The sequence below is a fragment of the Veillonella parvula genome (genome assembly GCF_032575955.1).
GTDB classification, from domain to species: domain Bacteria; phylum Bacillota; class Negativicutes; order Veillonellales; family Veillonellaceae; genus Veillonella; species Veillonella parvula_J.
This window is the reverse complement of the sequence record NZ_JAWFXN010000006.1, coordinates 57,672-102,003: the sequence shown is the minus strand read 5'-3', so window position 1 is coordinate 102,003 and position 44,332 is coordinate 57,672. Positions and strand designations below refer to the sequence as shown.

Below are 44,332 nucleotides of genomic sequence, written 5' to 3'. Positions count from 1 at the left end.
CCATGATGCGCTTGCCCTTTTGGTCCAATTGGAATTGTGTGAAAGCATTCACTACGTCGCGAACTTCTTCGCTAGGCACGGAAAGGGCCACTTCTGTTTCAAGCACATTCAATGGTTCAGCCGGTTGTTCTGGCATCATCAATCGATCTTGAGCCGCATCCGCTTGACCTACCGCGCATACACAAGCAAGTGCCAATACAGGCATAAATGTTTTGAATTTCATACTTCCTCCTTATGATGAGCCGCCCCGGAAAGGGCGGCTTTCACAATCCTTACATGAGTGGTTAAGAACTCGAATATTCAGATTCGATTATTTTGTAAGACCTGCTTGTTGCATCAACAATGCGATTTGAGCTTTCATTTCTTCATTATCGCGTTGTACTTGATCGTATTTAGCAGTTAACTCTAGGTCATGTTGTTTCATACGTTCATTTTCAGCTTTTAAAGCAGTCACTTCATCCTGCAATACATATGCAGAGCTGATAGGGCCGGCTTTGTAACGTGCAGGAACCGCTTTCTTAGCGTCGGATGTACCAAATTTGTAGGATACGCCCGCATTAATCATGTTGTCATGACCGCCAAGAGATACGCCCATATGGAACATTGTAGATTCATTAGTATAGTGCGCCACGCCTACAGCTGCAGCTGTGCTGCCTTTATAGTGACCTACAGCAGCCAATACTTGAGTTGGTTCCAATGGATCATATTGTAAAGGTTTGAGGCCGGAAATAGCTGCACTAGTCGCACCTACATCAGCGATTTTACCATCCACACTACGCATAGCACTGCTCAATTGATTTACATTAACCGCATCAGTGCCATCTACACCAGGGCCAACATTAGTAATTCTATTACCACCGTTGTTAAGGCCGTCTTTAGTAAGGCTTACAGCATTACCTTGAGCAGGTGTAATTGTCACGCCGCCACCGTTCATAACAGTTGTATTACCAGCAGCATCTGTAGTAATTACGGACTCAAGACCTTTCAAGTCTTTCGCCAACTTGATATTGTAACCATCACCAGCAGCGTTTTTCACAACACCGATATTGTTGTCTGCCAAACGGTTCACATCCGCACCGCCTTTAAGGTTCATAGTATCTCCCAATCCACGAACCACTTTACCGCTATCACCAGGTTGGTCACCTTGGAATACACGACCTGTTCTTGCTTTGTTATTGAAGTCGTCATTAACAGCTTTCAATTGATCTTCTGTTGCGGCACGACCAGGAACTGCTACAGGATTTTCAGGATCCCAAGTTTTGTTATCCAAACCTGTTACGAAGTTACCTTCTTTACCGTTGGAAGTTTGTTTCCCTACGACTACATCGCCAGCTTTCACAGTATTTGCCGTTACGGAACCGTCATTGCCGTCAATCTTAACTTGATTTCCGCCATTGCCAGCTGTAATTGTACCTGCAGAACCGTCGATGTTAACTTGTTTTGCTGGGTCTTGACCAAGAGTGATCTTATCGTTCAAGGCCATTTTGATAGCGCCGTTGTCCACGGAAGTTTTGATATTGCCATCACCTTTTACGTCGATTGTTTCGCCAAGAGGTTTCTTCACGGATTGACCATCTTCCGCTTTAAGACCAAAGCCTGTAGTTTTGATGTCTTCAATAGCTGTATGCAATTGACCACCGTTTACAGCGTCCTTGCTACCTTTAGCAACATTACCGTCAGCTACGTTCGTAACCTTCTTGCCTGCCGCATCAATGCCGTCTTTTGTTACCTTAGGACCGTTTTCGATAATCAAACCATCTTTATTAACAGTAACAGCTTTGTTGCCACCATCATTGATTTGCAAGCCGTCTTTCGTCAACTTAGTCGCTTCATTAGCGCCGTCTTTAATCGTAACGCCATTTGTATCCATCTTAGTGTCGCCTGTTGTTACAGTCTTAGCTGTTACAGTATCTACAGTGATGTCTTTTTTCAATTCTACCTTAACAGCACCGCCGTCTACGGATGTTTTGATATTCGTGTCATCACCTTTAACTTTAACAGTTTCACCAAGAGGTTTCTTCACGGATTGACCGTCTTCCGCTTCAAGACCGAAACCATTGGTTTTAAGGCTTTCAACAGCACTATGCAATTGACCGCCGTTAACAGCGTCTTTGCTATCTTTGGCAACCGTACCGTCTTGAACATTAGTAACCTTCTTGCCTGCTGCATCGATGCCGTCCTTCGTCATAGATGGACCATCGGTAATCTTCACGCCGTCTTTTGTAACAGCTGTCAACGGATTACCGGCTGCATCTTTAATAGTCATGCCTTCACCGTTCACAACGGTTTTACCGTTTGCACCGTTAGCTCCGTTGTTGAAAGTAATGGAGTTCAAGTCTTTAAGGTCTTTTGCCAAACGAACATTGAGAATATTATCTTTGCTGATAACACCAATATTGTTTTCAGTCAAATCATCTTCGTTTGTTAGGCCGCCCTTAATGTCCAATTGTTCATTAAGTTTTTTCTTGATAACATTACCGGAATCACCACCGTATGCCATACCATCATCTTTGGTTGCCACTTGATGTGTCTTACCCTTTTCATCAGTGTATTTAATACGAGTGATTTCGTTACCGTTGAGGTCCGGATCACCTTTTTCAACAGAAATGTCAGCGCTACGGCCATCTTTACCGTTAAGACCGATGTGACCTACGCCGTCTTTACCTGAGATGGATACAGCTTCTTTGCCATCCTTACCAGTCACAGCTACCTTGCCATCTGTACCGTTCGCAGTGTCAGGACCTGTAATGGACACACCGTCCTTACCGTCTTTGCCAACTTTCACGGATTCAGCTTTAAGGTTTTTATTCATCTTCACGTCGATAGTCGTGTTACCTTTATTGTCTTGGTTGATGAAAGTTTTAATATTTTCACCGCTGTAGTCAGCATCATCAGCTTTACCTTCACCTTGAACAGTGATAGTAGAACCAAGTTTATTAGTTTGTTCACCGCCTACATTAGCATTGAATTTCAAACCTTTATTAGTCAATGCGTCCGCACTATCTTTGATTTTGTCATTCAAGTAGTCCACATTAACCGCTTCGCTACCATCGTTGCCTGTAGCATATGCCACATTCGTTACGTGAGTACCGCCTTGTTTGTTGTTATATGCAGGACCTTCGTAAGTTACCTTGGATTTATCAGGATTACCAGTAGGGTCCAAATCATACTTAACAGCACGGTCATTCAATTTATCAAGTTTGGATTTAGAAGCAACGTCTTTAATTGTAACAGTTTCTGTTTGATCCGGATGGTTCTTATCCTGTACAGTCAACGCTACATCGCCGTTCGCATCCACAGTATAGTCTCCATTGGAGCCTGCCGCCTGATTTTTGATCAAACGATAATCAGTGGAGTTAGCACTTTGAGCATCCAATGCTTTTTTCAATTGATCTTCTGTTGCCGCACGACCGGATACAATCTTACTTGCATCCCAATCTTTATTATCAAGGCCTGTTACATAGTTGCCTGTTTCGCTGTCGCCAGCTGCGTTGTTAACAGTTTGACCACCCATAATAGCGTCGCCTGCTTTCACAGTCTTAGCAGCCGTTACGGAATCAAGATTTTTAAGGTCTTTCGCCAATTGAAGTTCCAATTTGTTAGTGCCATCAGCTTTTACGTTAATATTGCCGGCTGCGCTCTTGAACGCTGCAGATTCAGCTTCAGTTACGCCTTCACCTTGTACTTTCACCAAGGAATTCAATTTTTGTTTATTCACAGTACCAGTATTGTTGCCGGTGAATTGTAAACCGTCCTCCATAGTCGCAACTTGATGCTCGCCGTTGCCGTCTTTGTAAACGATACGAGTAAGACCGTTTGTACCGTCTACACCTTTTTCACCTTTAACGCCTGTAGCAGGATCGTCGTAACCAGGTTTCACGGACAAGTCGATACCATTAGTACCATTCACGCCGTTCGTTCCAGCAGGGCCAGTCAAGCCGATGTGACCTACGCCGTCCTTACCGGAAATAGAAACTGCTTCTTTACCGTTTTTGTCAGTAACAGCTACCTTGCCATCTGTACCGTTCGCTGTGTCAGGACCTGTAATAGATACGCCGTCCTTACCATTTTTGACAACCTTCACAGATTCAGCCTTAAGGTTTTTATTCATCTTCACGTCGATAGTCGTATTGCCTGTCGCCGCATCTTGTTTGATGAAAGTTTTAAGGTTCTCACCGCTATAATCAGCGTCAGCAGCAGTACCTTCACCTTGAATTGTAACAGTAGATCCTAATTTGTTAGTTTTTACGCCGCCTACATTAGCATCGAATTTAAGACCTGTATTGATAAGTTCATTTTTAGCATCGTGTAATTGACCGCCATTTACAGCATCTTTGGAACCGGCCGCTACGTTACCGTCTTTCAGGTTGGTAATCTTAGTGCCGTCCGGACCTTCCAATGTTACTGTGTCATGGCCTGTGTTACCGTCATATTTTACGGAACGATCTTTTACCTTATCAAGTTCAGTTTTTGATGCAATATCCTTAATCGTTACAGTTTTAACATCACCGGATTTTTCGTCTTTTACCTTCAAGTCAACTTGATTGTTATCAACTTTGTAAGAGCCGTCTGCGGCGTTGTTCGGATTAGCAATTAAGCGATAATCTGTAGCATTTGCATTAGACGCTTTCAAAGCATCGCTAACCTTCTTAAGTTGGTCTTCTGTCGCTGCGCGTCCCTCTACATACGTAGGATCTGAAATGTCCCAAGTTCTATTATCTAAACCTGTTACAAAGTTACCAGTTTGATTGCCACCTTTTTTATCCGCTACCGTATGATTACCTACAGTGGCAGTGCCTGCTTTCACAGTGTCAGATGCCGTTACAGATTGCAAACCGGTCAAGTTTTTCGCCAATTGCAATTGTAATTTTGCATTGCCGTCTGCACCGACAGCCGCAGAAGTAACACCGATATTATTACCTGTAGCAAGATCAGAAGCACTTGTTACGCCACCTGTGATGTCCACTTGTTTGTTAAGTTTAACATTAGATGTAGCACCCATGTCGCCTTTGAATTTAAGGCCGTCGTTCAAAGTTGCCACTTCTTCGCTCGTGCCATCAGGTTTTTGGTACGTAATACGAGTTGTAGTCGCGCCAGGAGCGCCATCTACACCGGATTGACCGTCACGAGTAACGGAAATGTTAGTTGTTACACCATCTTTACCGTTGATGCCGATTTTACCGTCTTTGCCGTTTGCACCAGTAGCAGTAATTGTTTCTACATTAAGGTTTTTACCAAGTTTTACATCAATTGTGCTATCGCCGTTACCGTTTTGAGAGATTTCCGTAATGATGTTGGAATTATCCCCTTTAACTGCTACTTTGGAGCCCAATTTATTTGTTTTTTCACCGCCTGTATTAGCGTCGAATTTAAGACCCTTATCAATAAGATCTTGTTTAGTTGTATCAATCTTATTGTTTAAATCATTTTTAGTATTTGTGATTTGGTCACCAAGATCCTGCTTAACTTGATGTAATTGACCGCCGTTTACAGCATCTTTAGAACCAGCCGCTACGTTACCATCTTTCAAGTTGGTAATCTTTGTACCGTTAGCACCTTCTAATGTTACTGTGTCATGACCTGTATTACCATCATATTTCACAGAACGATCTTTTACTTTATCAAGTTCAGTTTTAGACGCAATATCCTTAATTGTCACAGTATTAACTGTACCGGATTTATCGTCCTTCACTTGTAGATCAACTTTATTGTTATCAACTTTATAAGAACCATCTGCCGCGTTATTCGGATTAGCGATTAAACGGTAGTCCGTAGCACTTGAGTTAGCCGCTTTCACAGCATCGCTGACAATTTTAAGTTGATCTTCTGTTGCCGCACGTCCGGATACAAAGGCGGGATCAGTTAATGTCCAATTTTTATTGTCCAAACCGGATACAAAGTTACCGTTCTGAGCAGCACTTTTGTTATCTGTTACAGATTGGTTGCCCATAGTAGCAGTACCAGCTTTTACAGTTTTTGTAGCAGTTACCGTATTAACGCTGATGTCTTGACCCAATGCAACCTTAATTGTTGTATCGTCGCCAGTTTGTGTAATTGTAGTATCGATGTTAGTACCATCACCAGCTACTGTTACCTTGGAGCCTAGTTTATTTGTTTTTTCGCCGCCATTATCAGCATCGAATTTCAAGCCTTTATTAATAAGCTCTGTTTTTGTATTATCAAGTTCTGTTTTAGATGCGATATCCTTGATAGTTACAGTTTTCTTATTCGCAGGATTTTTAGCATCTTGTACAGTCAAGTCAACTTTATTGCCAGATACAGTGTAAGCTTTATCAGCAGCACTACTGTTTTCAACTAATTGATAGTCAGGAGCGTCTACGTCAACTTTATATGTTTTATATGTACCATCAGTACCTTCTGTAATCGTTGTGTTTTTACCAGCAACAACTTTTACTGCTTTTTGTGCTTCATCACGAATAACGGATTTACCGCCGTCTGTAATGTTGGACAAGTCAGTTTTTGCCACTTTAGTTGGATCTACATCTACAGTGTAATTACGTACACCGCTTGCGTCAGGTTGTCCACCTGAAAGCGTCATTAAACCGCTAGTGCCCAAGGATACCTTTGTATCCATGCCATTTACAGTATATGTTTTTTGACCTGTAGTAGAATCCACTGCAGGAGCCCCAACCGTCACATTATTACCTGCCTGTACAATAGTACCTAATGCAGTAATATTCTTTTTACCAGCATTGGTAATATTGGATAAATCTTGGTTAGCTGCATTGTCGATTTTATTCTTAGTAGCATCAGTCAACGCTACATCGATTGTTTGGTTGTTAACAGATGTCGTAACATAAGAACCATCGCCTTTTACAGTCAATGTTTGGTTATCTAATAAAACGTCATTTTTGCCAGTGTTACCAGCTACTTTCAAATTAATATTGCGCAATTGTGCCACGTTAACAGCATCAGTATCCGCAGTACCTGCAGCCACGTTTGTGATTTGACGAGTTTTTGTACCGCCGTCACCTACGGACACCGCACCCATAGTGGATGTCAACGCAGCGCCTGTCAATCCGCTATAGCCATTTGTACGGCTGTCTGCAGTTTTAACATTATAACCCGCTTTACCTGATACAACAGAAGCAACAGAATTCGCACCCAATGCAACGCCATCATCTACGCTGGATTTAGCTTTATAACCGATTGCAGTGCTGTTTGCATTAGCTGCAGTCGCATCAGCACCGACAGCTGTCGCGAAGTTACCTGCTGCAGAAGTACGTACACCGGCTGCTGTCGCATTATTGCCTGTAGCACCTGTGTTATCGTAGTTCGCATCGGCAGATGTGCCTTTAGCGCTGAAGAAATTCGTTTGCGCCGCTTCAACAGCCTCTTTTACCGTATGGTATGTGCTGTTCTTGATATTAAAATCAGGCGCTTTATATGTAGAACCATTCGCTTCATAGCCCGTATAGGTAGGACCAGCGATGGATTTTGCCAAGTTACTGTTTACAAATTTTAATTGTTTTACATTTGTTGCGTCAGTATCATTTTCACCGCCTGCTACATTGATGATACGGCGTTCAGAACCTACGTTACCTACCGCAACTACACCGTTTGCAACATTGTTATTTTGTTCGTTAGTGAAAGCAGAGTAACCATTAACCAAGGCACCTCTTACTTCCGTACCAGCACCCAATGCCAAAGAGTTATTGGACTCAGCCTTAGCATTTGTACCGATAGCCATGGAGTTAGTGCCTGTAACAGTAGCACCAAGACCGATAGCTGTCGTATTAGTATTGTTTGCTTTTGCTTCTTTACCAATTGCAATCGCACCATCTTTGGAAGCATTAGATGCACCGCCAAGCGCAAGCGCATCTGCACCTAGAGATTTCGCATTACCCCCTAATGCGATAGAATTGGATTTAGTTGCTTCAGCAGTACTACCCATAGCGATAGCATCAGCACCTGTTGTTTTAGCCTGATTACCCATAGCAAAACTGTTTGCACCACTTGCAGTTGCACTTTTACCCATCGCTACCGCATTTTGTGCGGATGATTGCGCTGTATTACCGATGGCAAACGCATTCTCTGCACTAGCATTAGCACTATAACCCATAGCTACCGCATTGGCGCCACCAGTGCTGGATGAAGAACCGAATGCCATGGAGTCAGATGCAGCAGTAGATGTTCTCGCCTTTGTACCGAATGCAAGGGAACGAACACCTTCTGTTACAGTATTACCATTAGCATTATATTGTGCACTAGGAGTACCATGTTGTTGACCAGGCAATTTTATAGTTTCTGCTGCACCGATTGCAATGGATTGATCTGCTTTTGCTGTAGCAGAATAACCCATGGCAAAACTACCGTTGCCCTTTGCCCAAGATGCAGTACCTAATGCTGCAGAGAACTCACCTTCTGCAGCGGATTGACGCATCATAGCCAAGGAGTTAAATCCGCTCGCCTTTGTAGCTGTACCAAGAGCCATAGCAGATGGAGATAAGGCTTGTGCATAATGTCCTAAAGCAAAGGAAATACCACCTGTAGCTTGAGCATAGTTACCAATCGCTAAACCAGAGTAATAGTTTGTACTACCTTCTCGTATATTTGTATTGCTACCGATAGAAATACCGGAGAACATATTTGTTGTATAATTGCTGCTATCATTACTATTATCAAATGGTTTTAAATTCCCTGGATTTTGATAGTTGTATAAATAACTACCATCACTAGACTGTGGTTTGCCAGTAACATACCCAGCACCATTTACACCATCAATAATCATAGCAGTATGATCGCCGGCCGCATAAACAGTAGAAATATTACCACCCATCAATAATGCAGCCACCGCCATAATCGCACTCATGCGTGCCCAGGTTGTACCGCTTTGTATGGATTTCACCTTGCCGCCACCTGTTTTTACGATTTCAGATACTACTACATAGCATTTTTTTGTCTTACTCCAAATGACATTATAAATTCGATTCATAATTATCCTTCCTTACCAAAAACTTAGTAAAACACAGCACTTGTGTTTCCTCATATTGCAAACAAAATAAAAAGAAGAAACATAACGATTAGTTATCATCTACACTTCTTGCACAGAATAATAGTATTCCAAATTACGATTCGAATACTATAAATATTTATGATGTATCATCATATACTCACCCACGGCTATACAATATCAAAAAATTTCTATCTTGTAAACAACTTTTTCATCTTCTCTTCATTTTTATCGTTTATTTATTTTATATTTAATACTTTTTAATTTTAAGAAATAGAATCTTCATCTTTCCTATCAATTATTACGATAAATCCACATATCGGGATATAACGATTATTGTAATTACGTAATCAATTTCATATTTTTAAACTTTTCAGTTTAATACTTTCATAGATAAGATAATTTTATATACAGAAGGATTATCATCTACAGGTACACGAAAAAGCCGAGGCCCTAGAGCCTCGGCTCTTACAATATAAATATAGATTATATATAAATATTTATATAGATATTCTATTTTTTATTGATCCTTATACGTTCAATAGTTGGTTGTTCTTCATGATTCTTGGCAATGGTATCCACACGGAATAATACCATTTCAGGTCCAAATTCAGATATGAGTCGATCATCAACGACAACACTGTTAATCAACATACACCGTATGTTGACGACGCACATTTTCCAACATATTAGCACGAACCGATGTTTTTGTATCCGATCGATGGTTACCACCAAACCAAGCCGTATCGACACCGGCTAGACGGAACATGACTTTACCGTACGGACTACCATGCTCATGCTCCGGCTTGTTGTAGCCCATGTCCACGGAAATCCTCGGCGTGAGCTGCAACTCCGTACCGATGCGCAAGCCATGCTTATCCTCACTACGGCGCAACTGCCAACGATAGGCTTCCATATACACGCGCGCCCAACGGGCATTCTTGAAGCTTGTCCCGTATTCCGCAGTATATCCGTTAGACACACTCTCCAAGCGCATCACACCGTCAAGGGAACGCTCGCCGGACACACCGCGATACCAGTTCATGCGAAACGCACCGATACCCGATACATACTCTAGCCCGACGCTCATACGACCATGATTGCCTCTGAACCGATGGTCATAAAACAGATTGCCACCGTAATAATGGTCATCGTTCTCAGCAATTCGGCGATAGCCGATACCCACATTCGCCGTCGTTCCTGTATCCGCTGCATTCGCCAACCGCTCCTGTGTAAACCACACATGACGAGATGTCTCATCATAATGACCTAACGGCTGCAATGTTTCCACACCGTACAAAGGCTTCCAGTTTTTCTGAAAGCGCAATGACAAGACGGTTCGCTGCATCCACGGTTTCGCCTTCGATCCGTGCATTGCGGAATGAACACCAGTCATGACCACCGCCTGCAACGCAGAGTTGACCGCATCCGTATCGGAATAACGAGTCGTCTTTTTATCTGTGGAGTCCGGCATCTCCAATCCGCCCTGACCGATGACATGATCTGGAGTATGAGATGAATTAACATGGAATGTATCTAAGTCGTCAGATAATACGGGCTTACTTTCACTATGAACTTGTTTTACCGTAGTCCCCTGCATAGGTTGCGCTGTTCTGTCCACCTGTTTTCCCGACACAGGCATGACAAACATACATAAGGCACTCATCAACACGATTATATATTTCATTACACACTCTTACGTACAAACACACTTCTCATTACGTAATTATGTACGTACTTAATTACGTACATAATACTTAATTACACACGATTAAATATGCCGATGATTCATGATTTTATCATGAACAACACATGAAATTATTTCTATTTTATATAGATATATAGAGGATTGTCAATGCAAATACAATACAATATGCTACATTCATACAAAATATCCATACAATATAATCGTTACAATCCATAATATTATTTTATATACATAAATAAATTTCATTTTATTTATATATAAGCTCTTCTTAAATATTTATAATAAGTGTATAATCAAAATATATAAACAACGTTTAATGAATTCTTAAAAGGAGAATTACAATGAAGAACAAATTATTACCAATGGGTATTATAGCTTTAATCATCGCCGTAATCATCTTGCTGATTATTCCAGATCCATCAGCGAACAACGTAGAAATCGCAAGACATGCAACCAATGCACAACAAGCGGCACAGGCCATTTCCAAGAATAACCAGACATCCATTCTTATCCACACCATCGGTATGTTCTGTCTCGGCCTCGGCATTGCATCGACCGTAGGCGGTATTATCGTGAAATTTATCAAGAAAGATAACTAAAACCTCTTACAGAGCCTAAAAGGGGCTGTAATTGAAATGCAGTTATATCGCATTCAATTACAGCCTTTTCTGTCTATTCTTCCAATGACTATTTTCACACAAACACACTAAAACCAAAACACAAAAAAGCTGTACACACAATCGATTTTTGAACTACCTTTGATGTCACATTGGTTTTGACATCAAAGCCGTTCAATCTAATCTATGTATGTACAGCTTTTATGATTATTTATATGTAGTTATTATAATAATGTATTTCATCTCAATTTGACGATATATATTTTTATCCCTATAATATAGGTAGATAGCCAAGCGAGTGGTTCCGTTAGGCTCATCTCAGAACTATAAATAATTGATGAAATGGCCTTTCAGTTATCCAGTTACGGGTAACGAAGGGCTATTTGTCTTTTCCAAGACAAATAAGAGCCACAAGTGCTCCAAAGGCAATAACTACAGTTATTACCTCTAGAATTAGCATGATTAACTCATAATCACTCATAGACACCCCTCCCTTCATTAACAAAGAGAGGCCCAACCTCGTTGACTATCCTAATCCTATTATAAGTCGAACTAATGCTCGATACAATAAGAAACGTTTTAAAGAAATATATGAATGAATCAATAGACGACTTTACCTGTCATGCAATTATCGATGTACTAAAATCGCTCCTATCTATTAATAATTCGCTTAAAATTTATGTGTAAATCCTGCATTTACAGACCAACCGGCCTTATAATCACCAGATAGACCTGTACTAATATCAGCAAAGATGCTGTTATTTGCATTAAAACCATAGCGACCACCAAAGGCTAAATCTGTCCAAGTGCCTTTAATGTCCTCGGAAGTGTATTTAGTAGTAGCACCACTTGTATACGTAGTTTTTACTGTACCGGAGAATACATGGTTAACACCAAGACGAGTATATAGATTACCTGCGCCGAAATGTTTACCGATTTCAAGGCCAAGACCGCCTACTGTACTGCTCACACCAGACTGATCTACATGCATACTGCCAGCATTGAAGCTATCACCACCAAAGTGAGTATAGCTCAATTGTGCTTGTGGCTCGATATATGTACCATTTGAAAGTTTCACGGTTTTACCATAGCGTGCACCAATTGTATACGCATTAGTTTTAGTCTCACCAGAAAGTTTTTCACCAATCTCATTACGAACAGTGAAATCGTTAGATGCACGACCTACTTGGGACTCAATATGGATATATTGGTTGTTACCAAGATCTTTCAAACCATACGTACCGACAGCGAAAGCTTTTTCCTTACCAGAGCCGTTGAAAATGTAATCATCGTTACCACGAAGATAGGAAACTTGACCACCTATAGTCCATCCGCTGCCAGTTTTAGCATCGTAACCACCTTGAATACGTGTATAAGTTGTATCTGTGTCGACACCGTTTCCACTAAAGCTGTATTTACCGCCACCAACACGAGCCCAAATACCTGTCGGTTCCCCTTGTTGTAATACGCGTGAACGATACATATTATCTGTCAACGTTCTCCAACCATTAATATTACTCATAATGGCGGAACGAACGCCGCGCATATGTGGTGTATCAAAGGCACCCATATTCACATGCATCTGAGGATTCTGCGCAAGAGCTGGTGTTTGATTTTCTTCAGATTTCGGAGTCGGTTGCGGTGTTGGTTTCACCTCTGGCTTAGGTGTTGGTGTTGGCGCTGGTTTTACCTCTGGCTTTGGAGTCGGTTGCGGTGTTGGTTTCACTTCCGGCTTAGGTGTTGGAACCGGAGCCGGTTTTACCTCAGGCTTTGGAGTCGGTTGCGGTGCTGGTTTCACTTCCGGCTTAGGTGTTGGAACCGGAGCCGGTTTTACCTCAGGCTTCGGAGTCGGTTGCGGTGCTGGTTTCACTTCCGGTTTAGGCGTTGGCGCCGGAGCCGGTTTTACCTCAGGCTTCGGAGTCGGTTGCGGTGCTGGTTTCACTTCCGGCTTAGGCATTGGAACTGGAGCCGGTTTTACCTCACCATACTCATATTTACCCTGACCATTTTTATCAGCCTGCCACGTAACAGCACCTTCCTTAGCATGACCTTCGGTTAATACTTTAAAGCGTGCAGATTCAGCACCTGTAGAGGCAATAGCAACTGTACCTTGAAGGTTTCTTTCACCATTTACATAATTGTGATAGTACACCTTATGTGCCAAGTTATCTAAAACTTTATTTACATTATCTTCACTAGACAAGTCTAATCCCTTACGACTCGTATACATATGAGCACCGGAATTAGGTGCCGCACTTGTAATATGGATATCACCACCCCAGAAGGATTCTGGAGTCAACCCATTTACAAGATTTTTACGCTCTTTGTAATCTGGATCTTCTTTGTCATCATACTCACCATTTGGATCATAAATAAAGTTTACATGACCTTCTAACTTATCAATGTGAATTTCATTATGCTCACTTTGAGTTACTATGGATTCAAAATTACGATTTTTTGAACCTACCAAACGATGTACACGGCTTGGAGTTGTCATTGTGCTATATCTAGTGCCATTTAAACCACCTTGATACATATGGTCCCAATAACCACGATCACCAAGAAATACATTGATATGGTTTGGCTGTTTTGCATTCTTATCTGCTAAGTTGAGAGCAAAGCCAGTCCATAGTACTTCATCACTATCTACACCGATATTAATTTCAGATGGATGTGTATCGCTACCATCGATACGCACATCGCCTTCAATGGACATATCATGGCCAGTAAAATTACCCTTATTACCATCTACGCCGAGATTTACAGTACCGCCTTTAGCAATAACAAGTGGATTACTGCCACGACCAACTTGAAGATCGCCATTTTTAATATTCACAGTACTTCCATTTTGACTAGTAATGATAGTCTTTCGTCCATCCATTAGTCTACCAGATACATAATCTGCATTAATAGTACTCTTATTATCTGCATCAATACCATACAGTGTCCCTTGTACCTTTCCCAAGTTTAAGGTCTCACCCTTAACGGCACTAATAACAGTATCTTCTGCCATTACATTAGGCATTACAGAGCTAGCAATCGTCAGGGCAATCGCTAATGATAAGTTTGCTTTACACACACGTTTCATAAGAACCCTCTCTCATTCATACTATAAATTACCATTAAATCTTTTTAATTATAATTTATAGGGGCTATTATTGTAAACATAAGAAAACTGTTTCATCATCAAAAAAATAATAAATAACAAAAGAAAAAGGCGGAACCTAAGTGCTGCCCATAATTATAAAAAATCTATTGAAAGCTATATTATCGTTCATTCGAATTTGACGATATATATTTTTATCCCTATAATATAAGTAGATAGCCAAGCGAGTAGAACCGTCGGGCTCATCTCAAAAGAATAAAGAATATGATGAAATGGCCTTTCAGTTATCCAGTCACTGGTAACGAAGGGCTATTTGCTTTTTCCAAAGCAAAAGAAAAGGCAGAGATTATATAACATGTCCTCCATTACTAGATGTTCAGTAATGGAGGATATATCAATAATTTCTGCCTTTTTTGTTTATCTACGAGCCACGCGCATGGCTGCCATCATGCCTGGAGATTTCCAGACGGATTGGCCATTATCCGATACGAATTTATTATTATCGTAAAATACGTCTGCATTGTAATAGTTATCATCACTAGATGTCACTTTGTAGCTAAGACCTGCTGTTGTGTACACTGTAAAGTTGAGTATATCCCCCACGCGCTTTACAGAGTCTTGATCTACATACCAGCTATTACCGAGATATGTCGTAGCATACACATCTTGACGAGCTTCTACATCATTTGTGCTAATGCCAATTAATACAAGCAATGCCGCTATCATATATAAGAATTTACGCATTATAATTACCTCCCGTTTTATGGTAAGAATACTTATATATTATACCAAAAAACACCGATAATCGCATTATAATGGCAGTACTTTCTCAACCCTTGACTGAATCCGGTCGAGGCTTGGCGTGATTGCTTTCATCACAGGTTTTTCTATGAAAGCTAACCGCACATAGTCTACGGTCATACCGACGACAAAAATGAGCGCCACTACAAAGATTGCATACAGAGGTAATAGTATTGAATCATAGTACTGATACGTTGCCAATACATTGTCCCACATATGATGAAGGAATAACCTATTGTCATGCAATAGGTATATGCCAAAGGTAGTAGATGCTACCACATTAATCCAAGGGCGATAAGTGATCTTTGCTTTCAAAAAAATAATAAATAAGCCAATACCTAATAGCAATTGAAAGAAACCATAATCATTTTGCGTAAAGTAGAAAATTTGTTTCATATACGCTGGATCCATCATGGCCAGTACATCGACGAGGATATCCCCTAGAAAAGCCCCTACAAGGCCTATGGCGCTAAATATAATACCTATTTTCTTTGTTATATATGAGCCGTACAGCTTGATGTACGCCCCCATCGAATAGAATACGACAAAGGAAAAGATATGTTTGAATCCAAAGGTGGTATGCGGTACATTAGGCCACAAATTCAATGCCGTCGGTATTAAGAACCAAATTACCGTGGAAGCCACTAGAAGCATAACGTAGTATTTATGCTGTAGCCAATGAAGCACTCGATTAATAATAGGCGTTAATAAATAGAGTACCAAAAAGTTCTGACCAAACCAACTCATGGCACCAATAGGCAATAAAGCGAGCATCATATTTCGTGACGTCACCGTATCGAGTCCTAAACCCATAGCCACGCCCAACATGGCAATGCTGTAAAACCATATTTGCCCTACTAACTTCGCAAACTTGTGCAACTTGAAGCTACTAGAAATCATAAAATAGCCTGTTATCATAACAAAAGCAACTACACCAGCCTTGCCTCCAAGTCCAAATACTTGGAGAAACACCTTATTAAACGTTAAATCTGGTGTAAAGGGGAAACAACCGTGCACGCTAAAATGATGCATAATAATTAGTATCATCGAAATGATACGCAACAATTCAATATTGCTCTGTCTCATACGCTATACCTCTCATTCTATAAAACTCAAACATCTCTCCAAACTATTAGATATAACGGTTATGTAAACCATAAAATACAGTACATATATGAGAATGTTGTGACAGATTTTACGCATAAGAATATTCAAAACTATTAAGATCTGATCAATTTCAATATATTTAGAAAGATAAAAAATACACCTTCAAAATTATTTCTAAATTTAAAGGTGTAATTTACTATATTCTATTTTTATTATTTTCTTCTCTCTCTAAAAGTAGATCCTTAATAACAGCACATTCAATCCCTAGCCTTTGTTTTTGTTTATCTAAAAAAGCCACTATTACCATAAGTATATTTAAAAATAATAAAACTACAATAGCATTGTTAACAAATGCTTCTAATGATTTCTTTTTTGCAAACTGTCCTATTATAAAAACTGCTATGAATAAGAAATAAAATATACGTGTTTTTAAAGTAGATATTCTTTTAATTGAAAAATAAAAGTATCCAACTAATGGAGCTAATATAACTATACCTATCACTACACAACCTATAAAGTCAACTATAGCTTGATCTAAATCTATTGGTATATCAGATGATATAAAATTAGTCACATTAATTATATTAGATACAAATGTGGCTAATATTGCTCCTATAAATATATTCACCCAAGTATATGACATATTTACATTATAATCAACAGACTTAATACTTTGTAATCTTCTCAACTCTTTTATACTTAAGAACTTATACTCTTCATAATATTTATCATATAGTTTATCCCAATAACCTAATTGATTATTACATTTAGTACATAATTTTATTCTCATAAGAGCTTTACACATATACTTATAGATAACTTTTAATTTAGACATACAAGCTCCGCTAACATAGCTTTATATTTCATAATATAAGCTGATACTTAGTTTTTAAAAATTTTACACAAAATATATAATTATATCGTACAATAAAGAATAATAGGAAGGTCTACATTTGATTAATTTATTAATCACACTATTGCAATAATTAGTAGACCTTCCTTTTGTATTATATAAACATTATATCAAAGTACAAAATATTCCTATCAAGGACTTATGCTACCAAGCAACCTTATTTCTTATGATATTAATTATACTATTTATATATCTTATATCTTTTATTAACTATATCTACTAAATAATCTTCAAGTGGCTTATACAATTTTTGTATAATGTGTGATATTAATATAATTAAAATAATTATAAAGTAAAATAAGAACACTATACCATATCGACTAACCTGATTAATAGGAACATGATGCATTACAAGATAGATAACAACATGCTGAATTAACATAATAGCATACCCTATTACTGCTAATTTATTAATATATTCAATACCAGGAATTCTTTGAACCCTACGTATTAAAATAAATAAAAAATATATACTAGGCATAGTTACTAAAAAGGATAAAGGATTTAAAGAAATAATACGCCATAAAATATGTGTATCTTGATTAAATTGGTAATTTACTATAAAACCAACTAAACCTATAACTAAGCAGCCGTATATAATCTTTTTCTGTATTAAAAATTCTTTATATTGATATAGAATCATCCCCAATACAAATTCTGGCAAACGTGTAACCCATAACCACCAAACATAATCAGCTAGATGATGTAAGAGCATATATGATCCAATTGAAATGGCTATTACTCCTATAGATGTAGCAACTGCAGATTTACTTAACCCCTTTTTTATAAATGGTGCAATTATATACATAACAACAAGTGTTCCTAAGAACCACTCACCAATAAATAGATACTCAAAATTATAGAACTTAGTTGCTACATAGGTCTCATAAGGAACCATAAATAGAATAGCATCTAATAAACTTCCATTTTGAAATATTACTTTATAAAAAGGAACATCAACCATATAAACAGGATTTATAAATCCTATACACATAATAATAAATGTCAATACCCAATAGGATACAAACCACGGAACAACAATACGTAAGAATTTTGTAACATAGAACTGTATCAGGCTCTCTAAACGTTGTAAGCTAATAGCTGCCAAATATCCAGAAATAGCAAAGAAAAGTGAAACACCTAATCTTCCAGTGAATCCACCAAATAAACCTGAAACATTCAAATGTACTGAACCTTCATATGTATATGAATAGTGAGATAGAACTACTAACAAACATGCCAAGACTCGTAATGTATCAATACTAGAATCACGCTTTACAATATTTATCATAATCACAGTATCCTATCTACATATTAATCGATATACTTTTCGTACACCACGATAGATAGATTCAATAGATCTTAATAATAATTTCTTATGTTTTAATCGGTAGCGAACTCTGTCCTTTAAGAACTCTCTATCTAAGAAATATAAACAAATAGCGCGTTTCCATAATGGGTTAATCCAATACGCATAACCTTGCCCAGCGCCCATATTATTGCTATTAACAGCAGCAATCTGACCAGTCCAAAAATGATTAAAATTCACATCTTCGCCAATACCTAAATTATCTTCAAATGAAATACTAGAGAATAAAGACTTGTCTAACTCTTTAGGACTATGATTAAAATACTCATGAACTAATGCTAAATCTTCACGCTGATAATGTAAAAACTCGATATCCGTATCAAAAATCCTTACAAAATCATTTACAAATGCAAGAGCATTCTTTTGAATTAAATCAACAATATAATATTCATCATAATCAATAGAATATTCTTTATATTCATAAATAAACTCATCATTTTCATCTACACTCAATTGTTTTAATGATGGTTCCATTCCACTAACCAATAGTTCACGTAATAAACCTGTTACACCAGGAGTATGAGCAAAGAATGTTTTAACATCCATTTGATTTAGCTTTCCTCTAGATAAAGCTATATCATTATTAATATGAATATAATAAGGAGTTATATCAAACCCATAACAACGATTTAAAGCACTTTCAACACGACAACTGTACCCTACATCAAAAGTAGCCGATTTTCCACCAAATATTTTTCTAAAACTATTAAACATTTTTTGTTGATATATTTTAGTAGCATCTTCACTCCATATATCATTACCAAAAACAGTAATAAATTTATACCAGCTTTCATAAGTACCAAAAGGTCGCTCTAATATAATGTTAGCATTTGATAAGATAGTTTTTGCTTCTTCCATGCTAACCTTCAAGAAATCTTTAAATATAACTAATACCTTATTAGGTGTTAAGTTACGTATATTAATATTAGAATTATAAATTTTATCAAGATCACTTCGGTTAGAAAGTTGTAAAGGCAAGACCGCATCACGAGAAAAACGAACATAGTTAACTTCAGTATCTATTGGATAAACTTGTCGTAAGATATTAAAAGCTTTTAGTGGTAAGAACCCATCTCTAGCTAAGAAATTTAATGTATCATATTTTAAAGTCTGAACATCTTTAATTAGCCAATGCATTAAAGAGAAAATATATGGTCCTAATGCATAGTATCCTATTATCTTAGGATCTGCATTAAAATCTGATCCTCCCATAAATTCTGTATATGGATTATCGAATAATGTATTAGCTACAAGGCCTAAAACTGCCTTCATACCTAAGAACCGTTCAAAATAATGAGTATTTCGTTGCATATAAGATTGTTCGAAAATAACATTAAATGCATTCCCTGTATAGTTTTCAGGAATTCGACCCTTAAGTAAATCAATAGCCTTCGGCAAAAAGAAGGCATTCCAACCACGCTCTCTAGCTCTATTAACATCAGAATGCATTGTATCACCAATATGAATAAATTCTTCTGGTTTATATCCTAATTCTTTTTGTATATAAGAATACAAATTTCCAGATGCCTTCGTTAGATTTAATTCGCTAGATACATATATATTTGAATATCCTTTAAAATTTTGTTTTTCAAGCAACAATTCTAATGTATCTTGATGTAAATACATATCAGAAGTAATAATAACCTTTTTTCCCATATATAGAGCAAGGTCAAATAGATCTTTTGTAAATTTACGCTGATAACAATACTTTAATTCTAAATTAATTTCTTCATTTTTAATAATATCTATTGTTTTATCATCATAATTAGATATCTCTTTAAATGCATCATAAACATCATCGATTGTTATATCTTCTAATGATGGATTCTTGATATGCTGTAATTCTCTAGCCCTTTGTTCCGCATCAATACGTAACTGTTTTAATTCTAAATGATCTTTACTTTGTAACTTAAATGCAATTCGTTCTGATAAGAGTGAAAATAAATCTGTAGGTTCACAGAAAGGCCTAAATACCAATGTATCAAAAATATCAAAGCTAACAACCTTAATATTTTCATCGATAATATTAAGTTTTAACTGTTCCCCCATTAATTTTGTATTTGGAGTATGCATAGTAAAGAAATCTATTTTATGCAATTCTTTTTCAGAAATACCAAATTTTGTCTTAATATGTTTATATAAGGACACTTTTTCTATTTGTGATAATTTACTGTCACATCCTTTTAAAACTGATTGAATAGTATGTAATGTCCACTGTTTTAAATCATAAGAAACATCTAAATGAGATTGACTGAAAATCTTATTAATAACAGTAATAATAGACTCAATACTATCTATATTCTTCTTATATTCCTTCAAAGATTTAGAATAGCTACCTATTTCATGATACACAAAATTATTCTTAATATTGACAATTTTATTTGTATGATAAAATGCTAATACATTAAATATATACCACAACGCAAAATTAGTGGTAATAGAAATATTCTCAAGTTTCCCTACAACAATTGATAATAAGGACTTAGATAAAAGCTTATTAAAAGTATAGAATAAAGAAAAATCAGATCCACTTTGCTTTAATAGAAACTCTTTACATGCATCTCCTTCTAGATTTAAATCAAGTAATCTATTGTGAGCATATAATGGGTACTGAATATTTTCATCATTTATAAAAAGATGCTCCCCCATTACAAGATTAGATTTAGTAGATATACCTCGCTGTACCATAGTACGATAAAAATCGCAAGATACATATTCATTAGATGTTAAGAATGAAATATAATGTCCATTTGCCTGTTTTAATGCTATACGTGCCAATTCTAAAATAGAATCACTTTTATCACTAATAGTAACTGATACATTATCATATAAATCAACATATGTATCTAAAACTTCTGATTCAGTTGATGCGACTACAATTAATTCAATATTTTTATATGTTGAATTAATAATACTATCAATTACTTTTTCTATTTGTTTCTCTTCTTTTTCTTGTAAAGATACTATTACAGATAATAATGGTTCTTTCATATTATAATTCCCCTTAACTTACTTTATATGCTTCACAGATTTCATCAGTATTGCCTATTCCTTTAACTTTTCCATGATCTAACCACAAAACTTTATTACAAACCTCTTCTATTAAATCTATTTCATGAGATACGATAATAATTGTTGTACCCTGATCAATCATTTTCTTAATACGTTTAATACATTTTTCTTTAAATCTGTAATCCCCTACTGATAGTACCTCATCGACAATTAAAATATCAGGATCGACAACAGTTGCAATAGCAAATCCAAGTCGTGCATACATACCACTAGAAAAATTCTTAATAGGAACATTAACAAAACTCTCTAACTCAGCAAATGCAATAATTTGATCAAAATGTGCATCTAAAAATTTTCTACTATATCCTAAAATAGCCCCATTTAAATAGATATTTTCACGAGCCGTTAGCTCTGGATCAAATCCTGCTCCAACTTCAATAAGAGGAGCAATAGAACCTTTTACTGATACACTCCCCGCTGTTGGCTTTAATACACCAGCTAAAATCTTAAGCATAGTACTTTTACCAGCTCCGTTAAACCCAACAATACCAAGAATATCTCCTTTATCAACAGTAAATGATACATCATCAAGACTTACAAATTCATTATAAAATAATTGTCCTTTTATGAATCTCATTACATACTCTTTTAATGTATCAACGCGTTCCTCCATTAGATTAAAAACCATACGAATATTTTTAACCTCTATGACTGGCACCATATATCCTCCTCCCTATTATAAATACATAACAAAGGTGTTTTGCTTTTTATTAAAATAATAAGTCCCGACTAAGAGCGCACCAACTGAAAACAAAATACAAATACTAAGCAACTCTATACTTGGTAATGTATTATTATACGCTACCTCTCTAAAAGCGCTTAAAAAATAATATAATGGATTATATTCCACTACAAACTTATATTCCTCAGGAATAATATTAACAGGGTAAAAGATTGGTGTCGCATAATTTAAAACAGTAATAAGTACACCATATAGATGGAATATATCTCTAAAATATACTGCTAATGCTGATATAAATAGACCTACACCAATACAGAAAAAATACAGTAGCACAAGGGGTAATATACAAGCTATTAATGTTACTGTAATTTCATGACCAGTATATAGCATAATTACTAACATAGCTGGCAGTGAAAACAATAGGTTCACTGCACTTGAGGATACTCTAGATATCGGAAATAAATATTTTGGCACATATACTTTTTTTATAAGTGATCCATTTTCTAATATAGATCCCATTGCAAAACTAGTAGCTTCGGAATAAAATGTAAAAATTAATTGACCTGTCAATAAATACAGAGCAAAATTATCAATTTGAAACCGAAATAAGTTAGAAAATACCATTGCTGTAATCAGCATAGTAAGGAGTGGGTTTAACATACTCCACAAATAACCTAATATACTTCGCCTATATTTCTTTTTAATATCACGCATTACTAACTCAGATATTAAGTTTCTATACTTAACTATATCTAGATACACTATTATTGCCCCCTTAATGACTCTATAATAAATTGTATAAGTAATAAAAATATATCCTGTCTAATATATCTGTCCAGTATTCAATAATATATTTTCAAATTTTCTCCGACTTATATTTCAAAAGTAATCGTAGCTGATTACTATGATTTAATACGTCTAAGAACAGATTAGAATTACCTAAAGCATGCAAGAAACCCGAAGGCCAGATACTATTCTTAAAATCCTTAGCCAATTGTTTTGGATTGCCAAAATAAAAGTACAAAGACTTATTCTTAACCATCGGCTCAAAGAAATCTATATATACTGGATACGGCCCCCAATAAGCTACGTCTTCATCATCAGGATGCAAGACGAATCGGCTAAAGTTCGTCATCACCATACCCGCCTCCACAGAACCGTATTGCATCATATCTAAAGGATAGAACTCGCAGAAGTCCTTTGCCCCTTGATGAAGCTCAGTTAAGCGCTTTTTATATTCCTCAGGTATATCGCTATATTCGTACTCCTCTAATAGAGGTACTGCCTCACCTTTTTCACTATACTTATAACCCAAGGTTGTACCATGCGGTGCCGTGAAGAATACCTCCAAGAACATATAACCTAAACGCAAGGCTGTTTGCAATTCATAGTTTTGAGAAACATCAATATACGAATCCTTAGGTTCATGACTATTTTGTAAGTACAAAGGAATCCACTCGATGTCATAGTTTTTGATTGTACTATATTGTTGGAGTGCCGATACGATAGTACCTGCACCGAGATCTACAACACCAACTCTACCGTAATCCTTATACTGTTTGAGGTAATCAGACAATAACTGACCTTGCTCTTGTGAATTATAATATATCTTCGGATGCACTTGACTATAAAGAGCTTGAATACGCTCATCTTGAGACAATTCATCGCGCGTAAAGGTAGAACTTTCACTTAAACCAACGGAACGAACAACCTCCGCATCATAAGGAATGCCCAATCGATTAAATAAAGTATTCAGCCTTATATTTGGCTGCCAAGATTTATATAACCGCAAGATGTCCTCTAAGGACTGACGATACTGAATCATAGGAATGACCACGGAACGACGGGACAAATAGGAGTAGAAGCTAGTAAGTTCCCCCTCTTGATCGCTAATCTCTTGCAACACATACCCATCTCGCGCCAAGAACAGAATCGCATCAAGATTATAGCTATCCTTATGCACCTTAATCCATTCCATAAAGCCCTTAACGATAGGGCCAAACACATCAAAACCTAAGCGGTACGCCAAAGACTCAGGCGTTTGAGAAAAATTATGTTTTTTGATAAAACCATATAATAAAGAATAATCTAAATCGCCCTTAGCCTTGCTTTCATTCACATACGATTTATGGCTAGGAGGCTTAATTAAGTACGCATCTAAACCAATAGCTTTAGACTGTTGAATATCTGCCTTAACATCATTCCCGATGTGTAACACATCCTTAGCTTCTGCTTGGATTTCCTCTAATACAGCACTAAACAAGGCTCCCCCTTCATGTTTAGTTTTGTGATATATACAGGACACAAATAATTTGTCGTAGCCTGTAATCTTATTATGCTCTAACACCTGTCCTATGATAGTATCCGTCAAATACATATCAGAAATAATATATACTTTCTTGTTTTGCTGCAATGCGTATTGATAGGCCTCTATGACCTCATCATTAGGAAAGGTTAAATTAATTTCTAATTCGATTTCTAAAGCCTTACATGCATCGGCTAATTCCTGACCGTATAAATCAGCGAAGACTTCGTATATTTCATCTAGCGTTACCTCTCGGTACGAATAGGTTTTACGCGCCTTGTGGTCAGCTGCTTCCCGTTTCTTATAAAAACCAATAGGCTTTGCATGATTTCTCTTTTGGTATTCCCGATCTACTAAATGCCATAGATCTCTATCTTTATAGATAACACGAAATACTAGCGTATCATATACATCAAATGTAATGACCGGATGTACATCGATGGCTTGTTGTAATGCTAACTCCATTCCTTCTCCCCAATTATTATGCTAGCTCATGATAAGCTTCTAGTAATAACTTCTCTACACGTTCTGTTTCGTTTGTAATATCATAACCTGCTGCTTTTAATTCTTCATAACGGCTTTGTCTGCTATGTTGTTTACTATTTACAATTATCTCACCCCAGGCCTTAGCACCTGCTTCTAATGAAATGAATTGAGTAGATGGTAAAAGTCCCAATTCCCTAGTCACAGTGGCAGATAAAAGCAGTGGCAAATCCGATGCTTGTGCCTCTATGCCCACAACGGTAAGGCCTTCAAAGAAAGATGGCATCACCAGTATATCTGCAGCTTGCATGATTTTATTTACATCATCTCGTCTGCCTAGTAAACGAATGGAATCCTCTAACCCGTATTCTTTGATTTTTTGTTTAACTTCCGTTAAAAATACACTCTCTTCGCTGGTGTCCCCTACGAGTAACAACACAGAATCAGGCTGATTTTGATGTACTTCCTTAAATATATCTAGCAAAAAACTGTGGTTCTTTTGATACGAAAAACGCCCTACATGTAACAAGGTTAATTCCGAATGTAATTCTAAGGATTGACGAGTTTCATTGCGAACCACTGGATTTGCATCATATTTTCTAATATCGATAGCATTGTAAATAACGTGATATGGATTGTCTTTAAACATCCATTGACCTGCAAATTTACTACATGCAAAGCGCAAGTTCGCACTCCAAGCAAGTAATTTCTTGTTCATCCCTACCAAAAGACGACGTGCCAAGCCTTGTTTGTTTTCAAAGCCTGAATTATGGCTATGGATAACCCGAACAGGTATGCCAAAAACCTTCCCCAATACGAGAGGAAACACGTATTCCAAACTATTAGTATTCAAGACGATTACATCATAAACGCCTTTATTTTGTAATAGTATAATAAACCACTGCCAATAATGGAGCAGTGGATTTTTATGTCTAGAAACAACCTTAAAAATCTTGCTACCAGAAGCTAAGATTTCATCTTCATAACAAATGGAGTACTCCCCCGTGATGTTCACAAAATCATAATCGATTTTACTTTTATCAAGATGTCTAAATTGTTCTATCAAATATGTTTCTATGCCACCTAGATTACGTGTCATCCCCACTTGTAACACACGTAATCCACGGGATTCTCGGTTTATCATAATCGTGCTTCTTTCTAATTAGATTTGATCTTCGCAAATAGACCTTTTAAACGATGGCGAACAAAAGAAATACACTCTGTGCAGGCAATAATTCCTAAATTGCATTTATATTTTAATAGTCCAGATAATACACCAATAAGAGAGGCTCCGTCCTTCATGTGAGGCTGCATATACTTATATATATCGTCATGCCACAGCTCTTGTAGCCATTTATATTTGCCATATAGCGAAGAAACAGTGCCCATGCGCTCTAGTGCAGAATATATATACTTAACATATAATACGCTCAACAATTGGTAGCAGTACGCATCATCAATGCCTTCATCAAGCATATATTGATGAATAGTTTGTATCTTCAAACGATACATTTCGTAGTACTTAGGCTCCCATTTCTTAGAAAGACTAGTCTTATCTAAGTCGAGCATATAGTGATAATACACATGAGGAATAGTCCCCATGGACTTTGCATAGGTTAAGTATTCAAAAGAGAACATAAAGTCCTCCATGATGTATTCTGAGGAAAATTTAATATGGTATTTTTCGATGGTAGACCGCTTGTAAAACCCATTCCACACATAACCAAAGAGTGGGATATACTCCATTTTAAGGACCATCCGCAAGATATCTATAGCATAGTCAGATACGAAATTTCCAACGTCGTTTATCTTGTCTCGAAGGCTTTCACCATGCTCGATATAATGCTCTACAGCACCGTATTTCCAAAAGTCTACATTTGGGTGCTGATTATGTTTCTCGAAAAAAGCGGAAAAGATATTTACGCCATAGTAATCATCGGAGTCCATAAAGGTAATATATTCACCGCTTGCAATGGATATACCATAATTGCGAGCATTACATACGCCACCATTAGGAATGTGCTGAATAATGAGACACATATCAGGATAGGTACTCGCTAAGGAGTCGAGCAATTTCCCCGTTTTATCCTTTGAACCATCGTTTACGATGATCAATTCGTATAAAGCTTTATCAACATCCTGTGAATATACACTGTCTATAACTTGTTTAATTGTCATTTCCGCATTATACGCTGCAACAATAATAGATAGTACTGGATTCACAACGATACCTAGCCTTTACTATGTAAACCAAATTTACGCAATACAAAAGAACTACCCTTTTTCAACCAATTTTGTGGCTCCATAAAGGATACATTTTGCTCTTTATAATTAATGTTATTCGCTTCAAGCCATACGTCGAGCAAGATTTCACTGACAAAGCCAAAAATACGCGCTTCATACGCATCATAATCGGAAATATCAACGCGTTTCTCTAATTCCTCCAAGATGGAGAACATCCACTCGCAGTATTGATTAAACAAATCGCGGCGCATGACAAACATATTAAACATATGCGCCCAATTACGGTTACAAACCTTTGTAAAAGCTCCACTATATTCTGGATATTTTTCTGCAATGATTTGCTCTGCCACATCTAGTCCTTCTGCATGATGGGCGTGATTATAGTGAGAGCGATTAGATTCAATATAGTATTTACGCTTGTCTGCAACTACTACAGGATATTCAGAAAGAAGTTGTTCCCACTCTGCACCTGTAAGGATTTGTTCCTTTTTTGCTTCTACGGAGTACACCTCTTTACGTGTAAAGTAACGTCTGTAATGAACGAGACCAATATAGTCTGCATCAAGGTTTTTCCATGCCCAATAGAGGCCCGTCAATTCACAGTAATTAGCATTCTTTGAAGATATATTATCTCCTGTATGATCCCCTGTATAACCAATATCTGCCTTACCTTCTCGTCCTACATGAATCGGCATATAAACAGAATCTTCAGGCATCCAATATTGTTTATGTGTTGCTACTAAAATCTTTATATTCACTAGTACTCTCCTACATGAGTTGTATATTATTAACACTCTTCTAGTACAATATGAGAAATTATCTATGCTAACTCTTTTTCTACCAAAGTTAAAGCACTAGCAATGACCTTATCCATATCGTAATATTTATATTCCCCTAAACGACCACCAAAGATAACATTGGAAATTGTTTCAGCCTTTTTAACATATTTTGCATATAGATCCAAATTCTTTACGTCATTTACTGGATAATACGCTTCTTCACCGATTTCCCAGTCCTTTGGATATTCTTTTGTTACATACGTAACAGGCTGTGTACCAAACTCAAAATGCTTATGTTCAATGATACGAGTATACGGAATCTCTCCTTCCGTATAATTCACCACCGCAACGCCTTGATGGTTTTCCTCTTCGAGACGTTCTGTTTCAAAGTGAAGACCGCGATATTCTAATACCCCTTCAGAATAACCAAAGTATTCATCTATAGGGCCTGTGTAGATAATCTTATCTACCAAAGATTCGTATTCGTTCCGATGTTTGAGAAAGTCTACACCTAAACGGACTTCAATGCCTTCTAACATGCGTTCAATCATCTTGGTATAACCACCCATAGGAATCCCTTGGAAGCGATCATTAAAATAGTTATTATCGTATGTATAACGCACAGGTAATCGTTTAATAATGAAAGCTGGTAACTCTGTACATTTACGGCCCCATTGTTTTTCCGTATACCCTTTGATGAGCTTTTCGTAAATATCCGTACCTACAAAACTAATAGCTTGCTCTTCTAAGTTCTTTGGCTCCCCTGATATGGCAGCTCGTTGTTTAGTAATGATATCTTGTGCCTCTTTTGGAGTTCGAATATTCCACATTTTAGAGAATGTATTCATATTGAAGGGCAAATTGTACATCTCGCCTTTATAGTTTGCTACAGGACTATTTACATAGTGATTAAACTCGGCAAATTGATTGACATAATCCCACACATGTTTCAAGGATGTATGGAAAATATGAGCACCATAAACGTGAATATTGATATCCTCTTTACTTTCACAATAAAGATTCCCTGCTATGTAATTGCGACGGTCGATGACAAGTACAGATTTACCACGCTTGTGCACCTCATGAGCAAATACAGCACCAAATGGGCCTGCCCCAACTACCAAATAATCGTATTTCATTAATAGGCTCCCTTTGCTTTACATACAACTAGTACTGTTTTCAAGAGATATACAATATCGATCCATACGGACCAGTTATGCACATACCAAGAATCCATTAACACCCGTTCTTCATAGGTGGTATCACTGCGACCACTTACCTGCCAAACACCAGTAATCCCTGGTGGTACAAGGTAAAAGTCATTAATATAATCGCCGTATTTTACAATTTCATCTCGAACAATAGGTCGTGGACCTACGAGGCTCATGTCCCCAACGAGAACGTTCCACAACTGCGGCAATTCATCAAGACTTGTCTTTCGAAGGAATTTTCCGATTTTTGTAACCCGAGGATCATCCTTTAATTTAAAATCTCGTTCCCATTCTTCACGAGCAGCAGGATTATCCTTTAAATATTGCTCCAAAGCCTTTTGCGCATTTGGCACCATAGATCGAAATTTGTAACAAAAAAATGTTTTCCCACCCTGTCCAACACGTTTATGACCAAATACGATAGGTCCTGGAGAGTCCAAGTAAATCAATATAGCAATAATAGCGAGAATCGGTAAAATCAAAATGCCGCCACATACGGTAGCTACAATATCAAAGATACGCTTTGTAATACGGTTAGACTTACGAGCTAAATTATTCTGCACACGTAATATAACCGCCTGCTCTTCCATCATGCCATGAGCTGTAATATTACTTGTTGGTAAACCGAATAATTCAGGAACAAAGGCCACCCTTTTTACTAATACTTGTAATCGATTAATCAAGTATACTAATTTTTTAGACTCAAGTCCCGGAGCACAAATCAGTACAGTTTGAACGCCTGTATCTTTAATAACGCTTTCTACATCTTTAAAGGCTCCAAGGCATGGATATTCTTTAGCGATGGATGATGATTTAGGATTATCATCTACATAACCAATAATCTTATAGGTAGTAATCGGCATACGCTCTAATGATCTCTGTACAAGTTCTGCTGTCTTTCCCGCCCCAACGAGAAGAATCGGAATTGTTAAATATCCTGCTTTTGAAAGTAATTTTCCTACAATAAAACGCTCGCTAAAGATAAATACGAGCATACATATATAAGCAAAGGCAACAAATAAACGAGACACATCATTAATAACATGTCCTGTGTACATGAGAACAATCGATACGACAACCCCTATGGTAATGCTGCGAAACAAATTTTTCATCGTATCCCAATAAGGTGTTACCACAGAATAGACATTATTAAGCAACAAGATAGTTAAAAATACGATAGGCACAATACCATATACGTAAATTTCTTCTACCTTAAAATTTGAACTTACTGGTAAAATTGATAAGTTTAAACGCAAATAATAGGCTGCTAATGTCCCCAAAACAATAGCAATATAATCTGCTATAAGTACTATGAGCTTACTTATAAATAACTTTTTATTATTGTTATTACAGATAGAACGATTCATACTAATACCCCAAGTTATAAAAAAGGGTTGTTTTCTCAATCTCAAAATATTAAGAAAACAACCTCTCTATCATACGAATACAATGTACCAATATTTACATATATTGTATCATATTTAAATATATAAAACTATAAAAAACATAGATTTCACCTATCTTTTATGTAGTTATTTATTCTTTAAGTCTATTTAAATCCTACTTAATTGTCTATTAAATAGTAGTTAGATGCCTTCCAATACAGCTATATAATTCTCAATTATCCCGCAATTGAAGCATAATCCCCATAACAACCCAAAAAATGCGAATACCCGATGAATTACCCCAAGTATAATCAATAGATCCAAATAAAAATAAATAACTAATAAAACCTACAATGATTGATAAATCATAAGGATTTGTAGATATAATATAGCTTTTTACTGATTTATAGATTGTGAAAATTGAGAATCCTAAAAACCCAATTAGACCTAGTATGCCAGATTCAGAGGCTATTTGTAACATATTATTATGAGAATGACCTAAGTCTTGGGTTTCTTTTTCTGATTTATACTGCTCTCGATATGTTTTCTGCCACAAACCTGGACCAACACCAATTACAGGATGATCCATAATCATTTTTCTATCCGACTCCCATACATAGATACGGCCTAAATTTGAGCCATCAGTAGTTACATTAAAGGTGCTTTCAAAACGAGCCATATAAGCTTGATTACTAGTAAATATAAAACTGATTCCTATAACAGCCACAAGAAGTACCAATAAATAACGAATGTTAACAAAGGAATAGCGCAATGTAATAAGTACACCATTAATACCATTAAATAGCCAAGAACCACGGCTTTGATTGCCTAACATTCCCAACACTATACTAAATAAAGAGAATACAGCTGATTTTTTTACATAAGAAGGAAATGTTTTATCATAAACAGTAATTAAAGCTAATGGAAAAGCGAGCGTTAACAACATAGCTAGCCCCATCATAGAGCCATTAATGACACCACCTGCACGACCCTCTGTTCCTACATTATACCCCAGTAAATATTGTACAAAGGCAGATAGAGCATCGATGCCTATATACACAAAAAATATTGATAAAATAGTATATAATTTGCGAGAACTCTTGATAAATAGCAAGATTGGTACGATAATTAAAATCTTCCAAATCCAAATATTAAAGAAGTACTTAGTCGTCACTCGTATATTATCACTAATAAATGCAGACGGTAATATACATAACAGCATACCTAAGTACGCCCATCCATATTGGCGTATCGAATTTGGTATAGAAACTTCATCTCTTTTATACCACCATGTTAAAAGTGTAACGAGTACTATAAGTCCATAAATAAAATTACCAAAAGCCATAGATGACCGCGTCGTACATATCATAATTGAAATGAGTACAGTAAGTATCATTTCATAATTCTTAAGTATCCAAGATTTCATACTAACACCCTTATCCCCTTATTGTTATTATCTAATAATTAAGTATAGTTACGACTTACATATAACGTATAAATGTATACTTATTTTATTAAATTTTTCATATGTTCTTGAATTTCTTGTTCATATTGATCGAGTAATTCATAGCGTTTACGATATTGGCTACGTTTTTGTGATTTAATCTCCTCAATAGGCTTACGATATTCCTCTAAAGGAATTTTGAAAAAACGTTCATCACTACATAGTACACCGCCAGATTCCTCCCACAATGAATCTAGCTCAGCTACCTTTGCACGATGACCGCGAACTAAATGAGTATTCGCGTAAAAGCCTTCATCAGATACAGCGTAAATAGATTCTACTTTACAAATGACTGCAATATGACGTAATAGGAACATAATAAAGTTTTTTGGACGATAGCCAAACATCTTTTTCGTAACTGTTTTAGCATTATCAAGACCATCTTTATAACCTTGAATTGTACCAATCCACATAGCAGATTCCCCATTAAAGCCTTTGCCAAAGCGAAAATTAGCATGGTATACGCCCTGCTTACCCAAGGTGAGTAACAAGGTCAAAAAACCTTCTTTACGCTGACCAGGTCCATAATATAAACGGGCCACCATATCAAGGTCTTCTGATTCCCATACGATAAAGCCACGATTCATACGACTTACATCATCATAAATATTCTCTGGATCTACAGAGTACATTTCACGAATCGCCTCATCTGTAAATATATCTTTCAAATAATCAAAATGATTAACAATGGCCTCTAATCGTTCCTGAGGTGTAGAACTTTTAAACAAGAAAAATCTTGTCATCAACTCAAATAAACCAACTTGACGATCTAATAGTGTTAAATCAGGCGTGTAATTTGCAAAGTAGTTCTCTAGCGCCTCTATTTCTCGTTTATTTCGTATGGAGCGCATTGTATGTAAAAAAGTACGACGTGTTTCCCTCCAACTACGCTTTCCGTAAATCTTACGACCTCGTTGCCATTGTGTTTGTAAATATCCCATCTCTTACTCCTATCCACTAATACAACTAACAAACTTTATCATTAATGATTAGTGGAGTGTAAATTATCTATAATCGCAACTAATTCATCAGCTACACGATTAATGATGAATCGTTCCTCAACAACACGTCGTGCATTTGTGATAATACTTGATAAATCTACCGCATCACTCATCACATGCTCCATCGCTTGTTGTAATGTATGTTCATTCAAAGGATCAACAATAAATCCAGATATACCATCGTCTATAATTTCTCTCTGAGCCCCAGATCCACTCGTAATGACTGGTACACCGCAATACATAGCCTCACAAATAACAAGACCAAAGGCTTCACGCGTTACAGTTGGCAATAACAAACAATCAATTGATCTATATAAACCTTCAATATCAGGTGTAAAACCTATAAATTCAGCATAAGAATGCATGTAATGCGCATCTATATAGTCTTTAAGTTTTTTGATTTGATCCTCTGTACCAGCCCCCGATATAATCAACCGAATATCTGGATTGTTTTGATGAATCTGTTCAAGAGCACTTAAAATCAGATATAAACCCTTACGTTCTGTAATACGCGCACTATATCCAAATGTAGTAACTTTAGATTTCATTGGCACATTATCTGCAAATGAAAGAAATCTATTTGGATCAATACCATTATAAACAATATAATATTTACTAGTATTCTTAATAATAGGTGTCATAAGGTCATCATAAACGAGTTTAGATACACATACAAAGGCATCTACTTGTGAATTGATCCATTTATGATACATATCTATTTTACCAGGTACAAGATTATGTTTAATAAACATCAATTTAGCACCCGTTAACTGCTTAAGAGCAATACAGAATAAGATATATTTACCAGAGTGGCATACAATTGTATTAATTCCTTGTGCTTTCATCTGTTTGGCTACTGCATTAACAGATAGAAAACCCTTCAAAGTATAGAGATTGGCAGTCATCACATGGCCGACTTGAGCATAGCGAGATTGCATCTCTTCATTTGATTGGTCTACTAAGGTATAAGCAGCCCTATGTCGTTGTTGTAATTGTTTACAAATATCATATACATATTGTTCACCACCGCCCCAAATTTTGGCGCCTACAATATTGATTATAGACATAGGTTCCTCCTATCATATACAGATCAATACACATATAGTGGCATCCATTGATGTATTCGAAATAATGTTTACATATACATCAATAGATATCATCGTCTAATTATACTACGACTTATTCATACTGTCCTCATGATTAATGAGCCACATGGTCAACAATGTCCAATCACGAGCATCATCCCCATGATTATCAATAGGCCGAATTGGCTCAACCGGTTTATAGGACGGTATGTTGCTTTCACCATAATCCATGCGAACATCGCCCATCATATGCGGCGTAATCCACTGGTACGGCGTAACTAAAGTTTCTGGCTGCTCATCAAACAAGGACGGCACAATGGAATAATATTCAAAACCCTTTGGTGCAATGGTTTCAATAATGGTAGGCATGAGGCTCATATGCGTGCCAATGGGCACCGTAATCACATCCTTAGTGAAAGCAGGATGTTGTAACAACCCTACGGTACAGAATGTATCGCGCAAGGTATAGTCCCGTTGAATTAAAGATGTATTATTCAATGAGCCAAATAGATTAGAGTGATCACCTGTAACAACAAATAAACTATCTGGAAAGGCCTCTTTCATAGCATTTACAAAGTTAAATATTGCCTTATCACTATAGCGATAGGTAGCCAATTCTTTATTGCGTTTCTTATTAGATTTTAGATCATCCCCAAGATTCGGCATGACCTTTTCAGGATCATAATCTAATAAGGAATCCTCCATTTTATAAGGACCATGATTGGATGTAGTGTAAATAAAATGGAATGTCGGATGATCTAATCCTTTAATTTGTTCCGTTATATTCTCTAAAAATACGTGATCGTATACGCCCACCCAAGTTTTAGGTGCATCAGGACCACAGAAAACAGAAGCGCTTTCCACACGGTCAAAGCCTTGAGCCTTACCGAAGTGATTAAAGTTGCCGTACGACGCATTACCACCATACCAATAAATCGTATCATAGCCTAATCGCTTCATTTGAGCTGCCAAAGAGGTCGGCAACGGTTCATGCCAAAAAGCTTCCCGTTCATTGATTTCCATACCCGCATCATAGACGCCGGATAATAGACTTACAATGGATGGACGAGACACATTACCAGCAGGCAAGAAATTAGGTACTTGCACCGTATGAGGATTATCTTTAAAATCCCATAAACCAGGACATATATTGAGATCCTTATAAGGTTCATCAAGAGACCATTGAGGGATACTTTCACCAACAATAAAGAAAATATGCTGCGGTTTATCAATACGAGGACCTGATGCAACACGTTTAAATGCATGAAGCGGTGTGTGTAGATCCTGCCATGAATCTTTGTATTCGTTAGGAACAATACGATAAATGGCGTCATCAATATCTTCAGGAGATGCGGTATATTCATCACGTAGCGGATGTTTAAACACCGTTTCTAAGGCACATAAATCTGGCACTGTAGCACGAGCAAAGAATATATCTTCTTTTACCACTGTAGGAATCGTATCCCATTCTGGTTTATCATCATGAGATAAGGTACCACCGTAGCGGAACCAATAGAATCCTAGAACAGATGCCGCCACAAGTCCTATATTCCAAGCTACAGTAGGCCAGGTTCCTTCAATGTTTGGATATGGTATAGATGGCAAGGATAAGAAGAAACCTCCCATGAACCAGGATATAACTGCAATAGGAATCAATCCTAGAATGACAAGAATTCCTCGGTCTTGATTAAAGAATACATCAATCAAATTCCGTTTCTCTGCATGATTTCCATAATGAACCATATAGTTGTACGTATCATGGAAATGCTTGTAGAAGATCATTTTTCCTGCAAAGGCTGCGTACAGTACACAGGAATACATCGTTAGACCTACTAATCGTATGGAATCTTCTATTTGATGGTACCCTTCAAACCATAGTGCAGGGAGTGTCACCAAGACTAAAGGTAATAAGAATACATAGGCATCAAAATCCATGCCCCACCAAAAGCCGTAACGCAATGAACCTAGAGCTGATTTCCAACGACCTTTCCATGTTGGATACGGATTATAAATAATCATAAAAATGATTCGAAAGATACTACTCAATATGGGTGCCCAAATCATTAATTTTATATTTTGTTGTAGGGATAGAAAAAATTGTTCACTCATTTATACTTCCATATCTACTTAAAGAACAATACTTCCCCATAGCAACCTACTTATACTACATTACTGATTATAATTGTCCATTAGATTTATTCAAATAATACAATTTTACATACTTTGTCATGGTGTACATCATATGATAGATCGATAATAGAAAACCTATTTTTCCGTCTAATATGCCACCTTGCAAAATATATATCTTGAAAAATGCCCATGTAGGGCGCAATATAATATCCCCTAAAAAATTACAAGACTTCCCTTGTGCCTTGTATTTATTAGCTGCTACCGTCGTATACTTATTGAACTTCTCAAAAAATTGATGCCAATTATCATACGTATAATGATACAATTTTCCCTCTAATGTATCTTGTGGATACGGACTGATAAAAGCTTCGTGAACAGCCCCTTCCACAGTTGCTCCCTCTCGAGGCATCAATCGTAATACCTTATCAGGCCTCACCACACCATGGGTTGCCTGATTATAATGGAATAGATTATATCTGCGTAACCAATACGCCTTCGGTTCACCTTGAATAGCTCGTTGAATAGACTTTGCTAACTCTAGTGATACACGTTCATCAGAATCGACAAATAGAATCCATTCACTCTGGGCTTGTGAAATACCAAACCGTCGTTGTTGTGACCAATCTCCATTTAAGGGATGTGGTATAACCTTTGCACCCAATCCCGTAGCAAGTGATACTGTCTGATCTGTACTGCCATCATCGATGACTAAAATTTCATCAGCAAATTGAATACTCTTAATACAATCTACAATATGTTGTTCTTCATTGCGCGCTAAGATAATAGCCGTCACAGTACTCATAGATAATCCTTTAACTTACAAATCAATTAAATTTAATGGATAAAAATGTATATTTCTTTATTTGATGACATCCCCATGTTTAATGCGCCATGCCGCAAGTTCACGCATGTTTTTAATCATATCCCCATAGGATTGAGGCATGCTCGCACTTTGTTCTAACACTTTGCCACTTTTATCAAGATATAGTCTATGATTAAATACAAATTCCTCTTGTGTAAACAAGCTTGGTACCATCGCTTCATAGGTTTGACCAGGTCGGCCTACCAATTCCGCCAAGGTTGGAATGATTTGAATGCTCATGCCGAACGCATTAGGTGCAAGCCAATCTTTATGAATACCACGACCATAAAAAATAATAGGAATAGTAGATGCCACATTAGGACCTACTTCACGAGCAAAGTTAAAGCGTTCGCTATGGTCACCTGTAATGACGAACAGTGCAGACGGATCTGCTGTTTCTTCGCGAGCGATAAAATCACCCATTACGTGGTCTGCGTACCAAATATGGCCCATTTCGTTCAATTGCTTATCGTTTTCTTCGATAGAATCTGGCAAATGCCCTTTTACCTTATTCACATCGTAGCCTTCCTTAGCCACATTGATGCTATACGGTGGATGATTAGAGGTGGTCATAATCACATTGAGGATTTTTTCCCCTCTATGCTGATCCATGTAGGCAGAAATAGCTTTAAACAAGTCTTTATCGCCTACGCCCCAAGCATTGCCGTCTTCGCTTGGCATTTCAGAGGCATCGTGGAATTCATCGAAACCTTGAGATAAAACAAAGTTTTTAACATTTTGCCATGTGCTAAAGCCACCATACCAGAATACAGTCTTGTAGCCTAGCTTTTTCATAACAGGACCAATGCCTAAACCGTAAGGTTCTTTGAAACTTTCACCTTCATAATTAGGATATAGCCCTGTATCAGGCATCCCCGTCAACAAACCATTGATGGCCGGCATCGTACCGGTGCCTTGGGCAAGGGCTAGCTGCGTGCTCATCGCTTGAGGGCTGGCAGCGTATTTACGACCTTGCTCAACGAGGTACGCACCAGGCCCGTTATATTCAGCGAGGAACGGCCACAAGCCATAGGATTCTCCAAGAACGAGGTTTATAGACTGCGGTTGATCCGCTAATCGTTGTGTCGTAATGGTTCTCGTGAAAGAACCGTCAAAATTTGTACCGTTAAACTTACCACCAACGGCAGTGATTTTTTCATTTAACTCTTGAGGCGTTAAGTTAATAACCTCAAGCTCAGCCGTCCGTTTAGCAATGCTTTTAACACGATAGAGAGCCTGCACATCGTCGAGGATATTTTCATTCAACAGATTGGAGCTGAGGCGAGCCGCACTTTCCCAGTTGATGGAGTTCGTATAGCTGAAAGCACCGCCAAATCTAAAGAATAGACCTAATACGCCGATAACAATAGTCAACCCAATGCCCGTCATCCATTGTGTTTTCTTTGTCTTAGGATACCAAGTAGTACAAAGTCGTTGATGATCTGCAGAATCACTATTTCTTAGAGTATCTGCATCATCACCATTCCTTAGGTCAACAGCGTAGTCACTATATTTCTTCGTGTTCCACGCTAAAAAACGAACTAGGAACCAACAAAGAGCTGCACTCAATACAACAGCTCCAACGATGTACATCAATGCATTATATTCATTGATGGCTGTATTGATAATGGCACCGATATCATCGTTTTTACCATTGATGAGCATCGCATTATAGGAAGAATTGAAGATTTTATAGAATGGAATACGTCCCAGGAATAAGAAAGTTAACAACACCGTTGCAATAGAGTAGACAACCTGTTTGATCCGTAAGGACGGCCATTTAGGTACAAAGGTATGCACCAAAGTGCCCCCTAAAAAGCCCAATAAACACAAAGAACCGACGGTCTTGAGACTCAATCTAAAGCCTAGCCATAAGGACGTGAGGATATTCTCCATCGTCACAGAAGCTAGTTGTGATTGAAATACTGCAAGAAACACGATTCTAAATGCAGTCAACAAAGCAGAGAAAAAGATAAATACCTTAATCTCTGTTCGTATGCCTTCAAATAATCGCTGCCATCGGTTCATCATTAACCCCTAACTGTTGAATCTTATAACCTAATTGGTATATCACATAATCCAACTATATTGTTACAAACGTAACAAAACTACATAACTATACTGCCTAAATAAGTAATAAAATTCATAAACTACATATATATGCTATATATATATTCTACATAATATACTACATATATATTCTACGTAATATGTTACATCATATTCTACTAATTACATAACTATCAATTATTTCGGATATTTCTTACATTTAGGACCTTTACATCGTTTGCATTTACCGCATCCACGGTCGATAGTCTCAGCACCTGCTGATTTCTTTGCACTAGCACTCTCCATGACCATCTTTTCAGAGGCCTTACTATTCCATACGGAAACTATCGATTCTACTTTTTTACGGATTCATCCTTTTTAGATTTTTTATCCTTTTTCTTGTCTTTCTTCTTATCTTTTTTCTTGAAAGTATCAGTTAAGAAGACTGTTTTTAACTTATCATTTAAGACTTTAAGCTTCTTTTCAGCCTTGTCTTTCTTTTTCTTTAACTTTTCTTCGTCTTTAGAGCGTTTTTCTTCCTTAGACTTCTTGTGTTTTTTCTCTTTTTTATCTTCTTTAGACTTTTTATCTTTCTTAGATTTTTTATCATCCTTAGACTTTTTGTCTTCTTTGGATTTCTTATCCTCTTTAGATGTTTTATCTTCCTTGGATTTTTTATCGTCCTTAGATTTCTTATCTTCAGAACCGTTGATACGCGCCCATTCATCGTCAACGCGTTTTAATTTCTTTTTAAGAAGCTTTTCCATCTTCTTATTTGTTTTATCGGACTCTAAACCGGCTTTACCAAATAACAAAGCATTCACCGCCGTGTATGGATCGATAGACGACATATCCTCATCATCTACTTTAGCCGCCTCTGATTTCTTATCTTTCGATAATTCATCAAAACCATCTACATTTAACGCTTCATCTTCATCTAAATGATGAATTGCTAAGCTTTCAACGCCTTCTAATGGTTTTACATCAAGGTGCTCAATCGCAGTATCTTCAAAATCTGCCATTTTCTTACCGGAGCTTTCACCAAAACCAGTAAAAAGACCACCTATAGATTTTAATTCATTCAATTTAATATGATTCATGCCCACCGTAGAATCATGATGCACAGGAATGTCAGATAATTGTACCTGTTCCATAGCATATGCATCATCATTATAACTAGCGCCCTTGCCAAGTTCAGATGTATTAGAAATAACGATATCTTCCTTATCGTCACCTAACACATCACCAAATAAATCTTCTTCTAAAGATTCGTAAGAATGCAATAAGGCCATACGTTTTTGAACATCTTCAATTTGATTCCACAAATCAACGAGAGAAGATGTATAGTACACCCGTTCTTTTACCTCTAAATAAGCTTGGTAAACGATAGATAATTCGGTCTCATTAAGACCTTCCTCTGCACCAATTTCTTCAATCATTTGTTGAATCTGTTGATCTCGGTCATATCGTTTAATTAACGCTTTACGAATGCGTTCAATCAACATTGTATCGATGAGTTCCATATGCACCTCCTGTATTCAATACACTCAGTCCTACCCGCTACATTAGCGTATACGAATCAATGTATAGAACCATAAAAATGAATTGATTTTATAATCTCTAATATATTATTATAGCAGAATTTATCTGCTTTTTCCTTAATAATATGTGTAAAAGTTCCTTAAAAATAGAATAAAACCTCAATTTAAATACGTCCCTAATAGTATGCATTTCATACTACTAAAACACTATTCAAACCGAGGTTATTTAATTAACTGTTACATCAAATACATCAAAATATATCTAATTGTTACATAAAAGTCTTACATTACTGCACTAAAACAAGTTAACTGAATAGACGAGAATTCGTTCCTTTGCATCGCTTCCTTCAAAGAGGTCACTACAATCAATAGGTTCCTCTTGTTCCAAGCGCACATGGTTATTTAAAAAGTTCTCCACCTCTTCATTAACATAGTAGAAAAATAACTTAATCTCCCGAGGATTATGATATAGCGAATCAAAGATATTTCCTAGTACCCGCTTAATCGTATGGAGTGCAAAAGGATTAAAGAAAAAGCATCGATCAGCCTGCTCAGGTAACTCGTAGAGAGCCGCATCACCGTGTACAAAAGACACGCGATGGCGCGCTGCTGGACTTTCACCATTAATCAAAGCCTTTTCATATAGCCGTTCATCATATTCGATGCCTATAGAATGGCAGCCCGTTTGGTAAGCCATGAAAATACTCACTCGGCCCTTGCCACTACCATAATCGATGAGCGTATTTTTCTTGCGAATATGACCACTATTTGCCAAACGCTCCAGCACGCAATAATCCGTCGGCTCATACGGATGATGCTCCGTATCAGATCGACTATCATCGCGACCAGAGGTTTTAATTTGTAATACACTTTCCCACTCTTGCTCTGTTGCCATCTATATAATCCTATTATGAAGCCTAAATTATATGACCTAATACTGATATTAATCTTAATTTCTATACATACTATACCCTTATTAGGGTACTATTTACTAGTCCAGTAACACCTATAGTATATAACAAAAGCATCCACATCGGGTGCTTTTGTTATATGAAACACTTATTAATGCCGATATGGTATACTAGGAGTAATATTTCTATTATTCTCATGTGCAGAATTATATGTCATTAAAAAGGAGTATCTACTTACATGGACAGTGATCTGACCTTAGATTTTATAATTATCATCGTATTAATCATCGCGAATGGTTTATTCTCTATGACGGAGTTAGCTATCGTAAACGCTAAAAAACGTAAGCTTGAAGAATTAGCTGAAGCAGGCAATGAACGTGCTAAAAAGGCCTTTGAGTTGGCAGAGCACCCAAATGATATGTTCTCCACGATTCAAATTGGCATTACCCTCGTTGGTATTTTAACTGGTTTATATTCTGGTGCCACCTTCTCTGGTCCTTTAGAAGAAATATTAACTGCTAATATTCCAAGCATTGAACCGTACGCAGCCTCAGTGAGCTCCTTCCTCATCGTTGCGATCATCACTTATTTATCCCTCGTTATAGGGGAGCTCGTGCCAAAACGATTAGCCTTAAATAGCCCTGAGGGCATCGCTGTGGTGGTAGCAAAACCGATTTATTGGCTCTCTGTAGCCCTAAAACCAATCGTTAGCTTCCTCGGCATTTCCACAGAATTCCTCTTAAAAATATTAGGCGTTACTGTAAAAGAAGAAGCCCCTGTTACAGAATCTGAAATTAATAAAATGCTTACCGAAGGCGTTGCCATGGGTGCTTACGAAGAGGAAGAACCTATCCTCGTAGAAAATATCTTCCATCTTGCAGATATGAACGCAGGTGATATAATGACGCCTCGTACACAGCTCAAATGGATTGATCTTAACGGTACGGAAGACGAAATCATGGAGGTTCTCAAGAATGCCAACCATTACCGCATTCCTGTAGGTACCGATTCCTTGGATGAATTAAAGGGTCTCATTACCGTATCCGACGTATTAGTTCAAATTATGCAACGTCCTAGTGAAAGTTCTATTCACGATATCATCAAAGCTTGTTTGAAAGAACCTGTTCTCGTTCCTGAATCCATTTCACTCATGAAATTATTGAACGTTCTACGTACAGAAGGCGTTCATGAAGCAATTATCCTCGACGAATATGGTGGTTTTACTGGCCTTGTCACCTTGCATGATATCATGGAGGAAATCGTAGGCCTTATGCCTTCCGGTGAGGAAGAACTCAAGGAAGAAGAAAACAAAATCATCGAACGTGATGGTGCATGGCTCGTAGATGGCCTTCTCAACGTAGATGAATTTAAAGAATTCTTTCACATCGATCAAGAATTACCAGGTGAAGAAGACGATTTATACAAAACTATGGGCGGTCTCTTAAACGTCCTCTTCGGTCGCATTCCAAAAGAATTAGACAAGGCAAAATGGGATGGCTACACCTTTGAAGTCATCGATATGGATCATACTCGTATTGATAAAATTCTTGTAACCTATGAAGAACCTATTGTAGAACAAGAAGAAGAAAAATAAAGTTCAAACTATACATAGACAAAAGCTGACAAAAGCTAAAGAAGTGAGTTCTCTTCCTATGAACTGTACCCCAGAAATTATACATATTTTTGGATACAGCTCAATCAATAGAGGACTCACTTTTTTGATACATTTTTGTATCCATAAAATAAGTAATACATATACTATCAAAATATATAGATTACTTTAAAAAATTATCACCAATTATATACATTAAGTATATAATTCTTTTATTTTCTGCATAAAGGCTAGAACTTTCAACATAAATATAGTATTATTAAATTGTATAAAATATATAATTAAACCTAATATAGAAATAATAGCTAATTTAGAAATAATTGCTATCCTAAAATAAGTTCAATAAAATATAAAGTCCTATGATCATTTTGTATAGTGTATTTCATAGGACTTATATATGGTAGTAAAAGGAGAGATTCTATGAATCAACGAATCATAGCAACCATAGGCGCCCTATTAATAGGGACCGCCATCATAAGTGGTTGTGGATCAGAAAAGCCCCCTGAAGATACAAGTCTCAAGGTGCGCACCATCACTATAGGTGAAGAGTCTGGAACTACTGATGCTGGCTATGCAGGCACCATTCATAATAAAACAGAAACAAATTTAGCCTTTCAAATTGGAGGGCGTGTCATCAACAAATTTGTAAATGTTGGTGATGTAGTACAAGCAGGCCAAGTGATTGCTCAAGTCAATGGTTCAGATACATCAGCTCAGGTGCAAAATGCTGAAGGTGCTGTAAAAGCTGCTCAATCGGCCTACGAATTGGCAGAAACCAATGCTAAACGATACCGCGAGCTCTATGCACAACAAGCAATTAGTAAATTGCAATTAGACCAAGCTGAAAACCAATTGAATGCCACATCTGCTCAATTACAACA

Annotated in this window: 27 protein-coding genes and 2 pseudogenes (1 of these 29 running past the window's edge); 3 read left to right on the top strand and 26 right to left on the bottom strand. The window is 37.0% G+C overall.

What is annotated here, in order from left to right; all coding sequences use genetic code 11:
- The 4 genes and pseudogenes from E7L28_RS06895 to E7L28_RS06880 form a co-directional block, all read right to left on the bottom strand.
- Window positions 1-223 (bottom strand): annotated as a pseudogene (locus tag E7L28_RS06895) (hypothetical protein); the annotation flags it as partial.
- Between the two features lie 87 nt (window positions 224-310).
- Window positions 311-8,956, bottom strand: coding sequence for an ESPR-type extended signal peptide-containing protein (locus E7L28_RS06890; protein ID WP_316711563.1), 8,646 nt, complete (start codon window positions 8,954-8,956; stop codon window positions 311-313).
- Window positions 8,957-9,487: 531 nt separating this feature from the next.
- A pseudogene (locus E7L28_RS06885) lies at window positions 9,488-9,619 on the bottom strand (YadA-like family protein); the annotation flags it as partial.
- A complete protein-coding gene (locus E7L28_RS06880) occupies window positions 9,618-10,322 on the bottom strand; it encodes an inverse autotransporter beta domain-containing protein (RefSeq protein ID WP_316711564.1) in 705 nt (234 codons plus the stop codon). The pseudogene E7L28_RS06885 and the gene E7L28_RS06880, both read right to left, overlap by 2 nt.
- A 701-nt stretch (window positions 10,323-11,023) precedes the next feature.
- Between E7L28_RS06880 and E7L28_RS06875 the strand changes: the two genes are divergently transcribed.
- The gene (locus tag E7L28_RS06875) at window positions 11,024-11,281 is read left to right on the top strand and encodes a hypothetical protein (RefSeq protein WP_024062154.1); all 258 of its coding nucleotides are present in this window, start codon (window positions 11,024-11,026) and stop codon (window positions 11,279-11,281) included.
- Between the two features lie 688 nt (window positions 11,282-11,969).
- Here the strand turns inward: E7L28_RS06875 and E7L28_RS06870 are convergent.
- The 22 genes from E7L28_RS06870 to E7L28_RS06765 all read right to left on the bottom strand — a co-directional run bounded on the left by E7L28_RS06870 (window position 11,970) and on the right by E7L28_RS06765 (window position 41,823).
- Window positions 11,970-14,387 (bottom strand): autotransporter domain-containing protein, encoded by a 2,418-nt coding sequence (locus E7L28_RS06870; protein WP_316711562.1) that lies wholly within the window; start codon window positions 14,385-14,387, stop codon window positions 11,970-11,972.
- Window positions 14,388-14,822: 435 nt separating this feature from the next.
- Window positions 14,823-15,149 carry a Tat pathway signal protein gene (locus E7L28_RS06865; protein ID WP_316711561.1) on the bottom strand — a complete coding sequence of 109 codons (327 nt, stop codon included), beginning with the start codon at window positions 15,147-15,149 and terminating at the stop codon, window positions 14,823-14,825.
- 66 nt (window positions 15,150-15,215) lie between these two features.
- Window positions 15,216-16,292, bottom strand: a complete 1,077-nt coding sequence (locus E7L28_RS06860) for an acyltransferase (RefSeq protein ID WP_316711560.1) — start codon at window positions 16,290-16,292, stop codon at window positions 15,216-15,218.
- 217 nt (window positions 16,293-16,509) lie between these two features.
- A complete protein-coding gene (locus tag E7L28_RS06855; RefSeq protein WP_316711559.1) occupies window positions 16,510-17,148 on the bottom strand; it encodes a hypothetical protein in 639 nt (212 codons plus the stop codon).
- Between the two features lie 259 nt (window positions 17,149-17,407).
- Complete coding sequence (locus tag E7L28_RS06850; RefSeq protein ID WP_287501682.1) at window positions 17,408-18,517, bottom strand: acyltransferase family protein; 1,110 nt, start codon at window positions 18,515-18,517, stop codon at window positions 17,408-17,410.
- Between the two features lie 12 nt (window positions 18,518-18,529).
- Window positions 18,530-21,586, bottom strand: coding sequence for a glycosyltransferase (locus tag E7L28_RS06845; protein ID WP_316711558.1), 3,057 nt, complete (start codon window positions 21,584-21,586; stop codon window positions 18,530-18,532).
- A gap of 13 nt (window positions 21,587-21,599) precedes the next feature.
- A complete protein-coding gene (locus E7L28_RS06840; RefSeq protein ID WP_287501391.1) occupies window positions 21,600-22,328 on the bottom strand; it encodes an ABC transporter ATP-binding protein in 729 nt (242 codons plus the stop codon).
- Between the two features lie 15 nt (window positions 22,329-22,343).
- Entirely contained in the window at window positions 22,344-23,111 is a 768-nt protein-coding gene (locus E7L28_RS06835) for an ABC transporter permease (RefSeq protein WP_287501390.1), read from the bottom strand.
- Between the two features lie 94 nt (window positions 23,112-23,205).
- Window positions 23,206-25,119 carry a hypothetical protein gene (locus tag E7L28_RS06830; protein WP_287501389.1) on the bottom strand — a complete coding sequence of 638 codons (1,914 nt, stop codon included), beginning with the start codon at window positions 25,117-25,119 and terminating at the stop codon, window positions 23,206-23,208.
- Between the two features lie 16 nt (window positions 25,120-25,135).
- Window positions 25,136-26,281, bottom strand: coding sequence for a glycosyltransferase (locus E7L28_RS06825; RefSeq protein WP_316711556.1), 1,146 nt, complete (start codon window positions 26,279-26,281; stop codon window positions 25,136-25,138).
- Window positions 26,282-26,295: 14 nt separating this feature from the next.
- The gene (locus E7L28_RS06820) at window positions 26,296-27,360 is read right to left on the bottom strand and encodes a glycosyltransferase family 2 protein (RefSeq protein WP_316711555.1); all 1,065 of its coding nucleotides are present in this window, start codon (window positions 27,358-27,360) and stop codon (window positions 26,296-26,298) included.
- 8 nt (window positions 27,361-27,368) lie between these two features.
- The gene (locus tag E7L28_RS06815; RefSeq protein WP_316711554.1) at window positions 27,369-28,139 is read right to left on the bottom strand and encodes a DUF4422 domain-containing protein; all 771 of its coding nucleotides are present in this window, start codon (window positions 28,137-28,139) and stop codon (window positions 27,369-27,371) included.
- Window positions 28,140-28,201: 62 nt separating this feature from the next.
- Entirely contained in the window at window positions 28,202-29,299 is a 1,098-nt protein-coding gene (gene glf, locus E7L28_RS06810) for a UDP-galactopyranose mutase (protein WP_287501385.1), read from the bottom strand.
- Window positions 29,299-30,738 (bottom strand): undecaprenyl-phosphate galactose phosphotransferase WbaP, encoded by a 1,440-nt coding sequence (gene wbaP, locus E7L28_RS06805; RefSeq protein ID WP_316711553.1) that lies wholly within the window; start codon window positions 30,736-30,738, stop codon window positions 29,299-29,301. The genes glf and wbaP overlap by 1 nt, the downstream gene beginning before the upstream one ends.
- A 250-nt stretch (window positions 30,739-30,988) precedes the next feature.
- On the bottom strand, window positions 30,989-32,182 hold the full coding sequence (locus tag E7L28_RS06800; RefSeq protein WP_077707881.1) for an O-antigen ligase family protein: 1,194 nt from the start codon (window positions 32,180-32,182) through the stop codon (window positions 30,989-30,991).
- An 80-nt stretch (window positions 32,183-32,262) separates the two neighbouring features.
- Window positions 32,263-33,201, bottom strand: coding sequence for a VirK/YbjX family protein (locus E7L28_RS06795; RefSeq protein ID WP_077707880.1), 939 nt, complete (start codon window positions 33,199-33,201; stop codon window positions 32,263-32,265).
- Between the two features lie 41 nt (window positions 33,202-33,242).
- The gene (locus E7L28_RS06790; RefSeq protein WP_008714515.1) at window positions 33,243-34,328 is read right to left on the bottom strand and encodes a glycosyltransferase family 4 protein; all 1,086 of its coding nucleotides are present in this window, start codon (window positions 34,326-34,328) and stop codon (window positions 33,243-33,245) included.
- Window positions 34,329-34,433: 105 nt separating this feature from the next.
- Window positions 34,434-36,455, bottom strand: a complete 2,022-nt coding sequence (locus E7L28_RS06785; RefSeq protein ID WP_101928920.1) for an LTA synthase family protein — start codon at window positions 36,453-36,455, stop codon at window positions 34,434-34,436.
- 67 nt (window positions 36,456-36,522) lie between these two features.
- Window positions 36,523-37,278, bottom strand: a complete 756-nt coding sequence (locus E7L28_RS06780; RefSeq protein WP_101928919.1) for a glycosyltransferase family 2 protein — start codon at window positions 37,276-37,278, stop codon at window positions 36,523-36,525.
- 57 nt (window positions 37,279-37,335) lie between these two features.
- Entirely contained in the window at window positions 37,336-39,369 is a 2,034-nt protein-coding gene (locus E7L28_RS06775) for an LTA synthase family protein (protein WP_316711552.1), read from the bottom strand.
- A 371-nt stretch (window positions 39,370-39,740) separates the two neighbouring features.
- Window positions 39,741-40,910 carry a transcriptional regulator gene (locus tag E7L28_RS06770; protein WP_316711551.1) on the bottom strand — a complete coding sequence of 390 codons (1,170 nt, stop codon included), beginning with the start codon at window positions 40,908-40,910 and terminating at the stop codon, window positions 39,741-39,743.
- Window positions 40,911-41,223: 313 nt separating this feature from the next.
- Window positions 41,224-41,823 (bottom strand): class I SAM-dependent methyltransferase, encoded by a 600-nt coding sequence (locus E7L28_RS06765; protein ID WP_316711550.1) that lies wholly within the window; start codon window positions 41,821-41,823, stop codon window positions 41,224-41,226.
- 254 nt (window positions 41,824-42,077) lie between these two features.
- Here E7L28_RS06765 and E7L28_RS06760 point away from each other — a divergent pair, with 254 nt between their 5' ends.
- Both E7L28_RS06760 and E7L28_RS06755 read left to right on the top strand, forming a co-directional pair.
- On the top strand, window positions 42,078-43,433 hold the full coding sequence (locus E7L28_RS06760; protein WP_316711549.1) for a hemolysin family protein: 1,356 nt from the start codon (window positions 42,078-42,080) through the stop codon (window positions 43,431-43,433).
- 438 nt (window positions 43,434-43,871) lie between these two features.
- A protein-coding gene (locus tag E7L28_RS06755; RefSeq protein WP_316711547.1) for an efflux RND transporter periplasmic adaptor subunit crosses the window boundary here: on the top strand, window positions 43,872-44,332 show its beginning. 604 nt of this gene lie beyond the right edge of the window; 461 of the gene's 1,065 nt are visible here — the first part of the coding sequence; it begins with the start codon at window positions 43,872-43,874; its stop codon lies beyond the right edge, outside the window.

Bases quoted from the DNA above. Each gene is read 5' to 3' on its own strand.
- E7L28_RS06890 (WP_316711563.1), bottom strand. From the start codon at position 8,956: ATGAATCGAATTTATAATGTCATTTGGAGTAAGACAAAAAAATGCTAT.
- E7L28_RS06880 (WP_316711564.1), bottom strand. From the start codon at position 10,322: ATGCAGCGAACCGTCTTGTCATTGCGCTTTCAGAAAAACTGGAAGCCT.
- E7L28_RS06875 (WP_024062154.1), top strand. From the start codon at position 11,024: ATGAAGAACAAATTATTACCAATGGGTATTATAGCTTTAATCATCGCC.
- E7L28_RS06870 (WP_316711562.1), bottom strand. From the start codon at position 14,387: ATGAAACGTGTGTGTAAAGCAAACTTATCATTAGCGATTGCCCTGACG.
- E7L28_RS06865 (WP_316711561.1), bottom strand. From the start codon at position 15,149: ATGCGTAAATTCTTATATATGATAGCGGCATTGCTTGTATTAATTGGC.
- E7L28_RS06860 (WP_316711560.1), bottom strand. From the start codon at position 16,292: ATGAGACAGAGCAATATTGAATTGTTGCGTATCATTTCGATGATACTA.
- E7L28_RS06855 (WP_316711559.1), bottom strand. From the start codon at position 17,148: ATGTCTAAATTAAAAGTTATCTATAAGTATATGTGTAAAGCTCTTATG.
- E7L28_RS06850 (WP_287501682.1), bottom strand. From the start codon at position 18,517: ATGATAAATATTGTAAAGCGTGATTCTAGTATTGATACATTACGAGTC.
- E7L28_RS06845 (WP_316711558.1), bottom strand. From the start codon at position 21,586: ATGAAAGAACCATTATTATCTGTAATAGTATCTTTACAAGAAAAAGAA.
- E7L28_RS06840 (WP_287501391.1), bottom strand. From the start codon at position 22,328: ATGGTGCCAGTCATAGAGGTTAAAAATATTCGTATGGTTTTTAATCTA.
- E7L28_RS06830 (WP_287501389.1), bottom strand. From the start codon at position 25,119: ATGGAGTTAGCATTACAACAAGCCATCGATGTACATCCGGTCATTACA.
- E7L28_RS06825 (WP_316711556.1), bottom strand. From the start codon at position 26,281: ATGATAAACCGAGAATCCCGTGGATTACGTGTGTTACAAGTGGGGATG.
- glf (WP_287501385.1), bottom strand. From the start codon at position 29,299: ATGAAATACGATTATTTGGTAGTTGGGGCAGGCCCATTTGGTGCTGTA.
- wbaP (WP_316711553.1), bottom strand. From the start codon at position 30,738: ATGAATCGTTCTATCTGTAATAACAATAATAAAAAGTTATTTATAAGT.
- E7L28_RS06800 (WP_077707881.1), bottom strand. From the start codon at position 32,182: ATGAAATCTTGGATACTTAAGAATTATGAAATGATACTTACTGTACTC.
- E7L28_RS06795 (WP_077707880.1), bottom strand. From the start codon at position 33,201: ATGGGATATTTACAAACACAATGGCAACGAGGTCGTAAGATTTACGGA.
- E7L28_RS06790 (WP_008714515.1), bottom strand. From the start codon at position 34,328: ATGTCTATAATCAATATTGTAGGCGCCAAAATTTGGGGCGGTGGTGAA.
- E7L28_RS06785 (WP_101928920.1), bottom strand. From the start codon at position 36,455: ATGAGTGAACAATTTTTTCTATCCCTACAACAAAATATAAAATTAATG.
- E7L28_RS06780 (WP_101928919.1), bottom strand. From the start codon at position 37,278: ATGAGTACTGTGACGGCTATTATCTTAGCGCGCAATGAAGAACAACAT.
- E7L28_RS06775 (WP_316711552.1), bottom strand. From the start codon at position 39,369: ATGATGAACCGATGGCAGCGATTATTTGAAGGCATACGAACAGAGATT.
- E7L28_RS06770 (WP_316711551.1), bottom strand. From the start codon at position 40,910: ATGGAACTCATCGATACAATGTTGATTGAACGCATTCGTAAAGCGTTA.
- E7L28_RS06765 (WP_316711550.1), bottom strand. From the start codon at position 41,823: ATGGCAACAGAGCAAGAGTGGGAAAGTGTATTACAAATTAAAACCTCT.
- E7L28_RS06760 (WP_316711549.1), top strand. From the start codon at position 42,078: ATGGACAGTGATCTGACCTTAGATTTTATAATTATCATCGTATTAATC.